The 57,671-nt window shown below is 43.5% G+C and carries 57 protein-coding genes and 2 riboswitches (2 of these 59 only partly in view); of the genes, 9 read left to right on the top strand and 48 right to left on the bottom strand.

Features of this window, described 5'->3' with window-relative positions; genetic code table 11:
• The 5 genes from MKZ02_RS10025 to MKZ02_RS10005 form a co-directional block, all read right to left on the bottom strand.
• Positions 1 to 716, bottom strand: partial view of an aromatic acid exporter family protein gene (locus MKZ02_RS10025; protein ID WP_120032799.1) — the 5' portion only. It extends 283 nt beyond the left edge of the window; 716 of the gene's 999 nt are visible here — the first part of the coding sequence; its start codon is at positions 714 to 716; its stop codon lies off the left edge, out of view.
• 80 nt (positions 717 to 796) lie between these two features.
• Entirely contained in the window at positions 797 to 1,234 is a 438-nt protein-coding gene (locus MKZ02_RS10020; RefSeq protein ID WP_120032802.1) for a BrxA/BrxB family bacilliredoxin, read from the bottom strand.
• A 202-nt stretch (positions 1,235 to 1,436) separates the two neighbouring features.
• On the bottom strand, positions 1,437 to 2,543 hold the full coding sequence (meaB, locus tag MKZ02_RS10015; RefSeq protein ID WP_340853394.1) for a methylmalonyl Co-A mutase-associated GTPase MeaB: 1,107 nt from the start codon (positions 2,541 to 2,543) through the stop codon (positions 1,437 to 1,439).
• Complete coding sequence (scpA, locus tag MKZ02_RS10010) at positions 2,543 to 4,735, bottom strand: methylmalonyl-CoA mutase (RefSeq protein ID WP_340853393.1); 2,193 nt, start codon at positions 4,733 to 4,735, stop codon at positions 2,543 to 2,545. The genes meaB and scpA overlap by 1 nt, the downstream gene beginning before the upstream one ends.
• Positions 4,728 to 6,647 (bottom strand): methylmalonyl-CoA mutase family protein, encoded by a 1,920-nt coding sequence (locus MKZ02_RS10005; RefSeq protein ID WP_340853392.1) that lies wholly within the window; start codon positions 6,645 to 6,647, stop codon positions 4,728 to 4,730. The genes scpA and MKZ02_RS10005 overlap by 8 nt, the downstream gene beginning before the upstream one ends.
• Before the next feature lie 219 nt (positions 6,648 to 6,866).
• On the opposite strand from MKZ02_RS10005, the gene MKZ02_RS10000 reads away from it, so the two are divergent.
• The 3 genes from MKZ02_RS10000 to MKZ02_RS09990 all read left to right on the top strand — a co-directional run bounded on the left by MKZ02_RS10000 (position 6,867) and on the right by MKZ02_RS09990 (position 8,956).
• Positions 6,867 to 7,727, top strand: coding sequence for a DUF1002 domain-containing protein (locus MKZ02_RS10000; protein ID WP_120032815.1), 861 nt, complete (start codon positions 6,867 to 6,869; stop codon positions 7,725 to 7,727).
• 111 nt (positions 7,728 to 7,838) lie between these two features.
• Positions 7,839 to 8,744 carry an AraC family transcriptional regulator gene (locus MKZ02_RS09995; RefSeq protein ID WP_340853389.1) on the top strand — a complete coding sequence of 302 codons (906 nt, stop codon included), beginning with the start codon at positions 7,839 to 7,841 and terminating at the stop codon, positions 8,742 to 8,744.
• Positions 8,741 to 8,956, top strand: a complete 216-nt coding sequence (locus MKZ02_RS09990; protein ID WP_340853388.1) for a hypothetical protein — start codon at positions 8,741 to 8,743, stop codon at positions 8,954 to 8,956. The genes MKZ02_RS09995 and MKZ02_RS09990 overlap by 4 nt, the downstream gene beginning before the upstream one ends.
• Positions 8,957 to 8,994: 38 nt before the next feature.
• Here the strand turns inward: MKZ02_RS09990 and MKZ02_RS09985 are convergent, their stop codons facing one another.
• The 7 genes from MKZ02_RS09985 to MKZ02_RS09955 form a co-directional block, all read right to left on the bottom strand.
• A complete protein-coding gene (locus MKZ02_RS09985) occupies positions 8,995 to 10,257 on the bottom strand; it encodes a dihydrolipoamide acetyltransferase family protein (RefSeq protein ID WP_340853386.1) in 1,263 nt (420 codons plus the stop codon).
• Positions 10,258 to 10,285: 28 nt separating this feature from the next.
• Positions 10,286 to 11,269, bottom strand: a complete 984-nt coding sequence (locus MKZ02_RS09980; protein ID WP_120032828.1) for an alpha-ketoacid dehydrogenase subunit beta — start codon at positions 11,267 to 11,269, stop codon at positions 10,286 to 10,288.
• A gap of 12 nt (positions 11,270 to 11,281) precedes the next feature.
• On the bottom strand, positions 11,282 to 12,280 hold the full coding sequence (locus tag MKZ02_RS09975; protein ID WP_120032831.1) for a thiamine pyrophosphate-dependent dehydrogenase E1 component subunit alpha: 999 nt from the start codon (positions 12,278 to 12,280) through the stop codon (positions 11,282 to 11,284).
• Positions 12,281 to 12,307: 27 nt separating this feature from the next.
• Positions 12,308 to 13,732 (bottom strand): dihydrolipoyl dehydrogenase, encoded by a 1,425-nt coding sequence (gene lpdA, locus MKZ02_RS09970; RefSeq protein WP_120032834.1) that lies wholly within the window; start codon positions 13,730 to 13,732, stop codon positions 12,308 to 12,310.
• 38 nt (positions 13,733 to 13,770) lie between these two features.
• Positions 13,771 to 14,190 (bottom strand): hypothetical protein, encoded by a 420-nt coding sequence (locus MKZ02_RS09965; protein WP_340853379.1) that lies wholly within the window; start codon positions 14,188 to 14,190, stop codon positions 13,771 to 13,773.
• A gap of 21 nt (positions 14,191 to 14,211) precedes the next feature.
• Positions 14,212 to 15,312 carry a branched-chain amino acid dehydrogenase gene (gene bcd, locus MKZ02_RS09960; RefSeq protein ID WP_340853375.1) on the bottom strand — a complete coding sequence of 367 codons (1,101 nt, stop codon included), beginning with the start codon at positions 15,310 to 15,312 and terminating at the stop codon, positions 14,212 to 14,214.
• Between the two features lie 149 nt (positions 15,313 to 15,461).
• Positions 15,462 to 17,522, bottom strand: a complete 2,061-nt coding sequence (locus tag MKZ02_RS09955) for a sigma-54 interaction domain-containing protein (RefSeq protein ID WP_120032844.1) — start codon at positions 17,520 to 17,522, stop codon at positions 15,462 to 15,464.
• Positions 17,523 to 17,654: 132 nt separating this feature from the next.
• Here MKZ02_RS09955 and MKZ02_RS09950 point away from each other — a divergent pair, with 132 nt between their 5' ends.
• The gene (locus MKZ02_RS09950) at positions 17,655 to 17,891 is read left to right on the top strand and encodes a DUF2627 domain-containing protein (RefSeq protein ID WP_120032847.1); all 237 of its coding nucleotides are present in this window, start codon (positions 17,655 to 17,657) and stop codon (positions 17,889 to 17,891) included.
• Positions 17,892 to 17,942: 51 nt separating this feature from the next.
• Here the strand turns inward: MKZ02_RS09950 and MKZ02_RS09945 are convergent, their stop codons facing one another.
• The 28 genes from MKZ02_RS09945 to MKZ02_RS09810 all read right to left on the bottom strand — a co-directional run bounded on the left by MKZ02_RS09945 (position 17,943) and on the right by MKZ02_RS09810 (position 42,049).
• A complete protein-coding gene (locus MKZ02_RS09945; protein WP_120032850.1) occupies positions 17,943 to 18,677 on the bottom strand; it encodes a glycerophosphodiester phosphodiesterase in 735 nt (244 codons plus the stop codon).
• Positions 18,678 to 18,767: 90 nt separating this feature from the next.
• Positions 18,768 to 19,556: a sporulation transcription factor Spo0A gene (gene spo0A, locus MKZ02_RS09940; RefSeq protein WP_340853369.1), complete on the bottom strand. Its 789-nt coding sequence runs from the start codon at positions 19,554 to 19,556 to the stop codon at positions 18,768 to 18,770.
• A gap of 186 nt (positions 19,557 to 19,742) precedes the next feature.
• Positions 19,743 to 20,948 (bottom strand): SpoIVB peptidase, encoded by a 1,206-nt coding sequence (gene spoIVB / locus MKZ02_RS09935; protein ID WP_340853366.1) that lies wholly within the window; start codon positions 20,946 to 20,948, stop codon positions 19,743 to 19,745.
• Between the two features lie 157 nt (positions 20,949 to 21,105).
• The gene (locus tag MKZ02_RS09930) at positions 21,106 to 21,795 is read right to left on the bottom strand and encodes an MgtC/SapB family protein (RefSeq protein WP_120032860.1); all 690 of its coding nucleotides are present in this window, start codon (positions 21,793 to 21,795) and stop codon (positions 21,106 to 21,108) included.
• A gap of 118 nt (positions 21,796 to 21,913) precedes the next feature.
• Positions 21,914 to 23,623 (bottom strand): DNA repair protein RecN, encoded by a 1,710-nt coding sequence (recN, locus tag MKZ02_RS09925; RefSeq protein ID WP_340853365.1) that lies wholly within the window; start codon positions 23,621 to 23,623, stop codon positions 21,914 to 21,916.
• Between the two features lie 17 nt (positions 23,624 to 23,640).
• Positions 23,641 to 24,090 (bottom strand): transcriptional regulator AhrC/ArgR, encoded by a 450-nt coding sequence (gene ahrC / locus MKZ02_RS09920; protein WP_120032867.1) that lies wholly within the window; start codon positions 24,088 to 24,090, stop codon positions 23,641 to 23,643.
• Between the two features lie 209 nt (positions 24,091 to 24,299).
• The gene (locus MKZ02_RS09915) at positions 24,300 to 25,142 is read right to left on the bottom strand and encodes a TlyA family RNA methyltransferase (RefSeq protein WP_340853364.1); all 843 of its coding nucleotides are present in this window, start codon (positions 25,140 to 25,142) and stop codon (positions 24,300 to 24,302) included.
• 2 nt (positions 25,143 to 25,144) lie between these two features.
• A complete protein-coding gene (gene dxs, locus MKZ02_RS09910; RefSeq protein WP_120032870.1) occupies positions 25,145 to 27,037 on the bottom strand; it encodes a 1-deoxy-D-xylulose-5-phosphate synthase in 1,893 nt (630 codons plus the stop codon).
• Positions 27,038 to 27,256: 219 nt separating this feature from the next.
• Complete coding sequence (locus MKZ02_RS09905) at positions 27,257 to 28,141, bottom strand: polyprenyl synthetase family protein (RefSeq protein ID WP_340853361.1); 885 nt, start codon at positions 28,139 to 28,141, stop codon at positions 27,257 to 27,259.
• A gap of 2 nt (positions 28,142 to 28,143) precedes the next feature.
• Complete coding sequence (gene xseB, locus MKZ02_RS09900) at positions 28,144 to 28,371, bottom strand: exodeoxyribonuclease VII small subunit (RefSeq protein WP_120032876.1); 228 nt, start codon at positions 28,369 to 28,371, stop codon at positions 28,144 to 28,146.
• Positions 28,361 to 29,716, bottom strand: coding sequence for an exodeoxyribonuclease VII large subunit (xseA, locus tag MKZ02_RS09895; RefSeq protein WP_340853358.1), 1,356 nt, complete (start codon positions 29,714 to 29,716; stop codon positions 28,361 to 28,363). Before xseA ends, xseB begins: the two co-directional genes overlap by 11 nt.
• Positions 29,717 to 29,966: 250 nt before the next feature.
• The gene (gene folD, locus MKZ02_RS09890; protein ID WP_340853356.1) at positions 29,967 to 30,830 is read right to left on the bottom strand and encodes a bifunctional methylenetetrahydrofolate dehydrogenase/methenyltetrahydrofolate cyclohydrolase FolD; all 864 of its coding nucleotides are present in this window, start codon (positions 30,828 to 30,830) and stop codon (positions 29,967 to 29,969) included.
• Positions 30,831 to 30,858: 28 nt separating this feature from the next.
• Positions 30,859 to 31,245 carry a transcription antitermination factor NusB gene (gene nusB, locus MKZ02_RS09885; protein WP_120032886.1) on the bottom strand — a complete coding sequence of 129 codons (387 nt, stop codon included), beginning with the start codon at positions 31,243 to 31,245 and terminating at the stop codon, positions 30,859 to 30,861.
• Positions 31,246 to 31,383: 138 nt separating this feature from the next.
• Positions 31,384 to 31,815 (bottom strand): Asp23/Gls24 family envelope stress response protein, encoded by a 432-nt coding sequence (locus tag MKZ02_RS09880; RefSeq protein ID WP_340853354.1) that lies wholly within the window; start codon positions 31,813 to 31,815, stop codon positions 31,384 to 31,386.
• Positions 31,816 to 31,818: 3 nt separating this feature from the next.
• Positions 31,819 to 33,177: an acetyl-CoA carboxylase biotin carboxylase subunit gene (gene accC / locus MKZ02_RS09875; RefSeq protein WP_120032892.1), complete on the bottom strand. Its 1,359-nt coding sequence runs from the start codon at positions 33,175 to 33,177 to the stop codon at positions 31,819 to 31,821.
• A 16-nt stretch (positions 33,178 to 33,193) separates the two neighbouring features.
• The gene (gene accB / locus MKZ02_RS09870) at positions 33,194 to 33,700 is read right to left on the bottom strand and encodes an acetyl-CoA carboxylase biotin carboxyl carrier protein (protein WP_120032895.1); all 507 of its coding nucleotides are present in this window, start codon (positions 33,698 to 33,700) and stop codon (positions 33,194 to 33,196) included.
• A 227-nt stretch (positions 33,701 to 33,927) separates the two neighbouring features.
• On the bottom strand, positions 33,928 to 34,518 hold the full coding sequence (locus MKZ02_RS09865) for a SpoIIIAH-like family protein (RefSeq protein WP_120032899.1): 591 nt from the start codon (positions 34,516 to 34,518) through the stop codon (positions 33,928 to 33,930).
• Complete coding sequence (gene spoIIIAG / locus MKZ02_RS09860; protein WP_259455578.1) at positions 34,519 to 35,154, bottom strand: stage III sporulation protein AG; 636 nt, start codon at positions 35,152 to 35,154, stop codon at positions 34,519 to 34,521.
• A complete protein-coding gene (gene spoIIIAF, locus MKZ02_RS09855; RefSeq protein ID WP_120032902.1) occupies positions 35,147 to 35,758 on the bottom strand; it encodes a stage III sporulation protein AF in 612 nt (203 codons plus the stop codon). Before spoIIIAF ends, spoIIIAG begins: the two co-directional genes overlap by 8 nt.
• A 17-nt stretch (positions 35,759 to 35,775) precedes the next feature.
• Entirely contained in the window at positions 35,776 to 36,963 is a 1,188-nt protein-coding gene (gene spoIIIAE, locus MKZ02_RS09850) for a stage III sporulation protein AE (protein WP_120032905.1), read from the bottom strand.
• A 168-nt stretch (positions 36,964 to 37,131) separates the two neighbouring features.
• The gene (gene spoIIIAD / locus MKZ02_RS09845) at positions 37,132 to 37,515 is read right to left on the bottom strand and encodes a stage III sporulation protein AD (RefSeq protein WP_259455784.1); all 384 of its coding nucleotides are present in this window, start codon (positions 37,513 to 37,515) and stop codon (positions 37,132 to 37,134) included.
• Between the two features lie 24 nt (positions 37,516 to 37,539).
• Entirely contained in the window at positions 37,540 to 37,743 is a 204-nt protein-coding gene (spoIIIAC, locus tag MKZ02_RS09840) for a stage III sporulation protein AC (RefSeq protein ID WP_120032911.1), read from the bottom strand.
• A gap of 17 nt (positions 37,744 to 37,760) precedes the next feature.
• The gene (gene spoIIIAB, locus MKZ02_RS09835) at positions 37,761 to 38,273 is read right to left on the bottom strand and encodes a stage III sporulation protein SpoIIIAB (RefSeq protein ID WP_120032917.1); all 513 of its coding nucleotides are present in this window, start codon (positions 38,271 to 38,273) and stop codon (positions 37,761 to 37,763) included.
• Positions 38,270 to 39,190, bottom strand: coding sequence for a stage III sporulation protein AA (gene spoIIIAA / locus MKZ02_RS09830; protein WP_340853350.1), 921 nt, complete (start codon positions 39,188 to 39,190; stop codon positions 38,270 to 38,272). The genes spoIIIAB and spoIIIAA overlap by 4 nt, the downstream gene beginning before the upstream one ends.
• Positions 39,191 to 39,383: 193 nt before the next feature.
• A complete protein-coding gene (gene efp, locus MKZ02_RS09825; RefSeq protein ID WP_120032924.1) occupies positions 39,384 to 39,941 on the bottom strand; it encodes an elongation factor P in 558 nt (185 codons plus the stop codon).
• Between the two features lie 21 nt (positions 39,942 to 39,962).
• Positions 39,963 to 41,024, bottom strand: coding sequence for a M24 family metallopeptidase (locus tag MKZ02_RS09820; protein WP_340853348.1), 1,062 nt, complete (start codon positions 41,022 to 41,024; stop codon positions 39,963 to 39,965).
• A gap of 16 nt (positions 41,025 to 41,040) precedes the next feature.
• Entirely contained in the window at positions 41,041 to 41,472 is a 432-nt protein-coding gene (gene aroQ / locus MKZ02_RS09815; protein ID WP_120032930.1) for a type II 3-dehydroquinate dehydratase, read from the bottom strand.
• Between the two features lie 67 nt (positions 41,473 to 41,539).
• Positions 41,540 to 42,049 carry a YqhR family membrane protein gene (locus MKZ02_RS09810; protein ID WP_120032933.1) on the bottom strand — a complete coding sequence of 170 codons (510 nt, stop codon included), beginning with the start codon at positions 42,047 to 42,049 and terminating at the stop codon, positions 41,540 to 41,542.
• A 144-nt stretch (positions 42,050 to 42,193) separates the two neighbouring features.
• Here MKZ02_RS09810 and MKZ02_RS09805 point away from each other — a divergent pair, with 144 nt between their 5' ends.
• Positions 42,194 to 43,138, top strand: a complete 945-nt coding sequence (locus MKZ02_RS09805; protein ID WP_340853345.1) for a DUF1385 domain-containing protein — start codon at positions 42,194 to 42,196, stop codon at positions 43,136 to 43,138.
• Between the two features lie 46 nt (positions 43,139 to 43,184).
• The gene (locus tag MKZ02_RS09800) at positions 43,185 to 43,553 is read left to right on the top strand and encodes an SA1362 family protein (RefSeq protein ID WP_120032936.1); all 369 of its coding nucleotides are present in this window, start codon (positions 43,185 to 43,187) and stop codon (positions 43,551 to 43,553) included.
• A gap of 10 nt (positions 43,554 to 43,563) precedes the next feature.
• On the opposite strand, the gene MKZ02_RS09795 is transcribed toward MKZ02_RS09800, so the two are convergent.
• The 3 genes from MKZ02_RS09795 to MKZ02_RS09785 form a co-directional block, all read right to left on the bottom strand.
• Positions 43,564 to 44,436 (bottom strand): patatin-like phospholipase family protein, encoded by an 873-nt coding sequence (locus MKZ02_RS09795; RefSeq protein WP_340853342.1) that lies wholly within the window; start codon positions 44,434 to 44,436, stop codon positions 43,564 to 43,566.
• A 232-nt stretch (positions 44,437 to 44,668) separates the two neighbouring features.
• Positions 44,669 to 47,230 carry a vitamin B12-dependent ribonucleotide reductase gene (locus MKZ02_RS09790; protein ID WP_340853340.1) on the bottom strand — a complete coding sequence of 854 codons (2,562 nt, stop codon included), beginning with the start codon at positions 47,228 to 47,230 and terminating at the stop codon, positions 44,669 to 44,671.
• Between the two features lie 318 nt (positions 47,231 to 47,548).
• Positions 47,549 to 48,385, bottom strand: a complete 837-nt coding sequence (locus MKZ02_RS09785) for a lipoate--protein ligase family protein (RefSeq protein ID WP_120032947.1) — start codon at positions 48,383 to 48,385, stop codon at positions 47,549 to 47,551.
• Positions 48,386 to 48,596: 211 nt separating this feature from the next.
• Between MKZ02_RS09785 and MKZ02_RS09780 the strand changes: the two genes are divergently transcribed.
• A complete protein-coding gene (locus MKZ02_RS09780) occupies positions 48,597 to 48,917 on the top strand; it encodes a rhodanese-like domain-containing protein (RefSeq protein WP_340856375.1) in 321 nt (106 codons plus the stop codon).
• Positions 48,918 to 49,050: 133 nt separating this feature from the next.
• Here the strand turns inward: MKZ02_RS09780 and MKZ02_RS09775 are convergent, their stop codons facing one another.
• From MKZ02_RS09775 to gcvT, 4 genes are all read right to left on the bottom strand, one after another.
• Positions 49,051 to 50,409 (bottom strand): IS1182 family transposase, encoded by a 1,359-nt coding sequence (locus tag MKZ02_RS09775; protein WP_340852552.1) that lies wholly within the window; start codon positions 50,407 to 50,409, stop codon positions 49,051 to 49,053.
• A gap of 316 nt (positions 50,410 to 50,725) precedes the next feature.
• Entirely contained in the window at positions 50,726 to 52,198 is a 1,473-nt protein-coding gene (gene gcvPB, locus MKZ02_RS09770; protein ID WP_120032951.1) for an aminomethyl-transferring glycine dehydrogenase subunit GcvPB, read from the bottom strand.
• The gene (gcvPA, locus tag MKZ02_RS09765) at positions 52,191 to 53,537 is read right to left on the bottom strand and encodes an aminomethyl-transferring glycine dehydrogenase subunit GcvPA (RefSeq protein ID WP_120032955.1); all 1,347 of its coding nucleotides are present in this window, start codon (positions 53,535 to 53,537) and stop codon (positions 52,191 to 52,193) included. Before gcvPA ends, gcvPB begins: the two co-directional genes overlap by 8 nt.
• Positions 53,538 to 53,560: 23 nt before the next feature.
• Positions 53,561 to 54,661, bottom strand: a complete 1,101-nt coding sequence (gene gcvT / locus MKZ02_RS09760; RefSeq protein ID WP_340853335.1) for a glycine cleavage system aminomethyltransferase GcvT — start codon at positions 54,659 to 54,661, stop codon at positions 53,561 to 53,563.
• A gap of 88 nt (positions 54,662 to 54,749) precedes the next feature.
• A riboswitch (glycine riboswitch) is annotated at positions 54,750 to 54,829 on the bottom strand.
• Between the two features lie 3 nt (positions 54,830 to 54,832).
• A riboswitch (glycine riboswitch) is annotated at positions 54,833 to 54,923 on the bottom strand.
• 158 nt (positions 54,924 to 55,081) lie between these two features.
• Between gcvT and MKZ02_RS09755 the strand changes: the two genes are divergently transcribed.
• Together MKZ02_RS09755 and MKZ02_RS09750 are read left to right on the top strand one after the other, a co-directional pair.
• Entirely contained in the window at positions 55,082 to 56,782 is a 1,701-nt protein-coding gene (locus MKZ02_RS09755) for a DEAD/DEAH box helicase (RefSeq protein WP_120032962.1), read from the top strand.
• The gene (locus MKZ02_RS09750) at positions 56,754 to 57,527 is read left to right on the top strand and encodes a YqhG family protein (protein ID WP_340853332.1); all 774 of its coding nucleotides are present in this window, start codon (positions 56,754 to 56,756) and stop codon (positions 57,525 to 57,527) included. Before MKZ02_RS09755 ends, MKZ02_RS09750 begins: the two co-directional genes overlap by 29 nt.
• 17 nt (positions 57,528 to 57,544) lie before the next feature.
• On the opposite strand, the gene MKZ02_RS09745 is transcribed toward MKZ02_RS09750, so the two are convergent.
• Positions 57,545 to 57,671, bottom strand: the 3' portion of a protein-coding gene (locus tag MKZ02_RS09745) for a YqzE family protein (RefSeq protein WP_340853330.1). 44 nt of this gene lie beyond the right edge of the window; the window shows 127 of its 171 coding nt (coding positions 45-171); its start codon lies off the right edge, out of view; its stop codon occupies positions 57,545 to 57,547.

Genomic DNA, 57,671 nt, shown 5'->3' with positions numbered 1-57,671 from the left:
TGATGAGAAATTGAGGTCACAATGCCTAAAACCCGCTCAATGATGTTAAACTGCTTCTCTCTCATAACAAAATAGCTGTAAAAGATGGTATCATCCCTTAACAAATGGTTCTCTACATTTTTAAAAGCGAGCATTTTTCCTTCTTTGATCAGCTTCTCTGTTTTCACAATTTCGTTTCCATCCCACATATGATCTTTATTGCGCAGATACAAAGCTATTTCGTGAAAAATAGATGTAAAATTCCGTTCAATTTCCTCCTGAAGGCTATACAGTTTTCTCTCTACGCTTGGCATATAAAGATTCATAAGCAAAGCAACGCCAATTCCGATTGAAATAATACAAAACTCGTTAAAAATAAGCTGTTTCGTTACTTGCCCGGCAGAAAAAATATGCAAGATGATGACACAGCTTGTAACAATCCCTTCTTTGATTTTAAGGGCCACAAGCGTTGGAATGAAAAATAAGAGCAAAAGCCCCATTACAGGCGCATAATAGCCAATTCCCTCAAAAAAAACGGAAGAAAAAAGCATAGCCACTGCGCACGCAAAAAAACGGCTCTGCGCAGCCTGCAGTGATTTCTTTTTTGTATTTTGAATACATAAGATCGTAATAATTCCCGCTGACACAAAGTTTTCAAGTCCCACCCATTGGGAAATCATGATAGCTGCGGTTGTGCCGACAGCTGTTTTTGCCGTCCGATACCCTATTTTAAACATAATAGTCTCCTGTGCTGAAGAATCAGTTTGTAGTGAAAGAAAACCTTGCCATAACGATGACAAGGTTTCAATATATATATTTACACTTCTTCGCAATATTTGTCAAAAGCCTCTTGAAGCTTTTGGACAACAGACATTGGGTCATGTCCTTCAATTTCATGGCGTTCCACCATTGTGCATAATTTCCCGTCTTTCAAAAGAGCAAAAGATGGAGAGGACGGCGGGTAACCGACAAAGTAGCTACGTGCTTTGGCTGTGGCCTCTTTATCCTGTCCGGCAAAGACTGTCACAAGGTGATCCGGGCGCTTATCGCTATGAATCGAGTGAGCAGCAGCTGGACGGGCAATACCGCCGGCACAGCCGCAAACGGAATTAATCATTACAAGCGTTGTTCCCTTTTTAGCAAGTGCTTCTTCTACTTCTTCCGGTGTTTGAAGCTGTGTATATCCAGCAGCTGTGATTTCCTCACGCGCTTGACGAACCACATCATTCATTAAAAAATTAAAATCTATACTCATCTCATACCACTCCTTTATCCACTTTCGTGTACCCTTATGATAAGACAACGGCGCAATGTTTTCAAATAATCTAGTATTTTTTTTATAAATATGGTTTAAAAACGCCGAACAGGGGAAGATAAATAAGGCAACTAGATCCGTACCCCTAAACTCCCTGATTTAAGGCTGATGCTCTCTGAGCATCAGCCATTTTTTGTTTTGTCTACTCCTCCTGCCGGTAAACGTTGGAAAACAAGTCGGTGACTGCTTGAGCTGGCGTTATTTCGCCTGTCATTGTTTTACCTTCCATTTCCGCCAAATTGCCAATAACATATGGATGCTGATAAAAAGTCGCTTTCAGCTGTTCTACAATAAGAGCATGTAACCATTCTTTCGTTTGCAGCTGGCGTCGTTCATCGAACGTGCCGGCTGCTTTCATTTTTTTCTCAAATTCCTGGATCACGTCCCATAATTCAGGGATGCCCTTTCGTTCAATCGAAGAGCAGGTGAATGCTTGTGATGCCCACCCTTTTGTTGCCGGCTGAAGCATATGAAGAATCTGATTAAATTCTCGTTTTGTTTTTTCAGCGAGCTGTTTATTATGACCGTCTGCCTTGTTAACGACAATAGCATCCGCTAACTCCATGATCCCTTTTTTCATTCCTTGCAGCTCATCCCCTGCGCCTGTCAAGACAATAAGCAGGAAAAAATCAACCATGCTGCGGACGATAAATTCACTTTGGCCGACACCGACCGTTTCAATCAAAATAACCTCAAAGCCGGCTGCTTCACAAAGAAGCATGGTTTCCCTCGTTTTCCGGTGCACCCCTCCAAGCGTACCGCCGGAAGGAGATGGGCGGATAAATGCATTTGGATGCCTAGCCAGCGACTCCATCCGCGTCTTGTCTCCAAGAATGCTTCCTCCCGAGATAGAGGAACTGGGATCAATTGCCAGCACAGCTGTTCTATATCCTCTCTCACAAAGCATATGACCAAATGCTTCGATGAATGTGCTTTTTCCAGCTCCAGGCACGCCGGTAATACCAATGCGAATGGATCTTCCCGTATGAGGAAGAAGCTGCTGTAACAGCTCCTGTCCATATGCATAATGGCTATTCGAATTGCTTTCGATAAAAGTAATGGCTTTGGCGAGGTCTTTTCTTTCCCCTGCAATCACTTTGGCGGCCAGCTCCTGTACATCTGGCAATTGCTCTGCTTTTTTTCGAAATCGTTTCTTTTGAGGAGAAGCGAAACCGTCATGGGAAGAGGTCACACCTTTTCTTACGTGAAGGGCCGACTCGTTGTCCGGTAAGTGCTCTTCTCTCAACATTATTCTTCCACTTCCTCGTAACCGAGCCTGCGATAAATCTCCTCGAGAATTTTTTGGGCAGAGACTGGAATAACCGTTCCGGGTCCGAAAATACCAGCTGCTCCGCTGGCCCGGAGAAACTCATAATCTTGGGCGGGAATAACACCGCCGATAAAAACAATAATGTCCTCTCTGCCCAATTTTTTCAATTCGCCAATTAAAGCTGGAAGCAAGGTTTTATGCCCCGCAGCCAATGAGCTGACACCGATGGCGTGCACATCGTTTTCTACCGCCTGCAAAGCCGTTTCCTCCGGCGTTTGGAACAATGGTCCGATATCAACATCAAATCCCAAATCAGCATAAGCAGTAGCGACGACCTTTGCCCCCCGGTCATGGCCATCCTGCCCCATTTTAGCGATCAGCAAGCGCGGTCGGCGTCCTTCCTGTTCATTAAATTCATCAGTCAGCCGCTTTACTTCAGCAATCTGTTCTTCATCGGAAAAGTGAGAGCTGTATACACCGCTTACTGATCGGATAATAGCCTGATGCCTTCCGCTTACCTGTTCAATGGCGTCAGAGATTTCTCCTAGTGTCGCCCGTACTCTCGCTGCCTCGACAGCTAGCGCAAGCAAATTCCCTTCTCCCGTTTCTGCAGCCCGGGTGAGCGCCCTTAGTGTTTCCTTTACTTTCTCTTCATTGCGGGTCGACTTCACTTGCTCTAAACGTTCAATTTGCTTCAGCCGTACCGCTGTATTGTCGATATCAAGAATATCAATTGGCTCTTCCTCGGCCAGTCTGTGTCGGTTGACTCCAATAATCACTTCTTTGCCCGAGTCAATTTGCGCCTGGCGTCTTGCAGCCGCTTCTTCGATTCGCATCTTAGGGAGCCCTGTTTCAATCGCCTTTGTCATTCCGCCAAGCTCTTCTACTTCCTCTATGTGCTGCCATGCCCTTTCCATCAATTCATGAGTGAGTGTCTCTACATAATAAGAGCCTGCCCATGGATCAATGACATTCGTAATGCCGGTCTCTTCTTGTAAATACAGCTGAGTATTACGGGCAATTCGGGCCGAGAAGTCAGTCGGCAAAGCAATCGCTTCATCCAATGCATTTGTATGCAGTGACTGAGTGTGTCCCATGGCAGCTGCATGAGCCTCAATAAGCGTTCGCGTCACATTGTTAAATGGGTCTTGCTCTGTGAGGCTCCAGCCTGAAGTTTGTGAATGGGTGCGCAAAGCCAGCGACTTCGTATTTTTTGGTGCAAACGGCTTCATTAACTGGGCCCACATCCGGCGGGCAGCCCGCATTTTAGCCACTTCCATAAAATAATTCATGCCGATTGCCCAGAAAAATGATAACCGCGGAGCAAAAGAGTCAATCTCAATGCCCGCCTGCAATCCTGTCCGCACATACTGCAACCCATCTGCAAGCGTATAGGCAAGTTCAATATCAGCCGGCGCTCCGGCTTCTTGCATATGATAGCCAGAAATACTAATGCTGTTGAATTTGGGCATATTCTCCGATGTGTACTTAAAAATATCCGCGATAATACGCATGGAAACTTCCGGCGGATAGATATACGTGTTTCTTACCATATACTCTTTTAAAATATCATTTTGAATGGTACCGGAAAGTTTTTCACAAGCTACACCTTGTTCTTCGGCAGCGACAATATAAAAAGCCATAATCGGCAGAACCGCTCCATTCATCGTCATAGATACCGACATTTGATCGAGCGGAATACCGTCGAATAAAACTTTCATATCCTCCACAGAATCAATGGCGACCCCCGCTTTTCCTACATCTCCGACGACCCTTGGATGGTTAGAATCATACCCTCTGTGAGTCGGCAAATCAAAAGCAACGGACAGCCCTTTTTGTCCCATGGCCAAATTGCGGCGGTAAAAAGCATTGCTTTCTTCCGCAGTGGAAAAGCCGGCATACTGGCGGATTGTCCACGGCCGATTTACATACATCGTCGGGTAGGGGCCGCGTGTATAGGGAGCGACGCCGGGAAAATCCTGTAAATGTTCCATCTTTTCAAGCGCCTCTTTTGTATAAAGCGGATGGAGATGGATTTGTTCATTCGTTTCAAATACCCATTCATCAAGGGACTGCTTTACTTCCTGCTCAAAAGCGGCCTTCCACTCTTGAAAAGAAAGGGATTCTTTCGTGCTCGTTGGGGTGAATCGCTGAAAATCAGGTTTACTCATATGCCGTCACTCCTTCCAAATGATCGAGCAGTTCTGTTACTTTTTCGATTAGATTCTGGCCGCTGTAAATTTGTCCGTCCAAGCCGGCCTTCTGCCATTCCGCTTTAGTCTCTTCAGGAAGCTTGCCCGCCACTTCAACTCCGACTGAAGAATTTATCTGTTTTACTGCGGCCACAAGCCGTGGGCCAAACGCGGTATAGGACTCATCTTTACCGCAAATGCAGTAATAAGATAAACCGCTTTCCTTAACGAACTGTACAGCTTCTTCAAGTGTCTCGCACTCTATGCTTCGCTGGACAGCAATGCCGCCCGCAGCTAGTATGCCCGTTACGAAATCAGCCCGCTGTTTAAAATCCTTCAGCTTCCCTAAGCAAATAAGCCCCGCCTGTGCTCCTATTCGTTCTGCTCTCTCTCTTAATCTCTCAAATGGTTCGGCGAGCCTTTGACTCTTAACTGGAATAACTTCATCACCACTGTCTTTTACATGCAATTCAGCAAGCGTTGTCTCTTCATCTATTTGGCTTCTTATATCCTGGAAGGAAGATACTGTATTTTCAGCTAAAAGCACAGCTAACTTTGGCTTTTCTATGATTTTTTGTTCATGGAGATCTGCATAAATGTTCGTTCCAATCATTGATTTTGTCCGTGTAGCAAGGTCTGCACTTCGCTTCTTAAAAATAGCAGCGAGCTCTTTTTGGATAGTACCGGCTTTCAACCCGGCAATAATCCCACCTGCCTCTTCAATAGTTACAAAATTTTCCCACGCTAATCGGCTGAGCTCTGCTGTCAGCACCTCTATATAATAAGAGCCTCCTGCAGGATCAATTACCTTTTCAAGGTGAGACTCATTTTTTAATATGAGTGGAATATTCTTCGCTATGCGCTCCCCAAGAGCAGATGGCATACCTCTGAGTTCATCAAAGGATCTAACCTGTAAATATTCCACTCCTCCGAGTACAGCTGAAAACGCTTCACTTCCCGTGCGCAGAATATTGACGTGACTGTCCAGTTTGGATAAGGTGAAAGCCGATGTTTCTGCCCCGATTGGGATTTTTATTCTGTCTTCCGTTATGCCGTACGCCTGGCAAAGGGCGGTCCAGCATTGACGAAAAGCCCGCAGCTTGGCTGTTTCCATAAAAAATTGTGAACCAATTGCGAAATGAAGAGACATGCTCTCAATTACTTCGGCCGGAGACCAGCCTTCTTTTTTCAGCCATTCAATGTAAAATACCGCTTCAGCAAGAGCAAGAGAAATTTCCTGAAAAGCATTTGCCCCCGCTTCATGATAAGGAGTGATGTCAATATGGATTGTTCTTAATTTAGGAAACGCTTTCTTTAATTCTGTTATGGCTTCTGCTTGTAGAGCGAGCAGTCGTTCATCCGGAACAAGTCCTTTTTGTGCATACAGAGAAATACTATCTGTTCCAGCTATGCCAGTTAGCTTATCAGGCTTTAACTTTAATAAGAAGGAAGCGATAGCAAGAAAGTGGTCTTTGGTGTTTATGTACAATGGATATTTCTCTAAAGGGAGGGCTGAAAATTCAGTGAACGTCATGGCAGGTATATCTTCTGCTGCAAACGCTATAGCATCTTGGCCTTCCTTAAGTGCAGCCATAAGCTTCTCCTTTAAAATGGCGCCATTATCTGCTTTAATAACATGGGCGTTTTTCCAAGGGACCTCTGCATAACCGCCTTTATAAAATCCTCTCGTATACGACGGAAAGCCTGGGTACTGCTCGACATCTAAAGTGGCAGTCTCTGCTCCGTATAAAGGCTTTAATAAAATTTGCTCATAAGTGGCCGCATGAAGAGCTGTAAATGGCTTTCCTTTCAAGGAAGCCTCTGCTGCTTTTTCCCACTCCTCCATCGTCACTTTTGGAAAACGCTGGGCTTTCATTTCTTGAATTTCCATGCAATCTCCTCTCCTTCGCCTCGCTCTAAATGTTATTTCTTAAAAATTCTAACTCTTTCTTTATCATTATTTTATCTAAACCAGCCATTTCCATCAATGAGAAGCCATTAAAAAACATCCATCTCTTTTTCTTATGGCCCATCCGTGAAAATTTTTTGATAACATGCTATGCTATCCTTACCTTCTTATTCGAAGGAAACTGAAATAGGGGAGAAAAAAATGAGAAAAATCTTCGCATGGTTGGGAGTATTGTTTTTAAGCTTAACCACGATAGCGCATGCTGACAGTGCCGTCGGCGACGTAATCGTAACTCTCGGCGAAAATTTATCACCTGCTCAAAAAGAACAAATCTTAAAAGAAATGGACGTTCCAACTGACGTCACTACTGTCACCGTATCCAACGCAGAAGAGCATAAATATTTAGGTGAGTATATACCGAAAGCACAAATTGGTTCAAAAGCCCTTTCATCCAGTAAAATTACGATGAAGGAAAAAGGATACGGAATTAATGTCCAGACGAATAATATTTCCTGGGTATCTAAAGAAATGTATACGAATGCTTTGTCTACAGCAGGTGTAAAAGATGCAGACATTTATATTACCGCTCCGTTTGAGGTATCGGGTACCGCCGCACTCACCGGATTGATTAAAGCCTATGAAACGTCTACCGGTGAAAAAATTCCGGAAGAACAAAAACAAGTCGCCAATGAAGAAATGGTTACCACAGCGAAACTCGGCGATCAAATCGGTGAAAAGCAAGCGACTGAATTGATTCAGCGCATAAAAGAAGAAGTTGCAAAGGAAAACCCGCAAACGATTCAAGAAATTAAAGTCATTATTAACAATGTATCGAACGAGCTAAATATTCAGCTGACACAGGATCAAATCGACCAGCTTTCTGCTCTGTTTGATAAAATGAAAAATCTTGATATTAATTGGGATCAGGTTAACCAGCAAATTGACAAGGCAAAAGAAAAATGGAACGAATTCAAAAACTCTGATGAAGGCAAAGGCATCCTGCAGTCTATTATTGATTTCCTGCAAGGAATCGTTGACTGGATCGCTGGTTTATTCAAATAAGCTATGAAGCTACCGGAAAAATCACCGGTAGCTTTTTTTTGAAAAAATAGCAAGAAAAGTCAAGAACCAAATCTTCTCTTCATTTATGCTGTTTATAAAGGAGGCCAGCCAATGAATTATCAACCTGTTTTGCAAGAAACCATTCGTTTTATCGAGGCGCATTTAACCGACGAACTGACAGCCGCCAAGATAGCGGACTATGCCGGTTTTTCTTTGTATCATTTTCACCGGATCTTCCAAAAAGAAACCGGCATGACAATAGCGGAATATATACGGAGCAGAAGGCTGACCCAGGCAGCGGGTTTACTTCGTTATACAGACGAACCGATCATTAGCATTGCTCTGGATTTTCATTTTGGAACACAGGAATCTTTTACAAGAGCCTTCAAGAAAATGTTCCACATGCCCCCAGGGCAATACCGCAAATTGATAGGCTCAATCTTAATCAAAAATGGAGGCGGAAACATGGACAATCATAAAGAGGCAAAAGGATGGTTTTTAAGCGGCAGTCATCCATTCCATTATGAGATGGGAACAGATACGAAAGTTGTGCATCAAGGAAATTGTTCCGGTTATTTAAAATCGGTCACTGTTCAAAATGCAGACGAATTTGCTACGATTATGCAACAATTTAAAGCAGCTAAATTTCTTGGAAAACGAGTCAAGTTATCTGCTTACATTAAAACAGAAAAAGTTGACCAATTTGCCGGCATGTGGATGAGAGTAGACAACGCGGCAGGAGATGTGCTGCAATTCGATAATATGAACAACCGGCCAATTACCGGCAGTACAGAATGGAATCTGTATTCCATTGTCCTTGATGTAACAGAAGACAGTTCAGTTATTTCCTTCGGTGTATTATTATCCGGCATCGGACACGTATGGATGGACGGATTTACATTTACAGAGGTAAGTACATCTGTTCCAACGACAAATTTGGAAGTGACAGCTGAACTGCTCGATGAACCTGCTAACTTGTCTTTTGAAGAAGGATTAATGATGGAGCAGCAACCGTGATAGCTTTTGTTACTTATTTAAAAGCAGCTATTGTAAGCCTTCTCGTTGCAGCAGTGATTTTATTCGCGAATATGATCATCTCTTATAGTATGCACGCTTTATTTAATACCGGGAAACGTGAGTGGCTTTCCACTGGAACCGGAATCATTTTTCTGCTTATTTTCTTATCAAGCTTTCTGTATCAAATACAAAAACAGCAAAAAGGAAGCTGACCGTTGGCCTTGCGCCAGCGGTCAGCTTCCCTTGCTTTTTAATAAACGGAAGTATCCGCTGAAATGTTCTCCAAAATTTCTTTTACACGCTGTAAAAAGCGGCCACAGATTAGTCCATCAAGCACACGATGATCCAATGAAAGACAAAGATTCACCATGTCACGCACAGCAATCATGCCGCCCGGCATGACAACAGGACGCTTTACAATAGACTCTACCTGCAGGATAGCTGCTTGCGGATAATTGATAATTCCCATTGATTGCACGGAACCGAATGACCCTGTATTGTTTACTGTGAAGGTTCCCCCTTGCATATCTTCCGCCTTGAGTGTGCCGGAGCGAACCTTGCCGGCCAGCTCGTGAATTTCACGGGCAATGCCTTTAATTGTTTTCTCGTCAGCCTGCTTGATCACAGGGACAAATAGAGCATCGTCTGTGGCCACGGCAATGGAAAGATTAATCTCTTTCTTTTGGATAATTTCATCGCCCGCCCACATCGAGTTTACTTGTGGAAATTCTTTTAAAGCTTGAGCAACAGCTTTCACAAAGAAAGCAAAATAAGTTAAATTAAAGCCTTCCTTCTTCTTAAACTCTTCTTTTAAAGCGTCACGGCGGACAACAAGATTTGTTACATCTACTTCCATCATCGTCCACGCATGCGGCACTTCTTGCTTAGCACGGACCATATTCGCAGCAATTGCTTTTCTAACGCCGCTCACCGGCATGCTAATATCTCCCGGCATGGAGGAAACCAATGGCTTTGCCTGTGCTTGAGCTGTTGTTTTTTCTGGGGCATCTGCTTTTGGCTGTGGAGCCATTTGCTGCGGTGCTCTCACTTCACCGGATTCTATTATTTTCAATAAGTCTTTACGCGTAATCCGTCCGCCCTTTCCGGACCCATTCACTTGCGTTAAGTCAATATTATGCTCTTGGGAAAGTTTTAAAACAGCCGGTGAATACCGGGCTTTGTTCTCCGCCTTCGTTTCTGTCTCCTCTGCCGGCTTTGACTGGACAGCGTCAGAAGCCTCCTGTAGGGATGACTCCTTCTTCTCTCCTGTCCCTTCAATATCCATCAGGCAGATGACGGCTCCGACCTCGAGCGTTTCACCTTCAGCCGCTACAAGCTCTGTCACCGTGCCTGTAAAGGAAGAAGGCACTTCCGCATTTACTTTGTCTGTCATCACTTCAGCAATTGGGTCGTATTTGTTCACATGATCCCCCGGCTGGACAAGCCATTTGCTAATGGTACCTTCAGTGACGCTTTCCCCAAGCTGGGGCATCATTACTTGTTCTATTGCCACAAAAAAACCTCCTCTCTCTATGTTCGCCTTAAAACTCGGCCAATTCCCGCATAGCTTTTTCTACTTTGTCCGGGTTCATCATGAAAAACTTCTCCATAGTCGGTGCATAAGGCATTGCTGGCACATCAGGGCCTGCCAATCGTTTAACAGGAGCGTCGAGATCAAACAGGCAGTTCTCGGCAATAATGGCCGCTACCTCACTCATTATGCTACCTTCTTTATTGTCCTCCGTGATCAACAGAACTTTTCCTGTTTTCTTTGCTGCTTCACAAATTGCTTCTTTGTCAAGTGGATAAACGGTACGAAGATCAAGTATTTCTGCTTCGATTCCATCCTTTGCTAATTTCTCTGCCGCTTGCATAGCAAAGTGGACACACAGTCCATAAGTAATGACGGTAATGTCTTCTCCCTTGCGTTTAGTATCCGCTTTGCCGATCGGGAGTACATAGTCCTCTGTAGGCACTTCTCCTTTAATTAACCGGTAAGCCCGCTTGTGTTCAAAGAACAAGACAGGGTCTTCATCGCGGATAGCTGCTTTCAACAAGCCTTTTACGTCATAAGGAGTGGAAGGCATAACAATCTTTAAGCCTGGCTGATTGGCAAATACTGCTTCCACTGATTGAGAGTGATACAAGGCCCCATGCACTCCGCCGCCATATGGCGCCCGAATGACAATTGGACAGCTCCAGTCATTATTCGAGCGATAGCGAATGCGGGCTGCCTCTGAGATAATTTGATTCACAGCCGGCATAATGAAATCAGCAAACTGCATTTCAGCAATGGGCCGCATACCATACATCGCTGCGCCAATGCCTACTCCCGCAATCGCCGATTCTGCAAGCGGCGTATCCATTACACGATCTTCTCCGAACCGCTCATGCAAACCGGCTGTCGCCTTGAAGACACCGCCCTTTTTTCCGACGTCTTCCCCGAGAACAAATACTCTCGGATCCCGTTCCATTTCTTCGCGCATCGCCATTGTAACCGCATCTATATAAGAAATTACCGGCATCCTTTTCTCCCCCTATTGCTTCTCCGCATATACGTAAGTCAATGCATCTTCCGGATTTGCATACGGTGCATTTTCAGCATAATCGGTCGCTTCATTGACTTCTTTCATAATGCGATCATTAATTTCTTTTTCAATTTCATCATTCAGCACACCCGTCTCTCTCAGGTAATTGCCAAACGTGATGATTGGGTCATTTGATTTTGCTCTTTCCACTTCATCCGGTGAGCGGTAAGTACGGTCATCGTCGTCTGATGAATGGGCTGTTAAACGGTAGGAGACTGTCTCGATCAACGTTGGGCCTTCTCCGCGCCGCGCCCGATCTGCCGCTTCTTTTACATATTTATATACTTCTATCGGATCATTTCCATCGATGGTAAAACCAGGCATGCCGTATCCCTGCGCCCGATCAGCAACGTTTTCACATGCCAGTTGCTTCTCTACAGGCACTGAGATCGCATATTTATTATTTTCGCACATAAAAATAACTGGCAATTTATGCACACCGGCAAAGTTGGCTCCCTCGTGAAAATCCCCCTGGTTGGAGGAACCTTCTCCAAAAGTAACGAAAGCAACGATGTCCTCTTTTTCCATCTTCCCTCCCAGGGCGATTCCAACTGCATGAGGAACTTGGGTAGTAACCGGGGAAGACCCTGTTACAATTCGATTTTTCTTTTGGCCAAAATGCCCAGGCATTTGACGGCCGGCCGAATTAGGATCTTCTGCTTTTGCAAAACCAGAAAGCATCAGGTCCTTTGCTGTCATTCCAAAGGTTAGTACGACTCCCATATCTCTATAATACGGCAGCACATAATCCTTTTGTTTATCGAGGGCAAAAGCCGCTCCTACTTGTGCCGCTTCTTGACCTTGGCAGGAAATAACGAAAGGAATTTTTCCTGAACGGTTAAGAAGCCACATCCGCTCATCAATCCTGCGGGCAAGCAGCATTGTTTCATACATTTCCAGCACTGTTGTATCACTTAATCCTATCGCAGTGTGACGATTTTCAGCCATAGCTATTTCTCTCCCTTCTTTCTATCCTTATGAATGAATGGCCTTACCTTCCACAGCAAGAGCCGCTTCCCCGATCGCTTCACTAAGCGTTGGGTGCGGATGAATCGCATGACTCACTTCCCATGAAGCTGCATCAAGTACACGGGCGAGACCCGCTTCTGAAATCATATCTGTTACATGAGGGCCAATCATATGAACGCCAAGTAAGTCATCCGTCTCTTTATCTGCCACTATTTTAACAAAGCCATCGCTTTCTCCGTAGACGAGAGCTTTTCCGATTGCACGAAAAGAAAACTTGCCAGTTTTTAACTCATATCCTTGTTCCTTCGCTTCCTGTTCTGTCAAGCCGACGCTTGCTGCTTCGGGACTGGAATAAATACATTTAGGCACCATTGTATAATCAATCGGGTCTGCTTCTTCCCCAGCTAAATGGTTAACAGCCGTTATCCCTTCATGAGAAGCCACATGAGCAAGCTGCAAGCCGCCAATAACATCTCCAATGGCATAAATATGAGACTCCTTCGTCTGGTAAAATTCGTTGACGGCTATAGTCCCTTTCTCCACTTCAATCTCTGTATTTTCAAGGCCGATGCCCTCTGTGTTTGCTTGTCGGCCAATGGACACGAGCAGTTTCTCTGCTTTGTGAGTGCTCTGTCCTTCACTCGTTTCTGCTTGAATGGTCACAGAACTATTTTGTTTTTCCACTGTTTCTGCCAGCACTTTTGCACGAGTGATTATCTCTACTCCGCGCTTTTTGAGCAAGCGCTCCATTTCCTTGGAAATTTCCATATCTTCTGTTGGTAGAATTCGATCTGCATATTCAAGAACCGTTACTTTGACTCCAAAATCAACAAGCATAGAAGCCCACTCAATGCCGATTACGCCCCCTCCGACAATAATGACTGATGCTGGAAGGCTTTCAAGCGCTAATGCATCGTCAGAAGATAAAATGGTTTCCCCATCAAAAGGAAGATCCGGCAGAGAACGCGGACGGGAGCCTGTTGCAATGATAACATTTTTAGGAATAAGCATGGGATTGTCGGTTCCGTCATTCATTTCAACCGACACCGTTCCTGGCATCGGGGAGAAGATAGATGGACCTAAAATGCGACCAAACCCTTCATATATATCAATCTTATTTTTTTTCATTAATCCTTGCACACCGCTGTAAAGCGTATCTACAATGTCCTGCTTCCGCTTTTGTACCCTTGCAAAATTTAACGTTACGCTGCCTGTTGTTACTCCAAACTCTTCACTTTTTTTGGCAGTCTTAAATACCTCTGCACTTCTCAGCAGGGCTTTAGACGGTATGCACCCTTTATGAAGGCATGTCCCTCCGAGCTTGCTTTTTTCTACAATTGCTGTTTTTAAACCAAGCTGTGCCGCACGAATCGCAGCAACATATCCGCCCGTTCCTCCGCCAAGAATAACTAAATCATATTCTTCAGCCAAATCTTCTCCTCCTCTTTCTCTGGTCCATACCTAGTATATTAATCATCCCCCGTTAAGATGAAAAGGGTCTGCTCTGCCAAAGAGAGTAAATAGCGATCCCCTTGGTAAGTGGAATATTTGCATCTTGTTTGTGGGAGTTGACTGAAAACCACAAAATAAGCAGGGATGTTTAATTGGCCTGAGATATAACAGGCCATATTTACCCCATAGTCGACTTCTTTCTTCCCATCTTCCAGGGTTGTATCCAACGATCTCGGTACACAAACGACCTGAAGCTTTGAAAGGTTCATTCCTTCTCTATCAAGTGAAGCCAGCAAATGAAGGCACAGCTCCGCCGGCGTCTTCTTTTCATATGGAAAAGCTTGTTCAAATACGGCTATTTGATTATGAAACACGCCCGCTATCACTTCTTCTTTAGATACATACATAACGAGCATGCGGAATGCTTTTGCTTGCAAGAGCACCCCTCCGCTTCTCAATTAATGTTTCCGTCTTGATAAAATGTGATGGCCATTCAATAAGAATTGATTTCTTGCCTTGCCCATTTTCTGAATGCGCTCTTCAGCCATGCGATCCGCCGCCTGGTAGGTTGGAATGTGATCACGCTTGGAAATATTAACGGTTCTTTCAATGTTATGATAAATCTGCTCAACCTTTTTCATGGCGCGCTCCCGATTGTAACCATTCAGTTCATCCGCCACATTAATTACACCGCCGGCATTAATTACATAATCAGGAGCATAAATAATGCCACGTTCATGCAGTTCGTCACCGTCTTTGTTTTCTTTTAATTGATTATTGGCAGAGCCGGCGACCACTTTTACTTTCAATTGAGGAATAGTGGATGAATTAATTACTGCTCCAAGAGCACATGGAGCAAAAATATCGGCCTCGACCCCATAAATTTCATCAGTATTCACCGCTACAGCACCAAACTCATCGACAGCCCGCTTTACTGCCTCCTTATTAATATCCGTTACAATTAGCTTGGCTCCCGCCTCATGTAAATGCCGGCATAAATGATAAGCGACATTTCCTACTCCTTGCACCGAAACAGTGAGACCTTCGAGTGAGTCTGTGCCAAAAGCCTCTTTGGCTGCTGCTTGCATACCGACAAAGCAACCATAAGCGGTAACCGGCGAAGGATTGCCAGAGGAACCGAAAGCAGGAGAGATCCCCGTGACATAATCTGTCTCCTCATGGATGATATCCATATCTTCTACTGTTGTACCAACATCTTCAGCTGTAATGTACCGACCATTTAACCCTTGGATATACCGGCCGAACGCCCGGAACATTTCTTCATTTTTATCTTTGCGGGGATCACCAATAATCACCGCTTTCCCGCCGCCCAAATTTAAGCCTGCGGCTGCATTTTTATATGTCATGCCTCGTGCCAGACGAAGAGCATCTTCAATAGCTGCTTCTTCCGATGCATAGGTCCACATTCTTGTGCCGCCAAGCGCAGGTCCTAATGTTGTATCATGTATAGCGATAATTGCTTTTAACCCCGATACCTCATCTTGGCAAAATACGAGCTGTTCATAATCATATGTTTTCATATATTTAAAAATTTCCATTGTTCATCCTCCTTATTCTAAGTCGTTAACATTCTCTGTCTGGCCTTAATAATGCAATTCTTATGCCACTAACACCTTTATGAAAACGCTTTATTTTCCAATTCGTTCTCTGCAGTTGCTTGCATACCGTGCAATTTTTTGCAGGCAATTCAATGCAACTGATACTTTTCTAGCTTGTAGTATAAATTCCTAATGGAGATTTTTAATTCTTTAGCTGCTGCCGTTTTATTTCCATTATTTTTAGCCAAGCGTGATTGGAGGATTTCTTTTTCATAGAGATCCAGCATTTCTTGCAGTGAATGCCCTTTTTGATTGCCAGCATCCCGCCACTCATCTCCTATGCTGCTCATTTCCTTTTTTCCCTCCAACAACGGCGGCAGAGCAGCTGCATCAATGAAACTGTCGCTGTAATTTAGGAAAATCATCGCTCTGCCCAAAACATTCTCTAATTCCCGCACGTTACCTGGCCAAGAATAGTTCATCAACCGTTCCATTGCTTCAGAAGTTACTCCTTCGACATTTCTTCCGTAATCCTGATTGATCTTTGCGATGAGCCGTTCACACAAAAGCGGGATATCTACCTTTCGATTGCGAAGTGGGGGAATATGTATAGGCATCCGGTTAAGCCGGTAATATAAATCTTCACGGAATGTCCCCTCCGCCATCGCTTTTTCTAAATTAACATTTGTAGCCGCAATAACCCGCACATTAACAGCGATAGATTTTGCTCCACCCACTCGAACAATCTCTTGCTCTTGCAACACACGCAAAAGTTTTGCCTGCATGTTGGCGCTTAACTCACCAATTTCATCGAGAAAAATACTTCCGTTATTTGCCTCTTCAAATAATCCCCTTTTGCCGCCGCGACGGGCACCTGAAAAAGCTCCATCTTCATAGCCAAACAGCTCGCTCTCCAATAATGATTCTGTGAGAGCTGCACAGTTAACACGGATAAATTTATTGTAGCGGCGATCACTAGCATTGTGAATGGCGTGAGCAAATAATTCTTTTCCAGTCCCAGACTCCCCTCTTAACAAAACGGTTGCCGGTGTATTCGCTCCAGCTTTCGCCTGTTCCACAGCAACTTTCATTTCTTCAGAACAGCCAATGATTTCCTCAAATGTATACTTTGCTTCCAGTGTACGAATAATTTGTCTTGCACGGTCGAGTTCTTTCGTTAACGATTGAATTTCTGTTAAATCGTGGATAACGCCTACGCTGCCTTTCAGCTTATCATCTACAAGAATAGGGGCGACATTTACAACGACTTCCTTTTTTTTAGGACCAACGTACATTTTCACACCACGTACTGGCTGTTTCTTGGCAAGCACTTGCAAATGCACGCTGTCTCCCTCTGAGATATCGATGGTCGCGGGCTTTCCAATCACCTCTTTTTTACTGAGACCGGTTAATCTCGTGTACGCCGGATTAATGAGCAAACCTCTTCCTTTTTCGTCTACTACTGAAATGGCGTCATCACTAGAAAAAATAATCGCCTTAAGCATCGTTTGAATTTCCTTGAGATTAGTGATCTCCTCAGCCAGATTAACAACTTCGGTAATGTCTTTAAAAATAGAAAAAGCTCCAATGACCTTTCCTTCTGCTGTGATCATTGGGAACCGCGATGTAATAATCTTCTCATTCTCTGTCAACTTTTGTTCCCTGTTAATTTCCGCCTGTTTATGTTTTAACACTTCCGGCAAGCGGCTGTTCGGTACAATTTCCGTTACATGCTGCCCAATGGCGTTCTGCTTCCTAACCCCGAGAATACGTTCCGCACTTTTATTGAACAGGATAATCTTTTCTGTCTGGTCGATGACGATCATTCCTTCATCAATGGATTCAAAGATGACGTCATATTGATACGACTGATTTTTCAGCCGCATAATTAGTTCCTCTTTTTGTTTGAGGAGCTGAGCCAGTATATAAGCGACACTACCTGGAATCACAACAGCATTGGGATCATATTGGCGAACTGCTTCGAATATACAGCTGTCTCCGGTTACTTCAATAATGACATCGGGCTGTTTTTTCATGAATGACTGCCAATTCTGCCCTGTCGAAATCCCCATCTCCCGTGCCAAACGAATAGCCGGGGCCCCCTTATCTACATCTGCCACCGCTATTACTTTCATCATTTGGCTGTCCATCAATATTTTTAAAACTGAAAGGCCGCCTTGTCCACCGCCAATAATTAAAGCTGTTTGCATGAAGCCATCCCCCCGCTTTCTTTCAGCCTGCAAATTCTTGCATACTCTTATTTTATACCTGTAAATCCCGCTTGACAAATTTTATAGGTAGGATATGATTTTTGTGAGTAAGAGTTGAAGGAGTAAAACTAAATGATCCGACTACTGGCGTTATTGGTTTTAGTTATCCCCGGTTTCTTAGCGGGACTTGGTATAAAATTAATGAGGGATATGCTATTTGGCATACTGCAACCTCCTTTTCCGTTTCTATGGCTGCAGTTTCTGATTGGCCTCGTTCTATTTGTTGGCGGGCTGGGATTTGTTGCTGGCTTTATTTTCTACAGGGATCGAAAAAACAATAAAGTACAAAACCGATTTAAAGACAAATGAAAGCTCCTTATGTGTTTCTGCTTTTTGGCAGGTAACGCATAAGGAGCTTTTTTACACATCTAACACACTGTCTCGAATAGATAAGGCTGTTTTCGGGTCATCAGTAATCAGACCGGAGCAGCCTTCTTCAATTAGCCAGCGGATTTGCTTTTCTTTATTGACTGTATAAGGCCGAATATGAATACCATTCTCAACGGCTGAACGGATAATCTCATCTTTGACTGTGCGAATATTCGGATGAATAGCTCCCGCCCGAATAGCCTCAGCATATTTCCATGGCATGTAAAGATGGGCAGAATAAAGAGCTGCGGTCTCTAAATCCGGTGCGAGCTGGTATACATAAGTTAGCGAGTAATGGTTAAAAGAGGAAATAATCACGCGGCCTTCATAGTTAAATTGACGGATGAGCCGAATCACTTTTTCTTCCATTCCCTTGTAGGGAAACTCATTATTTTTTAACTCGATATTACAAATAAGTTCATTTTCCCTCATCCATTCAAACACATCTTCCAAAAGCGGAATGCCAATGTCATGAACGGCTTCTGGAAACTTATATTTCGCTTCTAACTGTGACAGATCTTTCCATTCCCAGTCTTTCACATAGCCTTGACCATTTGTCGTGCGGTTTAACTTCTCATCATGAATGACAGCAAGACGTCCATCTTTTGTCAGCTGAACATCTAGTTCAATGCCATCAGCTCCTGCTGCTTCTGCCGCTTTAAAAGCGGCTAGTGTGTTTTCGGGAGCTATTGCAGAAAAGCCGCGATGAGCAAAGATAGCGGTCATAGAAACACATCCTTTTTCTCTACCTTCTGCTATGTACCACGAACTTAGCAGGCGGCTTTACTTACGGGTATTATTAGCATCCTTTCGCTTTCAAGAAGCTTTATGTTCGAGACGGAGCTTATCTGCTACCATGGCAATAAATTCCGAGTTGGTTGGTTTAGCTTTTGTCATGGAGACAGTATAGCCAAACAAACTAGAGATTGAATCAATATTCCCCCGGCTCCAAGCCACTTCAATCGCATGACGAATCGCCCGCTCTACACGGCTGGCCGTTGTATTGTATTTTTTTGCAATATCTGGATAAAGAACTTTGGTAATAGACCCAAGCAGTTCAATGTCGTTATATACCATAGATATAGCTTCACGCAAATACATATACCCCTTAATATGGGCGGGCACACCGATTTCATGAATGATGCTTGTGATGCTTGCATCAAGATTAACCGCCTTTTTTGCTGGTTGTTTTAATGTTTCTTGCGACGAACGCCGCATCATCGAGTTTTCTTTACCGCTTACCTGGCGGATATGATTAAACAAACTCTCAATATCAAATGGTTTCAGCATAAAATAGGAGGCACCGAGCTCCACCGCCTTTTTCGTAACATCCTCCTGTCCAAAAGCCGTTAGCATGATTACATTAGGAACCGTTTCAAGATCAAGATCTCTCATTCTTTCCAAAACGGCCAATCCATCGACATGAGGCATGATAATATCCAGAATGAGTACATCTGGCTTAGCGTCAGGCAGCATATCCAAACAGTCCTGTCCATTGCTCGCCCTTCCTGTGACTTCCATATCCTCCTGAGAAGAGATGTACTCTTCAAGCATATTCACAAGATCCCGGTTATCATCAACAATAGCTACTTTTATTTTAGACATAGTTAAATTCCTCCCCATCCGTTTGCTCTCTCGCAAGTGTACATTTATTCTAATAGTTTTTTCGACAAAGGGAAATGATTTCCTTTAAATTTTAATAATATATATTTTTTTCGTTGATTTTCTTTTATTTTCGACGAATTTCTTCCATTTTCATTTATAAAAAAACAAGCGGATTGCTCCGCTTGTTTAGCTCGCTTCACTCTTCTCTGTTTCCGTCAAGGAAACCCCTGCCTCATTGAGCATCCATTCAATGTGAACACCATATCCTGATGTAGGGTCATTGACAAACACATGTGTGACCGCACCAATCACTTTTCCATTTTGAATAATGGGGCTTCCGCTCATCCCTTGAACAATTCCTCCTGTTTTGTCAAGAAGCCGCTTATCTGTCACCTTTAAAACCATCCCTTTTGTTGCAGGATATTTTTGGGGGATGGTGCTCACGATTTCTATATCATACCACTCCACTTTTTCCCCGTTTATAACTGTTAAAATTTTAGCTGGTCCCTCTTTCACCTCATGAGACAAAGCAACTGGATAAGATTTCTTCACTAAATTATTGGAAATCGGCTGGTTTAAGCGTCCAAATATGCCGTATGGACTGTTTCTTTTAATGTCACCCAGCTTTTTTTGGCCGGTCGAAAACTGAGCCAGCTTTTCACCCGGGTTGCCATTGCGGCCTTTTTCAATGGACGTCACTTTTGATTTTACAATTTCTCCACCTTGAACGATAATTGGTTTTTTTGTATCTGCATCGGCAATGACATGTCCCAATGCTCCATATTTCCCTGACTCCGGTTCTACAAAAGTGAGTGTTCCAATGCCTGAGGCAGAGTCACGAATATACAAACCGATCTTAAATGATTGTTCATTTTTATCCTTTAACGGCTTTAATTCCGTATGAACAACTTTTTGATTCCTGCGTATTGTCACTTGGAGCGGTGTAGCCTCTTGACCCGCCCGTTGAACAAATGCGCTGATGTCCTGCATTTTTTCAATTTTTTTTCCGTTGATCTCCGTAATCATATCGCCAATCCGAATTCCTGCTTTTTCTCCCGGCGACTGCTTGCCGCCAACAGTTTCCACAAGATGATGGCCAACAACAAGGACACCAAATGTATTCAATTTAATGCCGATTGATTGACCTCCTGGAATAACACGGATTTTGCTAGCTGCTGCTGCTTTTTCATTTTTCTCTGGAAAGCCTGCCAGCTGCAAAAGCTCGGCTTCATCATTAAGCGTATAGTCTGCTGCCGCTGAGGTTTTATCTTTTTCTGAATGTCCGATGCCTGCAGCATAAACGCTATTTATAAAAGAAGAAATAACGAAACATACTACAAATGAAACAAGGAGAATTCCACCAGTGATTGTATTGAATGTATACTTGTTCAAACCGTTCACTCTCCTCGCTTCTAATCAAGCCCGACTTGCCGGCTGTATCTATACTTTTTCCTTGAAGAGCGTCAATTATTACGTAAAAAGCTGCCCACAGTTGGGTGCGACTGACAATGAAAAAGAGCAAAAAAATAAGCCTGCATAGGGCAGGCGATCAAAGTGCTTCCATTTCTACACTGATGACGTGTTTTATTTGTTTCAACTCATGATAGACATCAGTGGCGTACAGTTTCTCATTCACCAAAATTGTTAAATCCAATTGTTGGAGCGTTCCTTCTTGCACATCTTTAATCCGAACTTTATGGGCTTTCATGCCCTTCTGTTTCATTTGTTTGAGTATTTCAGTCATTTTATCATCATTATCAACGATAATTTTTACCTTTAATTGCTTTTCCGTTAAGGATTTAGGACCAATCCATTTAAATATAACCGGAAAAATTTCTACACTAATAATAATTAGACAGGTGGAAATGATGGCCTCCATCCAAAAGCCGGCCCCGCAGGCAATGCCAATCGCTCCGGCTCCCCAAACAATGGCTGCGGTAGTCAGTCCGGAAATGATATCGTTGTTCCTTCTTAAAATAACACCTGCTCCCAAAAAACCAATTCCTGATACAATTTGGGCAGCAAGCCTGAGCGGATCCATTGGTTTTTCGTAAGGAATAGCGAAATGATTGGCCGCCTCAATGGAAACATCGGTAAGCAAACAACTGGTAATTCCGATAACGACGCATGTTTTTAAACCGAGAGGCTTTTTCTTGATTTCTCTCTCCAGTCCCATGATCATGGATAAAATAGTAGCAACACCCAAATTAAACACAAAATCACTTACCGCTATAAACATATCTCCCCTTCTCCTTTGCCGACGTAACCATATCGATTGAACTTTTATATCTCTTTCCGAGATGCTCTAAACTTGTAAATGAAAAGATAGAAAAAAGCCGCAAGAGCAGCTTTTCTTTTTATTTTATTTTTAACGAGGCAGCCAGATCGAGCAGTTCTTTTGCATGTTGTTTCGTTAAATCTGTCATCTCCACTCCAGAGATCATGCGGCCAATCTCCCGGACCTTTGCTTCGTTTTTCAATGGCTCCACTAGGGTTTTCGTCCGCCCATTTTTCATCATTTTTGAAATGTATAAGTGAGTATCAGCCATAGCGGCCACCTGTGGCAAGTGGGAGATACAAAGCACTTGTGAATGGACAGCGACTTCATATATTTTCTCGCCGATAGCTTGAGCTACACGACCGCTAACTCCTGTGTCTACTTCATCGAATATGATGGAAGTGATGCCCTGGTGCTGCGAAAAAATTGTCTTCATGGCGAGCATAATCCGTGACAATTCTCCACCCGATGCTACTTTAGAAAGTGGTTTAACCGGTTCTCCCGGGTTCGTTGAAATATAAAACTCTACTTCATCAAGGCCATCTTTTTTAAAGACCTTCGGCTGGACTCCGTCTTTTCCATCTATTGTGGAGAATTGGATTTGAAACACTGTTTTATCCATGTATAGCTGCTTAAGCTCGAGATGAATGGCATCCGTCAATTTCTTGGCAGCCTTCCGTCTTAAATGGCTTAGCTGCTCTCCTTCAAGCAGCAAATCCTTCTCATACGCCGAGAGTTCATGACGCAATTTTTCAATATGCGTTTCTCTATTAGTTAACGTGTCAATTTCCTCTTCAATTTTGGCTCCATACTCTAAAATCTCCTCGATAGAGCCTCCATACTTTCTTTTCAGCTGATTGATTTCATTTAGTCTTGCTTCAATAAAGTTAAGTCGATTTGGATCAAATTCGAGACCATCCAAAGCTGAGCCTGCATGTCGAGCGGCATCTTCAAGCACATAAAAACTCTCGGATACGGCTTCGTAGGCTGATTTATATGACTCATCAATCTCAGCTGCAGCTTCCAACTGAGTCATGGCCAATCCAATCCAATCGAGTCCCTTTCCTTCACCTTGCAGGGCATTGGCGGCATTTTGAACAGATTCATACAGTTTTTCAAAATTGCTCAGCTTTCTTTTTTCCTCCATAAGTTCATCGTCTTCGTGAATCCGTAAGTCTGCTTTTTGGATTTCTGAAAGCTGAAATTGAATTAAGTCCAATCGATGAGCCATCTGTTGCTCATTTTCGCTCAACTGGCTAATAGCTTTGACCGTTTGTTCATAACGTTTGTAAACCTCCGCATAGCTATCCTTCGCCGCTAACACTTCCGTTCCGCCAAAATGGTCAAGCAGGCGTAAATGCTGGCTGGCATCCATTAACTCTTGATGTTCATGCTGGCCGTGGATATCAACGAGAGCTGAACCTACCTCACGCAAAATCCCGATCGTTACAAGCTTGCCGTTGATGCGGCACACGCTTTTGCCGTTTGCAGAGATTTCACGTCGAATGACAATCGCTTCTTCTTCGACATCAATGCCGAACTCTTGCGCCTTTTCCAAACAAGGGTGATCGGGGCTGTCAATTTGAAACATTCCTTCTATTTCAGCCTTCTTTTCTCCATGACGAACAAATTCGGACGAACCACGGCCGCCTACAAGCAAGTGAACGGCATCAATAATAATCGATTTCCCGGCTCCGGTTTCACCAGTAAGCACAGTCAGCCCTTTTTCCAGCGATACATGAAGTTCTTCTATGATAGCAAAATTGCGTATGGACAGTTCCTGTAACAAAATCAGTTCACCTCAAATCAAAGCATTTCTAAAAAGCGTTCTGAAATCACAGCTGTATGCTCTGGAGCGCGGCAAATGAGCAGGCAGGTATCATCCCCACAGATAGTCCCCATGATCTCTTCCCAATCTAAATTATCAATCAATGCACCGACCGCCTGGGCATTTCCTGGAAGTGTTTTCATGATGACAAAGTGTCCAGCAGAATCAATGCTGACAAAAGAGTCTACCAGCGAACGCTTTAGCTTTTGCAGGGGATTAAATCGTTGATCCGCCGGCAAGCTGTATTTATAGCGGCCATCCATTAATGGAACTTTAACTAAGTGAAGCTCTTTAATATCCCGGGAAACGGTTGCCTGTGTAACGTTGTAACCGAGTTCTTTTAGATAATCCACTAATTCATCTTGTGTTTCTATTTCATTATTAGCAATAATTTCTCTGATTTTAATGTGACGTTGTCCTTTATTCATCGTTTACCACCTCGGGAATCGTATAAATATGCTTTAATATACAACATTCTATCTTATTTAACTTCTTATGTATAGCGAGGGAAAGCTTTCAGACAATAAGGTTTATTCGGTAAATAATGTTGGTAATGGGCCTTGCTTTTTCTCTTAATGGCCGATGGTTAATAAACAAGAAAACTGGCCGGAAATTCCTGACCAGTCTTCTCCTTCGGCTAATTATTTTTTTTTATTTGTTTCAATTCAAAGTGAGCCGCCTTAACAACTGAATCAACGGACTCCTCTAAAAAGTTCTCTCCTGTTTCAGCCTTTGCCTGTGGCCAATTTAAATGAATCAAAAACTCAATGTTGCCGTCCCCCCCGGTAATTGGGGAAAAAGAAAGGTTTTTAACATCATACCCGAGTCCGAGCGCTAAGCTGATGATCTTTTCTATTACTTCTTTATGGATAGCCGGCTCTCTGACAATTCCCTTTTTGCCAACCTGCTCTTTTCCTGCTTCAAATTGCGGTTTAATCAACGCTATTGTGTCACTTCCGGGCACAAGCAGGGTTTTCAAAACAGGAAGAATGAGTGAAAGCGAGATAAAAGATACATCAATAGTGGCAAATTCAGGAGCTCCTTTGCTAAAATCTGCCGGTGTCACATAGCGGAAGTTTGTCCGTTCCATGACGACGACTCGCTCATCTTGGCGCAGCTTCCAGGCCAACTGATTATAACCGACATCAAGTGCATAAGACAGCTTCGCCCCGTTTTGCAGGGCACAATCGGTAAACCCCCCCGTCGATGAGCCGATATCAATCATAATTTTATCTTTAATTTTTAAATCAAATACCTTTAGTGCTTTCTCCAATTTTAAACCGCCGCGGCTTACATAAGGAAGCACATTCCCCTTTATTTGCAAAGGAGCGTCTGAAGAGATCTTTTCACCTGGTTTATCAAGCCGTTCTTCATTAGAATACACAAGACCGGCCATCACAGCCCGCTTTGCTTTTTCTCTCGTCTCAATAAGCCCTCTTTCCACGAGCAGTACATCTATGCGTTCTTTCTTTGCTTTCATACTCATGCTCTTTTCTGTTTTTTTGGTGTCATTGCTGCCAGCTTGCGAACAGCTGTCTCTTCCGTCAAACCAATTTCCTCCAACAGCGCATTCACACTGCCGTGTTCAATAAAGCAATCCGGAATTCCCATGCGATCAATAACCTGTCCATAAAATCCATGATCGTGAGCAAATTCAATCACAGCGCTGCCGAAGCCCCCTTGGAGAACAGCTTCTTCGATCGTCAAAATCGGCATGTTAGCTTCGAATATACTCATTAACATTGATTCATCAAACGGTTTGATAAAACGGGCATTGACCACCTTTACTGATAGCCCTTGCTTTTCTGCCATAGCTGCCGCTTTCAACGCCATTGAGATCGTTGTGCCGAAAGTTAAAATGGCGGCATCTGTGCCTTCACGCAACACTTCCCATGAGCCGATCGGAATTTGCTTCAGCTCTTCATCCATTGCTACTCCCAGCCCATTGCCGCGTGGGAAACGCATAGCGATTGGCCCATTGTCATATTGAATGGCTGTATGAACCATATGCTGGCCTTCATTTTCATCTTTTGGCATCATCAAGACCATGTTTGGTATGTGACGCAGGAAGGCGATATCGAATACACCTTGGTGGGTTTCTCCATCTGCACCGACAAGCCCTGCTCGATCAATGCCAATAAATACATTTAAGTTCGGACGGCAAATGTCATGAACAACTTGGTCATATGCCCGCTGCAAAAAAGTAGAATAAATCGCCAGAAAAGGCTTCATCCCTTGGGTAGCCAATCCGGCAGCAACAGTGGCAGCGTGCTGTTCTGCAATTCCGACATCAAACATCCGGTCAGGAAATTCTTCCGCAAAGCCAAGCAGCTTGGAGCCAACAGGCATGGCTGGTGTAATCGCCACAATGCGTTCATCCTTGCGGGCGATTTTTCTGACAGTTTCGCTGACAAGCGCACTCCAGGCAGGCGGCTGTCCAACCGGCTTGATTAAATCGCCAGTATCAATTTTATACGGGCCGGTTCCGTGCCATGTTCCCTTTGTATCCAATTCTGCTGGGCCATACCCTTTTCCTTTTTTAGTTAAAACATGTAACAAAACTGGCCCTTCCGTTTTCTTAGCATATTGCAGGTTTTCTAATAACTCTTCATAATTGTGTCCGTCGATCGGCCCCAGATAAGTAAACCCAAGCTCTTCAAAAAACATCCCAGAAACGAGTAAATATTTCAAGCTGTCTTTTAAGCGTTCGGCTGTTTGGGCCATTTTTCCGCCAACTGCCGGAATTTTTTTCAATAAACCTTCAAGCTCGTCTTTCACCCAATTATACTTGCCGGCGGTCCGCAGTCGTCCAAGTATGCTGTGAAGAGCCCCTACATTCGGAGCGATGGACATTTCATTATCATTTAAGATGACGATCATATTCTTTTTTTCATGGCCAATATGATTCAGTGCTTCGAGAGCCATGCCGCCCGTTAATGCTCCGTCGCCAATCACAGGCACAATATAGGATTGTTCTTTCTTTAAATCTCTGGCAATCGCCATGCCCATTGCCGCCGACAAAGACGTAGAACTGTGCCCGGTCTCCCATACGTCATGCTCGCTTTCTGCCATTTTAGGAAAGCCGCATAGCCCTTTATATTGGCGGAGTGATTCAAATTGCCCAGCACGTCCAGTTAATATTTTATGAACATACGATTGGTGGCCGACATCCCATAAAATTTTGTCCTGAGGACTATTGAAGCAGCGATGCAAAGCAACGGTCAGCTCAACAACCCCAAGGTTAGGGCCGATATGGCCACCTGTTCTAGACAAATTCTCAATCAAAAATTGTCGAATATCCATGCTTAAGTCATTTAATTCATCAATCGTCAAGCCCTTTAAAAAGGCAGGACTTTTAATAGATAACAGATCCAATCGGATCACTCACTTTCATAACTGTGTCATTTCACTTTCTTTATTATAACGTGATCATTATTTTACACAACTTTTCCCTGAAAAATTGACTGATTTGCTTTTTCTTGAAATACTTTGAAAAAATAGCCGCTAACACAAAGTGTGATAACGGCAATTTGATGAAAGTAATACTATCATTATACCACACAGAACAAATCACAACAATTTTAGCCAATTTTCTTACTGATCACGTGTAGCAATTAAATCAACAAGCTCGAGCAACAAGGCCGAGTCTGTATTCGTTTGCAAAAGCGCCGCACGTGCTAATTCTGCATGCTTGGCCAATTGGTCTTTTGCCCCATCCATCGTCAACAAGGCTGGATAGGTACTTTTATGATTGGCAGAGTCACTGCCAACTCGTTTGCCAAGCTTTTCTTCCGATCCTTCCACATCTAAAATATCATCTTGGATTTGAAACGCAAGACCAATATGGAAAGCATATTGCTGAAAATGCGCCAGTTGTTCTTCATTTGCTCCCCCGAGTAAAGCACCAGCCATTACACTGTAAGCGAGTAAACGGCCTGTTTTATTCTTATGAATGTACTCCAGCTCAGCAAGTGTTAGCTCTTTTGTTTCCCCTTCAATATCAGCCATTTGGCCGCCTACCATTCCTTCGGGACCTGCTGCCTCAGCGAGCCATTCAATTAACGTTACTTTTTGCTCGTTTGAGTAACTCTTAGACTTAGCTATTATTTGAAAAGCGTACGTTAATAAGGCATCTCCTGCTAGAATAGCAGCCGCCTCTCCGAATACCTTATGGTTTGTAGGCTGTCCTCTTCGCAAGTCATCATCATCCATGCTCGGCAAATCGTCATGGATTAGCGAGTATGTATGAATCATTTCAAGTGCTGCAGCAGCTGCAAGACCGGTCCGAGGATGTTCCCCAAAGGAAGCGAGCGTAGCAAAAATTAACATGGGACGGATGCGTTTGCCCCCAGCCTGCAGCGAATAGTCCATCGCTTCTTTCAACACGGAGGGTGCTTGCAATTCAGCAATTAACTCTTTTAATTCTCTCTCTAAAACTTCTTTGTATTCCTTCATAAAAACAGACAGTGTAGCCGCCATGTTTATTCCCCCTCATCAACAGAAAAATCTTTTTCGCCATCATCTGTTATTAGTTTTGCCAATTGTTCCTCCGCCTGGCTTAAAAGCGCATGACAAAACCCGGATAATTCCATCCCTTTTTGATAGAGGCTTAATGCTTTTTCCAGCGGCACGTCTCCCTCTTCTAACTTCATAATGATAGACTCCAGCTTTTCCATCGCTTCCTCAAATGTGATCTCTTTATTTTCCATTCTCTTTCACCTCAATTGATTCAACTTGACAAATCAAACTTCCGTCAACAAGCTGCACTTTCACCTGCTCGCCGATCTTCACCTCACCGCTTGATTTTACAAGCTTGTTTTCTTCATCATAAGCGAGACTGTAGCCGCGCTCCATGATTTTCAAAGGACTCAATGCATCCAGCATGGAAAGGTGCTGGCGCAACTCTTCCTTTTTACTTCGCAAAAGCGTTCCAATCTCTCGAGAAAGAGAAGCATCCAGACGTTGGACTTGCTGCTTTGCTTCATCAATCTTTCGTTTTGGATGACTCCGCTGCAACCTTTCTGTTAAATTGCTGACTTGTGCTGCTGTATTTTTTATATACACAGATTGTCCTCTTTCAAGCCTATCTGTTAATCGGTCGAGCCGTTCCTGCTGCTGCCTATATAACGCTTGTGGATTACGAATAATATAAGCACTTCTGGCACTTTCAAATCTTTTTCTCTCACGTCTCACTTTTTCCGATATCGCCCGAATCAATCTTGTTTTCCGAACGAATACCTTCTCCAATACTTCTTCGAGATGCGGAACAGCCATTTCGGCCCCAGCCGTCGGTGTTGGCGCTCTCTTGTCAGCCGCAAAATCAGCAATCGTTACATCGGTTTCATGCCCGACGGCTGAAATCACAGGGATGGCCGAAAAATTAATTGCTCTGGCTACGTCTTCTTCATTAAAAGCCCACAACTCTTCAATGGATCCCCCGCCACGCCCGACAATCAGTACATCGGCCCGTTCATCATCGTTTGCTCGCTGAATGGCTGCTACAATGGATGGAGCGGCATTCGCCCCTTGAACGAGAGCAGGATAAATCAACATTTCTGCCACTGGATAACGACGCTTAATCGTTGTAATAATGTCCCGAACAGCTGCTCCTGTCGGGGAAGTTACAATACCGATCGTTTTCGGATATGCGGGCAGCGGCCTTTTTCTATTCTCATCAAAAAGCCCCTCTTTCGCAAGCTTCGTTTTTAGTTGTTCAAAAGCTAGATATAAACTGCCGATACCGTCCGGCTGCATAGAGGTTACATAAATTTGATATTGCCCGCCCGCTTCGTAGACAGTAATATCTCCTGTGACCAGCACCTGCATGCCGTTTTCTGGCTGAAATTTCAGCGAGCGATTGGCAGATGAAAACATAACAGCTAGAATCCGTGCTTTATCATCTTTCAATGTAAAGTACATGTGCCCGCTTGAATGACTTTTAAAGTTGGAAATCTCCCCTTTAACATAGACGTTTGTTAAATGAGGATCGGCATCAAACTTTCTCTTTATGTATTTTGTTAAGGCTTTAACAGTTAAATAACGTTCTACTCCCATTTCTCATTCCACCTTTTCGAAAAACAAATGCGCAAGCGCCTTGATGGATCTAGACAAACAAAATGTTCTTTCCTACAAAAAGTCGTTTTCTGGCTTCATGGAGGACAAGTGATTTGGATGCATAAGAAGCCAGGCGTCAAAGACAGGCTCCTTAAAAAGGTATCACGGTCATCACTTGATGATTTTCACAACAGCTAAAAAGCTGCCTCCTCATTATAACATGATTAGGAGACAGCTTTTCATAGAAAGATTATTTAACAGCCTGCTTTGCTTTTTGCTTCGCTGACTGTACTGTGTTGTAAAGCAGCATGGTAATTGTCATCGGCCCTACCCCGCCTGGTACAGGCGTAATAGCACCAGCTATTTCTTTCGCACTTTCAAAGTCCACATCGCCGCATAGCTTGCCGTTTTCATCCCGGTTCATGCCGACATCAATAATGATTGCTCCCGGCTTGAAGTCATCTTTTTTCAAGAATTTTGCTTTTCCAACTGCAGCAATCACTACATCCGCCTGCTTGGTAAAAGCGGACAGATCCTTTGTTCTTGAATGACAAACAGTGACCGTTGCGCTTTCTTTTAACGACAGAAGAGCTGCCGGTTTGCCGACAATATTGCTCCGGCCAACGACAACGACATGCTTGCCTTCTAAAGAAATATTCTCCCTTTCAAGCATTTTAATAATGCCATAGGGAGTACATGAATAAAATGCTTCTTTGCCAATCGCCATTTTCCCTACGTTTACTGGGTGAAAACCATCTACATCTTTTTCCGGAGAGATTGCATCAATCACTTTGTCCTCGGATAGATGTGCCGGCAAAGGCAGCTGGACGAGAATTCCGTGGATAGCCGGATCTTCATTAAGCTCTGCTACCTTTTGCAAAAGCGCTTCTTCTGACAAATCTGCCGGATAGCGGTAAATCTCAGAATGAATGCCTACTTCAGCGCAAGCCTTTTCTTTGTTGCGCACATATGTATGGGAGGCTTGATCTTCCCCAACCAATATAACGGCCAATCCCGGTGTTATTCTCTTTTCCTTCAGTTCTGCAATCTCTTTCTTTAACTCAGTACGAATATCGCCTGCAATTGCTTTGCCGTCGATAATAGCTGCTGTCATTGTTCTTCTCCCTTCGCTCTCCACTAAATCATAAAGTTTCTTTTACTCTTGATAGCACACCATTAATAAATTTGCCTGATTGCTCATCACTAAATTGTTTGGCCAATTCGATGGCTTCATTAATAGTTACTTTCTCTGGTACATCATTTTCATACTTCATTTCGAATACGGCAAGCCGTAGAATGTTCCGGTCCACTCTCGCTAAGCGATCAAAGGACCATTTTTCTAAATGGGCTTTGATGATTGCATCAATTTCTTCCAGGTGCTCAAAAGTCCCTTTTACACTTTTGCTCAAATATTCATCAGCCGGCTCTTCTTCTAAAACATTCTTGATCGCTTCTTCCGGTTCTGCGCCGCTTACATCCATTTGGTAAAGTGCCTGCAGGCTCTTCTCACGTGCTGTACGTCTTTTCATGTATTTCAAGCTCCTTTATTTGGCCTTTTTCTGCATTATAAAAAGATAATAGCACATATTCAAACGAAGTCACATCTTCTTCTGAAAAAACCTGCCTATAGAAAAAACCAAAGGGGGAAAAGCCCTTTGGTTTTTTGTTTACACCTCTGAAGCGAAATCGCTTTCAGTGTTTTTTGTGTCCTTTGTATCAAATTGGACACCAACTACGTGAATGTTTACTTCTTCCGCTTCTAACGCAGTCATATTCAATAATGCCTGTCGAATACCGTCTTGGATCTTTTGAGCAACCCTTGGAATAGAAACGCCAAATGCGATGACACAATATACATCGATTTTAATTCCCTCTTCCGTTAAGTCAACACGGACACCTTTCCCGTGGTTTTTTTTGCCGAGGCGCTCTACTACGCCAGATGCAAAGCTGCCGCGCATTTTTTCCACGCCTTCCACTTCCGATGCAGCAATACCAGCAATGACCTCAATCACTTCCGGTGCAATCTCAATTCTACCAAGACCGTTGTCTCCGTTGCTCATTTCTAATACTTGATTAGCTGTTTGATTGCTTTCTGCCATTTTTTACACCTCCGTCTTCATTACATCATATTTCTCGAGGAACTTTGTGTTGAATTCTCCACCAACGAATTGCTCATGCTCAAGCAATCTTAAGTGGAACGGGATAGTTGTATGAATGCCTTCAATCACAAATTCACTTAATGCTCTTTTCATGCGGGCGATAGCTTCTTCACGTGTTGCTCCATATGTGATTAATTTAGCAATCATAGAATCATAATACGGTGGAATCATATAGCCTGGATAAGCGGCTGAATCCACGCGGACACCAAAGCCTCCTGGCGGCATATAGTCTGTAATTCTTCCTGGAGAAGGCATAAAGTTTTTCTCTGGGTTTTCCGCATTTATACGGCATTCAATAGACCAGCCCGTAAATTCTACATCTTCCTGAGTGAAGGACAACTCTTCTCCAGAGGCAATCCGGATTTGTTCTTTAATCAAGTCCACACCAGTTACCATTTCTGTCACCGGATGCTCTACTTGAATCCTGGTGTTCATCTCCATGAAATAAAACTTTCTTTCATGGTAATCATAAATAAACTCGACTGTTCCTGCTCCTGTGTACTCGACAGCTTGCGCAGCTTTAACAGCAGCATTCCCCATTTCTTCTCGGGTCTTTTCATCCAGTGCTGGCGAAGGAGTTTCTTCCAGCAACTTTTGCATGCGGCGCTGAATCGTACAGTCACGCTCTCCCAAATGGAGAACATGCCCATGTGTATCAGCAAGCACTTGAATTTCAACATGACGAAAATCCTCAATGAACTTCTCTAAATATACTCCTGGATTTCCAAAGGCCGTAGCCGCTTCCTGCTGCGTCATATTAATGCCTTTTTTCAATTCTTCTTCATCCCGCGCTACACGAATGCCTTTTCCGCCGCCGCCTGCCGTTGCTTTGATGATGACAGGGTAGCCGATCTCAGCAGCAGTCGAAAGACCGTCTTCAATCGATTGAATAATCCCATTAGAACCCGGCACAATTGGCACTCCGGCTTTCTTCATCGTCTCACGGGCTACGTCTTTCGTTCCCATCTGTGTAATAGCTTCCGGTGACGGGCCAACGAAAACAATGTTACATTCGCGGCATAGCTCGGCAAAGTCAGCATTTTCTGCCAAAAAGCCGTAACCTGGATGAATGGCATCGCAATTCGTCAGCTTGGCCACACTAACAATGTTTGTAAAATTTAAGTAACTGTCCTTAGAAGCCGTCGGTCCAATACAGTACGCTTCATCAGCGAGCTGGACATGGAGAGCTTCTCTATCGGCCTCGGAATAAACAGCGACTGTTTCCACGTCGAGTTCTTTGCAGGCACGGATGATCCGCACTGCGATCTCGCCGCGGTTGGCAATCAATAGTTTGTTAATCATTCCGTTCTCTCCCTTATTAAGGTTTCACTAAAAATAACGGCTGGCCATACTCGACCAGCTGGCCGTCTTTTACAAGAACCTCTACAATTTCTCCATCTACTTCCGCTTCAATTTCATTAAAGAGTTTCATTGCTTCTACGATGCATACGACTGTGTCTGCCGAAACTTTCGAGCCTGCTTTTACGTATGGGTCTGCATCTGGAGAAGGTGATTCATAGAATGTTCCTACCATAGGAGAAGTAATCTTATGTAAATTCTCGTTTGAAGCGGCTGGTTTTGGCGCTTCAGGTGTTGGTGTTTCCTGAACAGCAGCTGGTTCCACTACAGCAGGCGCAACCGGTGCCGCTTGTACAGGCGCAGCTTGCACAGGCTCTTGTACAGGTGCTGCCTGCGGTGCAACTGAATATGTAACACCTGAATTTTTCTTCATTTCTATTTTACTGCCTTCAGATTCAAATACAAACTCTTCAATTGACGATTGATCGACAAGCTTAATCAATTCTCTAATTTCCTGTACTTTCATTAATGGACACCCCTTGAAAGATTATGACTAGATACTAACATCTTACGATAATATCTAGTGGAACTTCAACTGAAAAATTAGCTGAAGCTTGTATGGTTCATTTTATCCCTTTTTTTATTAAGATGAAATAATAAATCCGGACTTTCATAAAAAAACCCTGTCAGGACAGATGACTACCTGTCCTGACAGGAATTTCCCTTAGTCGATAAAAAGTATTCGACCCTCATCTATTTAACTGGCTGGAACTCAACAGCGATCGGCTGCTGCTTGCCAAGCTCGTCCTTCGCCATGCGGATAATTTCATTTGCAGCCGCTGCTGAATGCTCATTGGACTTTACAGTGATACGAATGTTCTCTCCATCTGCCCGAACGAGCGCATCAGAATATCCTTTAGATTTAATCAATGTTTCCAGCACATTTTCCTTTGTAGCTAATTCTGTCAGCTTCTCCATTTCTTCATAAGCTGCATTTTTGTCTTCAGCAGATAAGTCCTTCGACGCTACTTTTGATGTTAGCTCTTCTTTCATCTTATTGCGGTCATCTTGCATCTCCAGACGAAGCATATCAAACGCTTCATCGCCTGCTGATTCGGTAACGATAGCTGCCTGCTTATCACCCGCTGTGCTCTTTGCTTCTTGGTCCGTCACTTTACTGCCATCTACTTTTTCTTCCGCCACTTCAGTTGTTATTTGTCCTTCCTCTACGGGTGAAGCTGTTTCCGGAGATAGCTGTTCGGGCGAAGTAATATAGTAGACCGATAGAACAACAACTAAACTTAGCATTGTCAGCAGCCAGACAGTTTGTTTTTTTAATAACATTTAAGCATCCTCCTTTGGTTTTTTCGGCATGACTGCCACACGATGGCTTGGCACATTTAACACCCTGGTTACTGATTCAATGATCCATTTTTTCACTTGAATATTTTCGGCCCCTTCCGCTACAACTAGGACGCCACGGATATCAGGTTTTTTCATTTCCTGAATGACGGGTGCTTCCCCTCCGTCTTTTTTCACCATAACTAAATTTTCGTCCCTTGTTTGGTCAGTAATGGTACGTTCCCCACCTTTCTTATCCTGTTCCTTTGTTTCCTGTGTTTTTACAGCTGTATTTTTCTCAAATACCTTTCTCTCGGATGCTTCAATAGTAACTACAACTGTAACATTGCTGACACCAGCGATTTGCTCCAAAGCAGCGGTAAGCTCCCGCTCATAGATTTTTTCAAAATCTTCCTTTGCAGGCGCTGTTTGTTCATTTCCCTCCTCCTCAGAAGAGTCTTGCGGGAGGACAGCATTTATTTCTCCCCTATCCTTCAAATCACTTAGAAGCATAAAACTAATACCGATAATGGCGGCAATTGCCATCCATTTTGCTTTGTTCGCTGTTTTCTCCTCTCCGCTTTTTTTAGATGGGATTAAGGATTGCAGCCACTTAAAGCGGCTTTTACGATCACTCAAGGCTGTCCCCCTCCTCTACCATATGAATATTCAATTGCTCCATCGGAATATTCCACTTTTTTGAGAGAAAAGAAGCTAGGTTTCTCTCTTCTTTTTGAATGGGCTCTGTTTGTTCGGAAGAGTCAATGCGAACCTCTTTTACATATTGACCTTCTGTCTCAGCTGAGAGTGAAGCCATGTATACATCAATGCGTTCAATATTTTTTGGCAAAGAATTCTCCCATTTGCTCACCTGAATATTGATATCAACAATCTGCTTATGGAATGTATGCTTTAGTTCATTTTCTACAAGCGCCTGCAGTTGCTGTTCACTCTCTTTTAAAATGAATAGCTCTTTAGAAGACTCCAAGCTGCTTTGTTTGTTGGCAACAGCTGTAGTTGCCTGTTGATTAGTTATCGTGCTCTCTGCCCACTTTGACAGCTCTTCTTCAATATTCACTGAAAGAACCTTCCACAATGGCTGCAGCATTACAAACAGTAAAAGCAATCCAATGACCACCTTTGCATATTGCTGAAAGCGATTGGACGGCATGAGCAAATCCATCACAGCAGCCAGTAACAGAAAAGCAATGACACTTTCCAGCCAGTCAGTAAAAAAAGCCATGGGCTTCGTCCCTTTCTTCAGCGAATCATCATCGTCACGTTACTAGCTGCGACGAGAATGACGATGGATAGCAAAAACATGAAAGAAACAATGACTAATGCAGCAAATACGTAAGTCATATTTTTCCCGATGATCTCAAGACACTCTGTAATCGTTTCGTCACCAAGCGGCTGCAAAACAGCACCAGCAACCTTATATACAATGACAAGAGCAAAGATCTTCAAAGCAGGGAAAGCGACAATCACCAGCAAAATTCCCGCTCCTGCAATCCCGACAGTGTTCTTTAACAGCAGGGAAGCACTCATAACCGTATCCGCCGCTTCCGTAAACATCTTTCCAACAACCGGGATAAAATTGCCGGCAAAAAACTTTGCCGTTCGAATGGCCAGCCCATCTGCTACCGCTGCGGCCGAGCCTTGAATGGAGACAATGGCCAAATATATCGCCATGAAGGCACTCAAAAGCCCAACACTCCAATGACGGAGCAAGTCAGCTAATTTGGTTGCTTTATAATGAGTAGAAAATAAACTGACGACGCTTAGCAAAGTAGAGAAAAACAATAGTGGAAGTACGACTTTTTGAATGACCAATCCGCTAATATTCATCAGAAATAACAAAAATGGATGAAATACAGTAGCTGAAATAGCTCCTCCCGTCGAGGCAAGAAGCGCCAGCAAAACCGGCATGAGTGCCAGCAAAAACTGGATCATTTGATCCACGGCATCCGTGGCGTATTCCATGGCAAGTCGAAAGCTGTTCAATGCTAAAATAAGAAGCACAATCAGCACAACACTGTAGGCTGTTTTACCTACTGTCCCCTGTTCAAAAGCATTCTGAAGAATTTGCAGAAAAACAGAGAAAACCGTTAATAGAATAAGGGTTCCGAGCAACTTTCCATTGGCATATAACTCATGAAAAACGAAGCCTAGCAGACCTTTTGCCCAAGCACCAATAGAAAAGGCTTGTCCTTCTTTAAAAAGAGCGCTCAGTGGTTGCTGTTCTGTTTCTGGCAGATATTGTCCATATGTTTTCAAGAGCTGATCCCAATAGACAGACAGCTCATCCATTCCAAGCTCCCCAAGCTGTTCCTCAGCGACTGCTCCTATATCTTTGCTCCTCTCTTCCTCCGATTCTGCTTGTGTAGAGGCAGCAGCGGAGAATAAGAGCGCCAGAAAGAGTAAAGCGATTCTTTGCCAGATCCTCACCTTTCTCACCGCCTTCCCTCGGCTATCTCTTTCCTGCCTGCCGCTGTTTGTAAATAGCCATGTAGATTGGTCGGCAAATACGAACTCAATCCTCTATCCGCCTCATCGCTTACTTGAAAATCAGGTAACCAATTAGTCAGCTAACATGCTCCGGTTGAGAACTGTCACTTATTTTCCTGGAAGCATGGTTAAAATTGTTTCAATTAAAATTGTTAAAATTGGCACAGCCATCGATAAAATAATGACCTTGCCTGCCAGCTCCATCTTGGCGGCCAATGCTTCCTGGCCGGCATCTTTTGTAATTTGAGACGCAAACTCAGCAATATAAGAGATACCAATAATTTTTAAAATCGTTTCCACATAGACAAACTCGACATCCGCCCGGGCTGCCAGCTTTTTAATCATGAGGATAATTTCCGCAATTCGATCAGCTAAAAATAAAAACAGACCGCATCCAACAAACATTACGAGTAAAAAAGCAAAAATCGGCTGCTGTTCTTGCAAGAGAAGAGCCAAAAAAACTGTCACAAGAACAACAGCAGCTACTTGGATAATTTCAATGGTTCTCCTCTCCCATCACTGAAATAAAAAAACTTCTCTAATCTTGTCAAACAATTCCTCTACGATGGAAACAATCAGAAATAAAATATAGACGAAGCCCAGCAGTGTCACCCATTGGGCATATTCTTTCTTCCCTACCTGTTCTAGAATCGTATGGAGGAATGCCACGACTAAACCGACACCGGCAATTTTAAAAATCACTTCCACCTCAATGCCCATTTTCTTCCCCCTTTCTGCTAAAACAGCAGAAGCACGATTAACAGACCGCCCATAAGACTTAAGCTTCTCATCATTTTCCCATACCTTTTTTGCTTCTCACGCGCTTCTTCTTCTTGGCGTTCTAAGTGTTTCAGTGTCACAAGAATCTGTTTTTGCTCTGTTATACGGTCATGCTTGCCTACCGTTTCTCCAAATTCTAGTAAGATAGATCTCTCACTTTCCAGCAATGCTGTATGGGGCCAAATTTTTGCCAAGCTTTTCCGCCAGGCTTCCTTGGCGTCTAATTCGGTTGATGTGAGCAGTTCACTGAATAAAGCAAACAGTTCATTTATAGGCGCTGGCAGCCGCTCGGACAATTTTCTGGCCGATTCATGCAAAGGGGTAAACCCATATACAATTTCAGCTTCCAACGATTGTAAAGCAGACCGGATTAAACGAATTTGTTTCGGCCTGTCGCTTAATTTCTTTGATTGCTCCGCGCCAATCCAAATAGAAGCAAACAATATGATCAATGCACCTGCCCACTTCATTGAACGGTCCTTGCCGGGGAAGTCAGCTCCTGGCCCAAATGATCAAGCACTTTAAATGACCGGACTCCTTTCTCGGAAGAAAGCTCGATAAACCGCTCAAATGTTCCGCTTTCTATCATAGCTTTCACAATCGGCCGGCGAATCACTTCGGCATAGCTTGAACCGTGAACAGTAGCTATTAATCTAATTCCTGCATTGATCGCTTCCGCTACAGCCTGTCCATCTTCTGCTCTCCCGATTTCATCCGCCACCAGCACATCTGGGCTCATGGAGCGAATCATCATCATCATTCCTTCCGCTTTTGGACAAGCATCGAGAATATCTGTCCGCAAGCCAATATCAAGCTGTGGAATCCCTTTTACACAGCCGGCAATTTCCGAACGCTCATCCACAATCCCTACCTTTACTGGTGCAATGTTTCTCTGCTCCATTCCTGTGGCTGCGGTTTTTGCCAAATCTCTGAGCAGAGTAGTTTTTCCCGTTTGTGGCGCTCCAATAATGAGTGTGTTTTTCCATTTCCCATCAAAAAGCCAGGGGATCAGCGGATGACAAACACCCGGTTTTTCCCTGGCAATTCTTAAATTAAAGGAAGAAAGATAGCGTAAAGCTTTTACTTTTCCCTCTTCAAGAATGACCTTTCCCGCCAGGCCAACACGGTGTCCCCCCTCAATGGTTAAATAGCCGCATCTTAATTCTTCATCAAACGCATAAAACGAATGCTGACTTAATTTATTGACGAGCGCTTGTCCTTCTTCAAGGGTAACGATGTGAGACAAATGAAAAGGGCGGCCAGCAATAATCTCGAGCGGCTTGCCGATGCGCACCCTAATTTCTTCAATTTTTCCTTTTAATTCGGATGGCATGGCATTGATTGTCTCTTTTAATGTTTGCGGCAAATAAGCATATACAGTTTCCATGAACGCTTCCTCCTTTTTCTCCTCCTTTTTATTCAATGTATGTGCCTAATTTCAAGATATGCCGACTCCGTTCTATCAAAAGAAAAAATGGCCAGAATCCCTCCGCCATTTCAACATTTCTTTATTTTTTATCTCTTTTATCATGAATGCTTATATAAAAAAGCCGCTCCCTAAAGGAGCGGCTTTCATACTATTAGGCACGAGAAATATAGCTTCCGTCATCTGTGTTAACAACAAGGACATCCCCTTCGTTAACGAAGAATGGAACTTGTACTGTTAATCCTGTTTCAACAGTTGCAGGTTTTGTTCCGCCTGAAGCGGTGTCGCCTTTAATGCCCGGCTCGGTTTCGATGACTTTTAGTTCAACCGTGTTTGGAAGATCTACTCCCAATGTTTCTGTTTGATACATCATAATGGAAACTTCCATGTTTTCTTTTAAAAACTTCAGCTCATGTTCAATTTGAGAAGCAGGCAATTCAATCTGCTCATAAGACTCATTGTCCATGAATACATGCTGGTCGCCATTTGCATATAAGTACTGCATTCTGCGGTGATCGATTTGTGCTTTTTCTACTTTTTCACCCGCACGGAATGTTTTTTCCTGAATGTTGCCGTTACGCAGGTTACGCAATTTAGAACGAACAAATGCCGCTCCTTTTCCAGGTTTAACGTGCTGGAAATCGACTACGCGCCAAAGGCCGCCGTCTACCTCAATTGTTAAACCTGTACGAAAATCGTTTACTGAAATCATGTTGTGTTTCCTCCTGTTTCCTTAAAGAATGAGTAAATCTTTTGTGGAATGCGTGAGCGTTTCATTGCCTGTTTCTGTAATCAACGTATCATCTTCAATGCGTACGCCGCCAATGCCTGGCAAATAGATGCCCGGCTCAACCGTAACGACCATTCCCGGCTCAAGAACCATATCAGAACGGAAAGAAAGCGCCGGCCCTTCGTGAACTTCAAGCCCAATGCCATGGCCGGTTGAATGGCCAAAATGCTCTCCGTACCCCTTTTGGGTAATATAATCGCGGGTAATAGCATCCGCTTCTTTGCCCGTCAGGCCTCCCTTGATCTGCTCCATCCCTTTTAACTGGGCATCCAGCACAATCTGGTAAATTTCCTTCATTTGTTCGGACGGTTCTCCGACTGCAATGGTCCGGGTAATGTCGGAAACATACCCTTCATAATAAGCCCCGTAATCCAATGTCACCATATCGCCTTTTTCAATCACCTTATCGCTTGCTACACCGTGAGGCAAAGCTGAGCGTTTGCCGGAAGCTACAATCGTATCAAAAGATGAAGAGGTTGCCCCCCATTTTCTCATGAAGAATTCCAGCTCATTTGAAACCTCCAGCTCTGTCATGCCCGGCTGGATAAATTCAATGATATGTTTAAAGGCTGCATCAGCGATATCGGCCGCTTCCTTTAATATCTTAATCTCTGAATTATCCTTAATCAAGCGCAATTTTTCAATCATTTCGCTTGTAGGGACTAATTCATCTTTAAAGAGACCTTTGAGCGTTTCATAAGTTTGGAAAGTTGTGTATGCTTTTTCAAATCCAAGGCGTTTGATTCCTTGCTTTTCAGCTTGCGCGGCTGCCTCTTCGTACAACGTTCCCTTATGCTGAACTATCTCAAATCCCTCTGCTTGTTTCCCGGCTTGCTCCATGTATCGAAAATCGGTAATAAAAATAGCTTTCTCTTCGGAAATAAGCGCTGCTCCTGCAGATCCTGTGAAGTTCGTCAGGTAACGGCGATTATAAGGACTCATCACGAGCAAACCATCAATTCCCTCTTTTTTCATCTGCATGCGCAGCTTCTCTATTTTAATCATTAGTTTCTCCCTTCCCTTAGATATGTATAAGTGCCTGTAAAGCTAGTTCATAACCGATAAACCCTAGACCGGCAATTTGCCCAGCGGCTACAGGCGCTATGACTGAATGCTCCCGGAAGGGCTCACGGCTATGAATATTGCTGATATGCACTTCGATGACCGGTACAGAAATAGACGCAACCGCATCTCTAATTGCATAACTGTAATGAGTAAAGGCCCCCGGGTTAAAGATGATGCCATCCATTTTTTCATCAGCAGCTAGATGAATTCTGTCAATTAATTCTCCTTCATGATTAGACTGAAACGCGCTGATAAATGCTCCTAACTCTTTTCCTCTAGCTATAATACGGCTTTCTAGGTCTTGCAGGGTTTCACTGCCGTAAATCTCCGGCTCTCTTTTCCCCAGCCGGTTCAAATTTGGTCCGTTCAATAAGAGGATGCTCTTCATGTAATCTCTCCGCTCCACCAATTTAGTTACATGAATATTTTAACATATTTAAAATTACAAAAACTACTTAGCCGTTTGCCTTTTTCCGCTCATTTAATCTTTTTTCTTTCAAAAGATGTTGTTCATACCCATAGGAAATCGAATAGCCGATAAATAGCCCGTAAAGGATTAACAGACAAATAGTAGTGGACAATGTATTGACGTTTAATTTTTGCCAAGAAGGAATACTAGCGAGAAGTGGATGGATAATCACAAATAAGAAAACCCAAATCGCCGCGCCAAAAAGCACGCCCGACCAGATCGTTTTACTTTTCCTCAGCAAGAAATAATACACTATGGCTAGGAGTAGTGATATTCCTGTATGGAATATCAGGCCAGATAGTACTTTCCAGAAACCGCTGTGAATTTTTGGAATATTGACATATGTAACGACCGCATTGATGTCGATCGTCATAAAATGAAAGTAAGCAGCAAATTGCGCAAGGCCACCCCATATTATCCCGCCGAACAGGCCGATCACTAATGCGTAACTTAAAGGAAACTCTGCTTTGTGCTCTTTTTCCCGCTTGTTCACCATCCTACACCTCCAAAAATGAGTTAAAGCATTATAAAAAAAGATTACTAAGTGATTCAGCTTTTATTTTTGCTTAATAAGGGATAGAATATGTATATAGAAGCTTTTTACATTTTTACATCTGTTAATAATGAAAGAGGGTATAAGATGAGTGAGCAAAAGCCAGTTTATGGCGGGCAGGCACTGGTAGAAGGCGTTATGTTTGGAGGAAAACACCATACGGTAACAGCCATTCGCCGCAAAGACCGTTCAATTGAATTCTTTCATTTGCCAAGAGCACCTAAACCTGCTTTGCAGAAGTTGAAAAAAATCCCATTTTTACGCGGCATTTTTGCGATCCTGGATTCAGCAGCGACCGGCTCTAAGCATTTAAATTTTGCACAGGAACGCTATGATTTGGATCCGGATGAAGATGGTCAAATAAATGAGGCGGCAGAACCTTCAAAATGGACGATGGTTCTTGGCGTAGCTGCTATCGGCATTCTGTCGTTTTTGTTTGGAAAATTTATCTTTACACTTGTTCCAGTCTTTCTTGCGGAACTTACCCGCCCTATTTTCTCGGGCAATTTTGCACAAATCCTAGTTGAAGGCTTTTTCAAGCTAGTTCTCCTGCTTGTTTATATTTACTTAATCTCTTTAACTCCACTCATCAAACGAGTGTTTCAATATCATGGAGCTGAGCATAAGGTAATTAATGCGTTTGAAAGCGGGCAACCACTAACAGTGAAAAACGTGCAGGCTGCCTCGCGTCTCCATTATCGCTGTGGATCAAGCTTCATTTTGTTCACTGTGATTGTTGGTATCTTCGTTTATATGCTCGTTCCGACTGATCCACTTTACGTCAGGGTATTAAACAGAATCGCTCTTATTCCGGTCGTTCTCGGCATCTCATTTGAAGTATTGCAGCTGACAAATAAACTTCGGGATATTCCTATTCTTCGCTATCTTGGTTATCCCGGCTTATGGCTTCAGCTGTTAACAACAAAAGAGCCGGAAGATGATCAAGTGGAAGTAGCAATCGCTTCATTTGAAAAATTACTAGCAATAGAAGAAAGAACGAAAAGGGGATTAAGTACAGAGGAAATTGTCTAATATGTAAATAACAGCTTATTTAACAGCTCGTTAGGAGGTGGCTTTTTTGACAATCCGGTCAGTCATTGCCTATACACTCATGGGACTCGCTGCCATTGGCTTAATTTCCATGCTGCTTTATTCACCTGGAGCTTTGGCACGGCAGCTTATTATTCTCGCGGTTACTGCTGTAGTTATTTATTTCATTTACCGTCTAGTCATTCGCAAAAGACTTGGCGGTGGTACGGAAGACAAGGCCTTTGCTAAAGCAGCAAAAGAGTCAAAGAAGAGGCTGCAAAAGCAAAAGCGCCCAAAACCTTCTTCTCCCTCAACGGTTTCCTCGAAAAAGAAAAAACCGTTTCGCCGAAAAAGAACGAAGCATTTAACGGTGATTGAAGGAAAGAAAGGCAAAAAAAATAACCGGGCATCTTCTTAACTCCCGGTTGTCAGTAACACCATCTTTTTAAAAATGCCTCTGTATATCCGCGCCCTATTTGAATGAGGGCGTCTTTTTTTTCGTCTGATAAGCTAAAATCCGTTACGGCGGTACCCTCTACCGGAATAAACACAATATTTCTTGCATGCCTTTTAGAAATATACCGCGCATCGTGGGCGTCCTTCATCGTATGAAAAATGGCACCAAATAAATCCGCTCCATTGGTTACTTGTCTCGGCATTTGCATCGTTCGTGTACTTAACTTAATCCCAAGTACAGGGCGCTTTTGCTTTTTTTCTTCATCGAACAGCCAAAGCGGAAAGTTGCTCAGCATTCCGCCGTCCAAGATGAGTGCTTTGCCATTTGGCACAGACAGTTTGACAGGCTGAAAGAAATAAGGAAGCGTACAGCTCATTCGCACCGCCCGGGCAATCGGAAAAGAATGAGGGTTAATTCTGTAGGCAGGCAAGTCATCAGGTAAAGTAAGTATCCGCCCGTTTGTAATATCAGCGGTTACAACTCGTAAGGCTCCTGGTGCCAGGTCGCCGAAGGAACGAATTCCTTTTTGCCTAAGCAAGCCATCCAGCCATTGTTCCAGCTTTTTCCCTTTGTGCAAGCCAAGTGTAAAATAAATCTTCAGCCAGCGAACAAACGGTAGATCAAATAATGTATCGTCAAGCAGATCCTCTCCCTCTACTTCTTTTATTGCCCTCTTTAACTCTGCACTCGTGTAACCCGCTGCAATCAAAGCAGCCATAATTGCTCCGGCACTCGTCCCTGCCACTCTTACGAACCGTAAGCCTTTGCTTTCGATTGCCTCGTAAGCGCCGACGAGTGCGAATCCTTTAATTCCGCCGCCAGAAAAAACGCCGTCAATTCTCATACTCCCTTCTCTCCTCTTTTATTTTCTTTTTATATGTGTAAGCGGCGAAAGCTTGGACTAGACGAAAATCTTAAAGTTCCGTTCAGAATCGATAGCTTTCTTGCCCATTCAAAATTCACTATGTATGATTTCCTATAAAGAAAGCCTCTTCTTCCTTCCAAAGGAAACAAATCACCAATAAAAAAACAACCCCTCCACAGAGTGGAGGGGTTGTTTCAAATAAATTAACTTTTTACAGGCCGCATTTCAATTGAGCGCCACAGTTCGTACATGTGTTGCAACCGCCCATTTCTTCTACTGTTCCCTTACGGCAGACTGGACATGTATTGCCGACCTCGCTACCGATAGTCACATTAGTAGAGCGAATTTCTTGAATGGTATCAACAAGCACGACATGATTCTCATGTTCTTTTGTTTTTGTTTCCTCTTGTTCATCAAAGCTGTTTTCTTCCGCTTTCAATGTCAGTACTTGTGAATCACGGCTGCCGTCTACGTATACGGTACCGCCTTTTGCCCCACCTTTATAAAGACGCTCGTACACTTTTTCCACCTGCTCGACTGTATAACCGCGCGGAGCGTTTACTGTTTTCGAAATCGAGCTGTCAATCCAACGCTGAATGACACACTGAACATCCGCATGTGCTTCCGGAGCAAGGCTCATAGCCGTTACAAACCATTCTGGCAATTTGTCTGGATCCGCCTCCGGATGACGATTTAAGTATTCTTTTACAATATCTGCCTTCACTTCAATAAACTTGCCTAAACGTCCGCTGCGATAGTACGTAAAGGAAAAGTAAGGCTCTAAACCAGTAGACACTCCCACCATCGTTCCAGTGGAACCTGTTGGGGCAACCGTTAGAAGGTGTGAGTTTCGAATACCATTTTCAAGAATAGACTCACGGACGTCTTCCGGCATTTTTTTCATATAACCTGTGTCGATAAATGCCTGACGTAAACGGTTTGTCTCTTCCTTTGTCTCTCCTTCAAGGAAAGGAAAGCTGCCTTTTTCTTTAGCCAATTCAACAGAAGTTCTATAGGCTGTTGTAGCGATCGTTTCGAATACTTTATCTACGAGCTCGTTTCCTTCTGGTGAGCCGTATTCTTTCTCACAGTAAATTAATAAGTCAGCAAGCCCCATAACGCCCAAGCCGACACGGCGCTCGCCAAGTGCTTGTTTTTTGTTTTCCTCCAAGAAGTAAGGAGTCGCATCGATCACATTATCTTGCATTCTTACTCCTGTGCGGACGGTTTCTTTCAGCTTTTCAAAATTAACTGTTTTTGTTTCTTTGTCTGCCATTTCTGCCAGGTTCACTGCCGCTAAGTTACAGACGGAAAACGGTGCGAGCGGTTGCTCTCCACATGGATTTGTCGCTACTACTTGTTGGCCATATGCCTTAGCATTCGTCATGTCGTTAGCATTATCAATAAAGAAAATGCCTGGTTCCGCGGAGTATGTTGCACAAACATTGATCAAGTTCCATAGTTCGCGAGCCTTGATCTTACGGTATGTACGCACGGCATGTCCTTGTTTCTCCCATTCGCGTACATCGCCGACTTTATGCCAATTTTCATTGTAATAGGCCATTTCTTCTTTGCTGTACGTTTCTACGGACGGGAAGCGCAATTCATATTCCGTATCTTTCTCGACTGCCTCCATGAATTCTTTCGTTAAGCAAATGGAGATGTTAGCTCCTGTTAAAAATTCAGGATTATGGACAGTATATGTTCCGCCTGTTCGTAACTTCTCTTCTGCTTCTTTAATAATTTCAGCACTGAAGCCACCATAGCCAGGGATGTTTTTATAATTTACAACGCCCTGATACATCGCTTCTTCGCGTTCAGTGAGCGGTTTGAAGTTCAACTTGTCCTTCGCCGCTTTTTTGATCTGTTCGTCTTCTGTATTTTCAAGCAAATAGCGTAAAATACGCGGATTTTGCATTTTGGAAATGATAAATTCTACAATATCTGGATGCCAGTCGGCTAACATAATCATTTGAGCACCGCGTCTCGATCCGCCCTGCTCAACAAGGTGTGTCAGTTTCGCAATGTCATCCAACCAAGAAACAGATCCGGATGATTTTCCGTTAACGCCTTTGGCAAGCGTGTTGCGCGGACGAAGGGTAGAACCGTTCGTGCCGACACCGCCGCCGCGGCTCATAATTTCCATTACTTGCTTACGATGTTCAGAAATGCCTTCGCGTGAATCAGGAACAAACGGCATAACGTAACAGTTAAAGTAAGTTACATCCGTCTGTGCTCCCGCTCCATAAAGAACACGCCCCGCTGGAATAAAGTTTAAGTTCACAAGCTCTTGATAAAATTTCTCGAACCACTCTTTTCGCTTCTCTTCAGTTTTTTCTACAGAGGCAAGACCTGTTGCGTTTCGCTTAGCAATTTGCTCGTAGTAAATTTCCAGAGGCTTTTCAATCACATCAAGAGGACGGCGAATGAGGCCTGTTTCCTGTTCTTCGGGGTCATCTAGGGCCCCACGGAATTCTTCATCGACAAGCACCTCTGCTTTTTTCTTCTGCCAGTCAATGCTAGTAATGAAGCCAATTCCCCGTGCCGGGAACTTTGGATCCTCTTTAATCGTTAACACAACAAAATCGCCTTCCGTTAACGTGACTTTCTCTGTGTCTTTAAACGAATAGCGGTCGATCATTACAAGACGTGAAACCCCTTTATGAGTGATTTTCATATCAGAGGTGACAGGATGAACTTGAGGGAAGACGCTGATGTCTTTGTTCAATCTGTCGATGTTGAGGGACATATTCTTTTGTGACGCAACAGACATAATCACAGCTCCTTTTCTTCTACATATTTCACGGTCATTCAAACATTATATACCCATGCTTTGTGACTAAAAACTAAACAAACACAATATATTGTGTTTGTTTTTCTTGATACATTACTATATATTGAGTTAAAAACATTTTTTTGTCAAGCCGAAAAACGGCTGCCTTCAGCAATAAAAACGAGGTTTCACTAAGGAAAACAGCAATATTACCGGCATAAGAAAAATTTTCAAGCTTGCTCTTTGTTCCACTTATTTTCTTTTTTTCGCAAAAAAAGAGAACAAGCCTAAAGGCTAGTTTCTCTTCCGCCTGATGATTCATCTTTTAAAATTCCATTCATCTGAAGCGTATTTTTCCTTCGCGAGCTGTTCAATATAAGCAATTTCCTCTGCAGTAAACTCATATGGCTGAAGTTCTACTCCAAGCCCTTCCTCAAATCCTTTTTTGAAGGCTGTCCCAGCCATATCATAAGTCACCTTATGGGGACTGATCGCATTGATGGCAACCGCTTTGCTTTTAAACGCCCGTTGCATCCGCTCTTTCACGCGCTCATTTGGATAGGTAAATAAGCTAAACAATTTGTCTTCATCAAGATCCAACAAAATAGACCCGTGCTGCAAGATAACACCTTTTTGCCTTGTTTGTGCACTTCCTGCTACCTTCCGGCCTTCAACTACAAGTTCATACCAGCTAGGTGCATCAAAGCAGACCGAAGAGCGCGGGTTCTTTAAACTGTTCTTCTCTTCGTCTGTCCGGGGAACAGCAAAGTAAGCCTCCAGTCCAAGATGATGGAATCCTTTTAAAATCCCCTCAGATATGACTCGGTATGCCTCTGTTACACCTGCAGGCATGTTCGGATGCTCTTCCGTCACGATCACACTGTACGTCAGTTCATGCTCATGAAGCACGCCTCTTCCGCCGGTTGGACGACGGACAAAACCGAGGCCATGCTGTTTTACCGCATCCAGATCTATTTCTTTTGTCGCTTTTTGAAAATAGCCGATTGACAACGCAGCCGGTTCCCAGCCATAAAAACGAATAACTGGCGGGATTTTTCCCTCGCTATGCCATTCCAGCAGCGCCTCATCCATTGCCATATTGAACTCTGCTGTTTGGCGTCCGGAATCAACAAATTTCCAAATCTCTTTTTCCATGATGATTGCCGCCCTTTTTATGATAAATTCACCCACTTAGTGTATCAAAAGCAGAGACAAAAACAAAGAGTTATCACTCGTTTATTTCTTTTGATTCTTCCTTTCCCCACGTTTATAATAGATAACAGTGCATGTTTACAAGGAAGGGGTGTATCCATTGCTTTATACAATAGCTGCCATTTTAGGCGCCATTATTCTGTATACTTTATATATGTATTTTTCCCGGAAAAAAGCGGTCCAATCGCTCTCGCAGGAAGAGTTCATTAAAGGTTACCGTAAAGCTCAGCTCATTGACGTCCGTGAACCGAACGAATTTGAAGCCGGCCATATTTTAGGCGCACGCAACATTCCGCTTACACAAATGAAAACGCGCATGAAAGAAATCCGCCCAGACAAGCCAGTGTATCTGTATTGCCAAAGCGGCCTGCGCAGCGGCAGAGCGGCTCAAACGTTATACAAAAAAGGCTACCGTGACCTTTATCACCTGCAAGGCGGCTTTAAAAGCTGGACTGGAAAAGTGAAAAGCAAGTAAAAAACTGCCTCAAAGAGGCAGTTTCAGTTTGTCGACAAAAGGGGTTCGGAATAGTCTTATTCCGAACCCCTTTTGATTTTTCGGTAGTTTTAAAGCCATTCGAGAGAAAGATAGACCTCTCCGAGGTCATCATTTAAGCCATTTCTGGTTCTCGCCAAGTCCAGCTGGCCATTTTCTTGAGATTCATGGCAGCGAAAGTAAGCATCGCTTGCATCGACAATTTTTTAAGTCCCCTTAACGTTGTCCAACGCATGCCATGCTTTTCTTTTGCATCTGCGAATACACGCTCAATCGTTTCTTTTCGCTCCGCATAAATCGCTTTAACTTCTTCGTGGTGGCGAAGATGGTCGGCCTCTTCCATATATTTCTGCCAAATATGGCGTGTCACCACTTTTTGATGATTTCTGCTTTCCGTGCATTTAGCTAAAAAAGGGCAGGAGGTACAAACCTGTTTGGGTGATCTGTATTCACGATAGCCTTCCTTATTCGTCGTTGAGTAATTCAATACTTCCCCTGCCGGACAAAGGTAACAGTCAAAATGTTCATCGTACACATAGTCATGCTTTCTGAAGAAGCCCTCTTTTGTGCGCGGCCGTGTATAAGGCAAAGCAGGTGTCATGCCGTTTTCCATTAAATAACTGGCAATGGCAGGTGTTTTGTAAGCTCCGTCTGCACCAACAGCTTTAGGTTTTCCTACCTTTTCTATCACTTTCTCCATTAACGGCTCTAAGATTTGGCTGTCATGTGTGTTGCCTGGTGTGACCATTGTGCCAATTACGAATCCCTTACGGTCTGCGGCCGCGTGAAAGGAATAGGCAAATTGTTTGGTTCGTTCGTCTTTAACGTAGTAGCCACTGTCCGGATCGGTTGTACTTTCCTTGATTTCTTTCGTTTCTTCTTTATCGAACTTATCTGGCGGGAACGGCTTTTTTCCATGATCCTCTCGGTCCTGATTAATCTCTTCTTGGAGGCGTTCCTGATACGCGCGTGTTTCTTTGCGAACCATTTTCTTTTCAAATTTACGCTTATTCGCGCTAGCTTTTACATGAGTGGAATCCACAAAAACGTGCTCCGCACTAATGAGCTTTTTCTCGGCAGCTATTTTTAAGATACGATAGAAGATCTGTTCAAACAGGTCGGTATCTTTAAAGCGACGCTCGTAGTTCTTACCGAAGGTAGAGAAATGCGGCACTTTATCATGGAATCCATAACCGAGAAACCAGCGGTAGGCCATATTCGTTTCCACTTCCTCGATCGTCTTGCGCATGGATCGAATGCCAAAGGCATATTGGATAAATGTTAGTTTAATTAAAATAATTGGATCAATGCTTGGGCGGCCCACTTCCGCATACAATCCTTCCACCAAGTCATAAATAAAAGAGAAATCCATCGCTGCCTCCATTTTACGGACCAGGTGATTCTCTGGTACAAGCTGGTCTAGAGCGATCATTTCTATTTGATTCCGTTGGATTGGATTGTTTTTCGAAAGCATCTTTCTCACCTCAAGTGTTTGATCTATTTATTTTAAAACAGGTATGGTTGTACGGCTACTCTAACTTTGTAACCCCTGTTGATTGAAATGGATGGCGCAAAGACTCCTGCGGGATCAGCGGGACAGGTGAGACCCCGCAGGCGCTTTCGCGGCGAGGAGGCTCACCGCCCGCCCCGCGGAAAGCGAAGCGCCTGGAATGGAAATCAACAGCCCCCATTCACAAGCAAAATAAAAAGGACTGTAGACAAACTCTAGAATTTCATTGAGTTTGTCTACAGTCTGAAACTGCCTCAAAGAGGCAGTTTTTTCTATTAAATTAAACGTTCTGCAGCTCTCTTTCGTAGCGAAGAACCGGCTTACGAGCGGCGGCCGTTTCATCAAGCCTGCCAATTACCGTTGTATGCGGTGCTTCCTGAACGATTTCCGGGTTGTCTTCAACTTCCTTCGCAATTTGGATCATGACGTCAATAAACGCATCAAGTGTTTCTTTTGACTCTGTTTCTGTCGGTTCAATCATCATACATTCTTCCACATTTAACGGGAAGTAGATTGTTGGCGGATGGAAGCCAAAATCAAGCAGACGCTTAGCGATATCAAGCGTGCGCACACCGAGTTTTTTCTGGCGCTTGCCACTCAATACAAACTCATGCTTGCAATGACGATCAAATGGTAGATCAAAGTAAGGAGCAAGCCTGCGCATCATATAGTTGGCATTTAACACGGCATATTCTGTTACTGCTTTTAAGCCATCTGGCCCCATTGAGCGGATATACGTGTAAGCACGAACGTTGATTCCGAAGTTGCCGTAAAAAGGCTTCACGCGGCCAATAGACTGCGGACGATTATAGTCAAAACGATAGACTCCTTCTTCTTTAACCAGCACTGGCTTCGGCAAATAAGGAATTAAGTCCTTCTTGACACCGACAGGACCGGAACCCGGACCGCCACCGCCATGAGGACCGGTAAATGTTTTATGAAGATTTAAGTGAACGACATCAAATCCCATGTCCCCAGGCCGAGCTTTTGACATCACCGCATTTAAGTTAGCACCATCATAATACACCTTGCCGCCGACGCCATGAATAATCTCTGCAATTTCCAAAATATTCTCTTCAAACAAGCCGAGCGTATTCGGATTTGTCAGCATGAGCGCGGCTGTTGTTTCATCAGCTACCCGTCTTAAATCCTCTAAGTCAACCAAACCGTCTTCTCCTGATTTTACCGTCACTGTTTCAAACCCGGCAACTGTTGCAGAAGCCGGGTTTGTGCCATGAGCAGAATCAGGCACAATGACCTTCGTACGGTTAAACTCTCCATTTTCTTCATGGAAAGCACGGATCATCATTAATCCCGTCCACTCACCCTGAGCTCCAGCTGCTGGTTGAAGTGTCACTTCATCCATGCCCGTAATTTCTTTTAAGTGTTCTTGAAGATCATACAGCAGCTCCATCGCCCCCTGCACCGTCTCTTCTTGCTGAAGCGGATGAATGTGGGCAAAGCCATCCAAACGAGCAACGTCTTCATTGATTTTTGGATTGTATTTCATCGTGCAAGAACCGAGCGGATAAAATCCGGAGTCCACTCCATGATTTCTATTTGAAAGTGCTGTGTAATGACGCATAATATCCAGTTCAGAAACCTCTGGAAGTTCCGGCTCTTCTTCCCGCAAGTATCCTGCCGGCAAAAGGGTAGATAAATCTTTTTCTGGTACATCCAACTCAGGCAGACTATAGCCAATCCGCCCCGGCTGAGACAATTCAAAAATAAGCTCCTGGTCCTTCTTATTCATGGCTATCCCCCAATTCTTTTGCAAAGAGTTCAATTTCTTCTTTTGTCCGCATTTCTGTCACAGCAACAAGCATGCAGTTCTCCAGTCCCTCATAAGTAAGGCCAAGATCATAGCCGCCGATAATGCCTTTTTCGAGCAGCTTTTGATTTACTTCTTTTACTGGCTTATTCAGGCGGACCACAAACTCATTAAATACAGGCCCGTCAAATACAATGTCTACGCCGTGCTGCTTTAATGTTTCTCTCGCGAAAAATGCTTTTTGCAAGTTTTGTACCGCTATTTCTCGTACCCCTTTTTTGCCTAAAGCTGTCATTGCTACACTGGCCGCAAGAGCATTAAGCGCCTGATTGGAACAAATATTGGAAGTCGCTTTGTCACGGCGAATATGCTGCTCGCGTGCTTGAAGCGTCAATACAAAGCCGCGTTGTCCTTGGTCATCATGCGTCTGGCCAACGAGGCGACCCGGAACTTTACGCATCAGCTTTTTCGTCACCGCAAAATATCCGCAGTGCGGCCCGCCAAATTGAGCTGGAATGCCGAATGGCTGCGCATCGCCGACCACTATGTCCGCTCCAAGCTTTCCAGGAGGCGTCAACGCACCGAGAGCAAGCGGGTTAGAAGAAACGACAAACATTGCTTTTGCGCTATGAGCTGCTTTTTCCACTTCAGAAAGTGATTCAATAGCTCCAAAGAAGTTAGGATATTGAACAATAACAGCTGCTGTATCGTTATCCACCAATGTATTTAATTGCTCAATATCTGTTACGCCATTTTTATGAGGGATAACGACTACCTCAATGTTTTGGCCTTTAGCATATGTTTTTAACACATCGCGCGACTCTGGATGAACGGTTTCTGACACGAGCACTTTCTTTCTTTTCGTCTGGCCCGCACTTAGCATAGCCGCTTCCGCCAACGCTGTACCTCCGTCATACATAGAAGAGTTGGCCACATCCATACCTGTCAATTCACAAATCATTGTTTGGAACTCAAAGATCGCCTGCAGCTCTCCTTGGGAGATTTCCGGCTGGTACGGTGTATACGCTGTGTAAAACTCCGAACGGGAAATTACATGATCCACGATAGAAGGGGTATAATGATCATATACGCCCGCTCCTAAAAAGGAAGCATATTGCTTGGCATTTATATTCTTTGCTGCCAGTGAGCTTAATTCTTTTTTGAGTGCTGGTTCCGCTTTCGCTTTCTTAATATCATATAATCCTTGAAAGCGTACTTTTTCAGGAATATCCGCAAACAATTCGTCTATTGTTTGGACACCCACTGCTGCAAGCATTTCCTTTTTGTCCGTTTCTGTCATCGGCAAGTAACGATGCTTCATAATGTTTTCCCTTCCCTCTTCTTTTATTTTGAACGTTTATAGAATGGCGGTTTTACAGTTTTAGCTGCCAGCTTCTTACCGCGGACTTCCACCAGCAGTTCTTCACCAGGTACAGCACATTCTGCTTTTACTAAAGCGAGCCCGATATTTTTCTTTAAAGTCGGCGACTGAGTACCGGTTGTCACATGACCAACTTGTTCTTCGCCTGAAAAAACAGCATATCCATGGCGCGGAATCCCCCGGTCAATCATTTCAAGACCAATCAGTTTTCGCTCCGGACCATTTTCTTTCTGCTCCTTTAGAACTTCCAGCCCGATAAAATCATCTTTATTTGTTTTCACAGCAAAGCCTAAGCCCGCTTCAATTGGAGAAATGTCTTCTGCCAGTTCTTGACCGTACAGCGCTAGATTTGCTTCAAACCGCAAAGTATCACGGGCACCAAGACCACATGGAAGAAGCCCAACTTCTTCACCTGCTTCTAGAAGATCCTGCCACAGCTTAGGGGCCTCCTCACTGCGACTGTAAATTTCAAAGCCGTCTTCTCCCGTGTAACCAGTGCGTGACACCAGAGCAGGCACCCCATTGATTCTGACTTCTTGACGGAATTTAAAAGGCCTGATTTCGCCCAAATCCAAGTCAGGTACAAGCTTTTGCAAGATTCCTTCTGCGGCTGGCCCTTGGATGGCAAGCTGTGCCCAGTCTTTTGATACATTTTCGATTTGCACGTCTCCTACCTGATGCTTCTTTAGCCAGGCAAAATCCTTATCTGTGTTAGCAGCATTGACAACAAGCAGGTAATTTTCTTCAGCAAGCATGTAAACAAGCAAATCATCAACAGCTCCGCCTTTTTCATTGCACATAATTGTATACATCGCTTGGTTCGGCTGCAGCTTTGACAAATCATTCGTCATCATCTTTTGGAGGAAAGCCAATGCGCCTTCTCCTTTTACAGTAACCTCGCCCATGTGGGAAACGTCAAAAAGTCCTGCTTTTGTCCGGACAGCTTCATGTTCTTCCTTAATGCTTGAGAACTGAACAGGCAGCTCCCATCCTCCAAAGTCAATTGTTTTTGCTCCAGACTGCTTATACCATTCAAACAATGGCGTGCGCTTTAACTCTCCCATTTCCCTACCCCTCTCTCATTGTCATTCTCACGGTTCAGCCCATTATTTTTGCATAAAAAAAGACAGAGAACAGCTTATAAAAGTTGTTCTCTGTCCTTGAACCTGAAAGTTTAACCTGATGAACAGGCTGTCTTCTTTGGTGGTTTCGTTACGAAACGCTCTCCAGAGTCGCGTCCAGCAAGAGTTCTTTTGCCTGAGAGATTCACAAAAAGCTTGTTTGCTCCTTCGGCGCTGTATGAACAGTCTCTCCCCTCGCCTTCATTCGCTATATTTAATTAATAAATGGGCATACTATGAACATCTGATTCATACGAATCAAGAATGTTCGCTTTTTTGTAAAATGACATAATATTTTGTTCAATTACATCCTACCATTAAAGGTAAGGTTTCGGCAACATATTTTATAAAGGAGTTTTTCAAATGAATGTGGAAATCTATTTTAATCACGCCTGGGAAGAAGAATTAGAGAAAAGAATAGAACAAGACGGGCCGTGGGGCAATTGGCCGCTCTTTCAATCAACTGTAAACATGGAAACACGAATGATGGTGCCGAATTTTGAAGGATTGTTAGCCCCTAGCTTTTTACCAGAGCTTACGGCCTTGCCCCATCAGCTTGAAGCAGCTAGAAGAGTAGTGGAAGAAATGAATGGAAAAGCGATTTTAGCGGACGAAGTAGGGCTGGGAAAAACGATTGAAGCCGGATTGGTATTAAAAGAATACTTGATCCGTGGCCTCGTGAAAAAAGTGTTAATTTTAGCTCCAGCTTCTCTTGTCTCCCAATGGGCCAATGAATTAAATAGTAAGTTTTATATTCCTGCTATCGCTCAGAAAAAATTTTATGCGTGGGATCAGCATGACATCGTCATCTCGTCTATCGACACGGCGAAGCGAAGCCCTCACAAAGAAAAGATCTATGAACAAGACTATGATTTAGTCATTATCGATGAGGCTCATAAATTAAAAAACCATAAAACCAAAAACTATCAGTTTGTCCGTCATTTAAAAAAGAAGTTTTGCCTGCTTTTAACGGCAACACCTATTCAAAACCGTCTTGATGAAATGTTTCATCTTGTTTCATTATTAAAGCCCGGCCATCTTGGTAGCGAAGGACAATTTACAGAGCGGTTTAAAAAGGGCGACCGCCAGGTACAAAATCATCATCATTTAATCAAGCTAATGAATAAAGTGATGATTCGTAACCGCCGGCAGGATACAGGGGTGGAATGGACAGCGAGAAAAGTAGAATCAGTAAAAGTAACGTTCACAGAAGAAGAACGTTCCCTCTATCAGGCTCTTGAGTATTTCGTTCGCAGCCAGCCTGACGATGTACGATCTTCCTTTTCTTTGCTTACTTTGCAACGGGAAGCTTGCAGCAGCAAAGAGGCAGTCTTTTTTACCTTGAAGAACATGGCTAGAAAGCTGTACGGAGATCATCTTGATTTTCCGGAGAGTTTCCAAAACGTTTTGTCCCACATACAAAATGTAACACGAAACTCAAAAGCGGAAAAAGCGCTTGAACTCGTTCAATCTATTAATGATAAAGTCATTATCTTTACTGAATATCGAGCCACTCAATTATATTTGCAATGGTTCTTTAAACAAAACGGCATTTCGTCCGTTCCTTTTCGTGGTGGCTTTAAGCGCGGGAAAAAAGATTGGATGAAACAACTTTTTGAAAAGCAGGCACAAGTCTTAATTGCTACAGAAGCTGGCGGAGAAGGATTAAACCTGCAGTTTTGTCACCATGTCATTAACTTTGACCTTCCCTGGAATCCGATGCGCCTTGAACAAAGAATTGGCCGTGTTCATCGTTTCGGGCAAACGAAAGATGTACGCATTTACAATTTCAGCACTGAAGATACGATTGAAGACAGAATTCTGCAGCTTCTTTATGAAAAAATCCATTTATTTGAACAAGCTGTCGGACAATTAGATGATATTTTAGAGAAAATGGACATTCCCAATATGCAGGAACACTTGGCTGATATTTTTCAAAACTCAAGAACGGAAGGAGAGCTGCGCGTCAAGATGAAAAACCTTGAAGCTGTCATTGATCTGGCTAACGAGTGGCATGAAGAGGAGGAATCATTTAGTGAAAAACGAAATTCATCTATTTCTTGAAAATTATTTTAGAGCAGCTGAATGCACATTTTTACAAGAAACAGAAGGAGCCCTCTGTGTAAAGCTGACTCCTGAGATTGATAAGGAACTAATGAACCGGCCCTTTTACTGGCATTATGCCGAAAAAACTGGAATGAAGGCAGAACCACTTTCGTTAACACTGATTACCGATCAGGCAAAAGCGCCTCCGAATATTGAAGGAGAGAGCGTGCATTTCGGTACACCGCGCTTACAGCAAATTTTTGAATCAGCAAAGAAACATACAAGTTTCATCCGACTTTACGAACAGAGAGAGTCTGGCAGCCAGCAGCCGCTTCAGCCCTGGCTCTTAGTTAATATAAAGGTCTCCTATGAAGCAAATCACAAAAAAGATATCTTTCATTCACTGGGCCTCAATTTAATTAATGGAGCAATTCAAGAAGAATTTATGAATGTACTCAATCGGAAGCTATTAGTATCAAAAATCCCTGACTTTTCTTTTACCATCACTCCTTTAATCAAGCCGAAAAGCGGCGTCAAAAGGCTTCAACGTTTTTTGACATCCCGACTTGAAAAAGAAACTCATGATTGGGCAGTAAAAGCTAAGAAAGAATGGGAAGAGGATTTGGTCTTACTTGATTATTTTTATGAAGATGAGGAGAAGCCCGAAGCTTATTTTATTGAAAAGGCCGCATTGGAAAAACAGTATTCTCCGAAGATTCATGTAGATATTATTAATGGCGGTGTAATCTATTTGCACTCATAGATAAAAAGCGCTGGCCATCACTTTTTATGAAAGAGCTGGCGCAGCGCTAATGGAAGCAGGCCGAACCATCTAAAAGAAAAGTTGGCACGGCCAGCCCGCTTTTGGCGTCGCTTTTCTTTCCTTACTTTTTTCGGTTCACTAAAA

This window comes from Pseudobacillus sp. FSL P4-0506 (genome assembly GCF_038003025.1).
GTDB lineage: Bacteria > Bacillota > Bacilli > Bacillales > Domibacillaceae > Pseudobacillus.
This window is presented reverse-complemented; position numbering and strand designations above follow the sequence as displayed.

Bases quoted from the DNA above. Each gene is read 5' to 3' on its own strand.
- MKZ02_RS09755 (WP_120032962.1), top strand. From the start codon at position 55,082: ATGAATGTGGAAATCTATTTTAATCACGCCTGGGAAGAAGAATTAGAG.
- meaB (WP_340853394.1), bottom strand. From the start codon at position 2,543: ATGTTGAGAGAAGAGCACTTACCGGACAACGAGTCGGCCCTTCACGTA.
- MKZ02_RS09820 (WP_340853348.1), bottom strand. From the start codon at position 41,024: ATGATTAAAATAGAGAAGCTGCGCATGCAGATGAAAAAAGAGGGAATT.
- folD (WP_340853356.1), bottom strand. From the start codon at position 30,830: ATGACAGCAGCTATTATCGACGGCAAAGCAATTGCAGGCGATATTCGT.
- spoIIIAF (WP_120032902.1), bottom strand. From the start codon at position 35,758: ATGGCTTTTTTTACTGACTGGCTGGAAAGTGTCATTGCTTTTCTGTTA.
- spo0A (WP_340853369.1), bottom strand. From the start codon at position 19,556: ATGTCTAAAATAAAAGTAGCTATTGTTGATGATAACCGGGATCTTGTG.
- MKZ02_RS09865 (WP_120032899.1), bottom strand. From the start codon at position 34,518: ATGTTATTAAAAAAACAAACTGTCTGGCTGCTGACAATGCTAAGTTTA.
- spoIIIAB (WP_120032917.1), bottom strand. From the start codon at position 38,273: ATGAAGTGGGCAGGTGCATTGATCATATTGTTTGCTTCTATTTGGATT.
- efp (WP_120032924.1), bottom strand. From the start codon at position 39,941: ATGATTTCAGTAAACGATTTTCGTACAGGTTTAACAATTGAGGTAGAC.
- gcvT (WP_340853335.1), bottom strand. From the start codon at position 54,661: ATGGGAGAGTTAAAGCGCACGCCATTGTTTGAATGGTATAAGCAGTCT.
- MKZ02_RS09915 (WP_340853364.1), bottom strand. From the start codon at position 25,142: ATGAAAGCAAAGAAAGAACGCATAGATGTACTGCTCGTGGAAAGAGGG.
- MKZ02_RS09930 (WP_120032860.1), bottom strand. From the start codon at position 21,795: ATGTTTATAGCGGTAAGTGATTTTGTGTTTAATTTGGGTGTTGCTACT.
- gcvPB (WP_120032951.1), bottom strand. From the start codon at position 52,198: ATGAATAAGAAGGACCAGGAGCTTATTTTTGAATTGTCTCAGCCGGGG.
- ahrC (WP_120032867.1), bottom strand. From the start codon at position 24,090: ATGAATAAAGGACAACGTCACATTAAAATCAGAGAAATTATTGCTAAT.
- MKZ02_RS10000 (WP_120032815.1), top strand. From the start codon at position 6,867: ATGAGAAAAATCTTCGCATGGTTGGGAGTATTGTTTTTAAGCTTAACC.
- MKZ02_RS09905 (WP_340853361.1), bottom strand. From the start codon at position 28,141: ATGGCGGCTACACTGTCTGTTTTTATGAAGGAATACAAAGAAGTTTTA.
- aroQ (WP_120032930.1), bottom strand. From the start codon at position 41,472: ATGAAGAGCATCCTCTTATTGAACGGACCAAATTTGAACCGGCTGGGG.
- MKZ02_RS09980 (WP_120032828.1), bottom strand. From the start codon at position 11,269: ATGCCGGTAATTTCTTATATAGATGCGGTTACAATGGCGATGCGCGAA.
- accB (WP_120032895.1), bottom strand. From the start codon at position 33,700: ATGAAAGTACAGGAAATTAGAGAATTGATTAAGCTTGTCGATCAATCG.
- MKZ02_RS09785 (WP_120032947.1), bottom strand. From the start codon at position 48,385: ATGGAAAAAGAGATTTGGAAATTTGTTGATTCCGGACGCCAAACAGCA.
- MKZ02_RS09955 (WP_120032844.1), bottom strand. From the start codon at position 17,522: ATGCAAACAGCTTTAATTATTGGCGGTGGACAAGGCGGCCTTTCAGTT.
- bcd (WP_340853375.1), bottom strand. From the start codon at position 15,312: ATGGAAATTTTTAAATATATGAAAACATATGATTATGAACAGCTCGTA.
- gcvPA (WP_120032955.1), bottom strand. From the start codon at position 53,537: ATGAAGCATCGTTACTTGCCGATGACAGAAACGGACAAAAAGGAAATG.
- accC (WP_120032892.1), bottom strand. From the start codon at position 33,177: ATGATTAACAAACTATTGATTGCCAACCGCGGCGAGATCGCAGTGCGG.
- MKZ02_RS10020 (WP_120032802.1), bottom strand. From the start codon at position 1,234: ATGAGTATAGATTTTAATTTTTTAATGAATGATGTGGTTCGTCAAGCG.
- MKZ02_RS09945 (WP_120032850.1), bottom strand. From the start codon at position 18,677: ATGACCGCTATCTTTGCTCATCGCGGCTTTTCTGCAATAGCTCCCGAA.
- MKZ02_RS09880 (WP_340853354.1), bottom strand. From the start codon at position 31,815: ATGGCAGAAAGCAATCAAACAGCTAATCAAGTATTAGAAATGAGCAAC.
- MKZ02_RS09780 (WP_340856375.1), top strand. From the start codon at position 48,597: ATGTATTTTTCCCGGAAAAAAGCGGTCCAATCGCTCTCGCAGGAAGAG.
- spoIIIAC (WP_120032911.1), bottom strand. From the start codon at position 37,743: ATGGGCATTGAGGTGGAAGTGATTTTTAAAATTGCCGGTGTCGGTTTA.
- MKZ02_RS09950 (WP_120032847.1), top strand. From the start codon at position 17,655: ATGATCCGACTACTGGCGTTATTGGTTTTAGTTATCCCCGGTTTCTTA.
- MKZ02_RS09775 (WP_340852552.1), bottom strand. From the start codon at position 50,409: ATGCTTTCGAAAAACAATCCAATCCAACGGAATCAAATAGAAATGATC.
- MKZ02_RS09795 (WP_340853342.1), bottom strand. From the start codon at position 44,436: ATGAGAATTGACGGCGTTTTTTCTGGCGGCGGAATTAAAGGATTCGCA.
- nusB (WP_120032886.1), bottom strand. From the start codon at position 31,245: ATGAAAAGACGTACAGCACGTGAGAAGAGCCTGCAGGCACTTTACCAA.
- xseB (WP_120032876.1), bottom strand. From the start codon at position 28,371: ATGGAAAATAAAGAGATCACATTTGAGGAAGCGATGGAAAAGCTGGAG.
- scpA (WP_340853393.1), bottom strand. From the start codon at position 4,735: ATGAGTAAACCTGATTTTCAGCGATTCACCCCAACGAGCACGAAAGAA.
- MKZ02_RS09995 (WP_340853389.1), top strand. From the start codon at position 7,839: ATGAATTATCAACCTGTTTTGCAAGAAACCATTCGTTTTATCGAGGCG.
- MKZ02_RS09810 (WP_120032933.1), bottom strand. From the start codon at position 42,049: ATGGTGAACAAGCGGGAAAAAGAGCACAAAGCAGAGTTTCCTTTAAGT.
- MKZ02_RS09790 (WP_340853340.1), bottom strand. From the start codon at position 47,230: ATGTCTGTTGCGTCACAAAAGAATATGTCCCTCAACATCGACAGATTG.
- xseA (WP_340853358.1), bottom strand. From the start codon at position 29,716: ATGGGAGTAGAACGTTATTTAACTGTTAAAGCCTTAACAAAATACATA.
- MKZ02_RS09975 (WP_120032831.1), bottom strand. From the start codon at position 12,280: ATGGCTGAAAATCGTCACACTGCGATAGGATTAAGTGATACAACAGTG.
- MKZ02_RS09805 (WP_340853345.1), top strand. From the start codon at position 42,194: ATGAGTGAGCAAAAGCCAGTTTATGGCGGGCAGGCACTGGTAGAAGGC.
- spoIIIAA (WP_340853350.1), bottom strand. From the start codon at position 39,190: ATGGAAACTGTATATGCTTATTTGCCGCAAACATTAAAAGAGACAATC.
- MKZ02_RS10005 (WP_340853392.1), bottom strand. From the start codon at position 6,647: ATGGAAATTCAAGAAATGAAAGCCCAGCGTTTTCCAAAAGTGACGATG.